Genomic DNA, 57,671 nt, shown 5'->3' with positions numbered 1-57,671 from the left:
TTTATTAGAATTTTACGAACTACTGGCCCGTTGTTACCTTTGCCTAATTCTTTATTGGAGTATAATTTATTAAAAGCTTCTTTATCATAATTGTAAATAGAAACACCTTGGTCTGTACCAATCCAAATATTACCCTTTAAATCCTCATTAATAGTACGTACACGATTGCTAGTTAATATATTTTGATCTAGCGTATTTTTATAAACCTTAAACTCGTACCCATTGTATTTATTTAACCCCTCATAAGTACCAAGCCATAAAAAACCTCTAGAATCCTCTAAAACAGAAGTTACTCCATTATGAGCTAAGCCTTCTGAAATTGTTAATTTTTGAGAATAATTAAGTGTTTTTTCTTGCGCATTAGAAACGCAAAAAACACACAAAAATAATACTATTAATATGTTTACTTTTTTACCCATATAAAATTTAGAACGTCTTTTCTTTGTTGAAAATACGGCAGCCCACAAGATAAAAATTATACATCACATATTAAGAAAGATTCTCTTAAGGATTGTATTTTATTTTTTGATAAAGGCATAAACTCTTGTGCTACATACCCTTTAAAACCAGTGTCTACAATGGTTTTCATAACTGCAGAATAGTTTATCTCTTGGGTATGGTCTATTTCATTACGACCTGGAACACCTGCGGTATGGTAATGACCAAAATACTTATGATTTTCTTTAATTGTTCTTATAATATCCCCTTCTTGTATTTGCATATGGTAAATATCAAAAAGAAGTTTAAAACTAGTAGAATCTAACTTTTTGCACAAATTTACTCCCCATTCAGACGAGTCGCACATATAATCTGGATGATCTATTTGGTTAAACAATTCCATTTGCAAAACCACATTATGCTTTTCTGCTAAAGGCAGTATTTTAGACAAGCCATCCACACAATTTTGCATACCGGTTTCCTTATCTAAACCATCATTATTACCACTAAAACAAATTAAATTTGTGTAGCCTGCCGCTGCTACCTGCGGTATTAATTCTGTATAGTTTTTTATAAGTTGATGGTGATACTTTGGATTGTTCCAACCTTGTTCCAAACTAATTTCTGCACCATTACACATAGCACAATGTACACCGTGCTTAGCAAGTAAAGGCCAATCTTTAGGTCCTATTAAATCTATAGCAGTAACTCCTAGATCTTTAATTATAATTAAAAAATCTTCTAAAGGAGTGTCGTTAAAACACCATTGACAAACACTGTGGTTTATATTATTTCTCATGGCACTATAGTTTACTTGCTAAACAGGTTTTATATTATTTTAAATTAAATCTCTTAATCTTGTTGCTGCTTGTTCTGCTGTTATGTCTCTTTGCGGAGAACCAAACATCTCATAACCAACCATAAACTTTTTAACTGTTGCACTACGTAACAATGGTGGGTAAAAACTCATATGCCAATGCCAATGACTATTATCTTTACCATTTGTTGGCGCTTGGTGTATACCACTAGAATAAGGAAAAGAAGTATTAAACAACTTATCATATGCCTTAGTAATTGCAGAAATTGCATCTGCAAACGCTGTAGCCTCTTTATCTGATAATTTACTAATATCCTGAGTTTGTTTTTTAGGTACAATCATAGCTTCAAAAGGCCAAACTGCCCAAAAAGGAGTAAGCACAACAAAGTCATCATTACTATAAATAATACGCTCGTTTGCTTCTATTTCTTGCTTTAAATAATCTCCTAAAAGGCTTCTTTTATTTTTAGCGTAGTACTCTTTTTGCTCTTTCTCTTTTTTTATAATTTCGTTAGGTAAAGTAGATTGTGACCAAATTTGTCCATGCGGATGCGGATTACTACACCCCATAACAGCTCCTTTGTTTTCAAAAATTTGAACATAATTAATGGTGTCATTACTACCCAACTCTACATATTCTTTTTGCCAAGTTGTAACAACTTTATTAATGTCTTCTACAGCCATATCTGCCAAACTTTTAGAGTGGTCTGGACTAAAACAAATTACTTTACAAATACCTTGCTCACTCTCTGCCTTAAACAAACCATCATTAACAGAGAATGTTTTTGAGTCTGTTTGTAAAGCAGCAAAATCGTTTGTAAAAACAAAAACGTCTTTATAATCTGGATTTATTTCGCCGTTAATTCTAGTGTTTCCTGCACATAAATAACAATTAGGATCGTGCGCTGGCCTAACTTCATTAGAAACAGCTTCGTTTTGCCCTTGCCAAGGTCTTTTTGCCCTGTGCGGAGAAACTAAAACCCACTCACCAGTTAATATATTAAAACGTTTATGTGAAAAATCTTGTAAATCTGTATTCATTATATAATAGAATTGTGATTGTGTTATTTTATTTTTTGTGTTCCGTCTGATAATTTTACGTTGTAAATAGAGCAATCTTTACCAAACTCTCTTTTAAAAAGACTTGAGATTTCTTTTTTAAACGATTTAACTTCAGACTTTAAAATTAAATTAATTGTACAGCCACCAAAGCCGCCACCCATCATCCTAGCTCCTAAAATATTTGGGTTATTTTTTGTGTGGTCAACTAAAAAATCTAGTTCTTTACAACTTACTTTAAATTGCGTGCTTAACCCGTTATGAGACTTGTACAATAATTCTCCTAGTTGCTTTATATCATCTGCCTTTATAGCTTTAGAAAACTCTTTAACACGTAAATTTTCTTCAATTATATACAATGCCTTTTGGTAATCTTCATCTGTAATATCTGACTTAATTGTATCTAAATCTGATATTGTAGCATCTCTCAAAGCTTTTATGTTAAGCTTAGCCGATACTTTTTCACAAACCTCTCTCCTGTCATTGTAAGCACTTTCAGATAGGTCATGCTTTACATTTGTATTAATTAAAAGCAGCTTATAATCTCCAAAATTAATTTTATATAATTTAGATTTTATAGTTCTACAGTCTAACAATAATGCACTTTTTTTAACCCCAAACATACTAGCGTATTGGTCCATTATTCCGCATTTAACACCAGCGTAATTGTGCTCTGCCTGTTGTGAAATTAGAATCATCTCCTTTTTAGAAATACCTAACTTAAACAGTTTATTAAGTCCGTAAACAACACTGTTTTCTAATGCTGCGGAAGAAGACATACCTGCACCACCAGGAATATTGCCTGCAAAAACAATATTAAAATTACCTAGTACTATGCCTCGCTTTTTTATTTCTGCAACAACACCCAAAATATAGTTACGCCATCCTCCGTTCTCTAACGGAGAAACAGTATCTAAACTAAATTGATATGTCTCTTCTTTATTTAAAGCATAAACTGTAGATACTTTATTTTTACTTTTTTGTATGGCTAAAGCAATACCCTTATTTATAGCTGCAGGAAAAACAAAACCATCATTATAATCTGTATGTTCACCAATTAAATTAATTCTACCTGGAGAAAAAACCATAAGTGGTTTAGTTTTAAATGTCTGTTTAAAACTATTTTTAACCTCTTTTATTAACTTCTTATTCATCTTATAATGAGTTTCTGACTATTAAACTATTTGGGTTCTCTATTTGTATATTTTCATTAGATAAAATCATTTGTGCCAAGCGTGCTCCCATTGTATTAAAATTGGTAGATATTGTAGTAATACCACCTTCTACAACCTCCTTTAAAAGGCTGTCGTTATAACAAATAATACCTATATCCATACCTAAAACAAGCTGTTGCTGCTGTATCTTTTTTAGTAAAAAAATTAGGCTTCTATCATCTAAAATAAAATACAATTCTCCTTTGGTTGGCGTTCTGTTTTGCAAACTACTAAGTTGTTCTTGTGCTATTGTTTTTGTATCACAAAATGTATTAAAACCTTCTAATATTCCTTGTGGTTGCTTGTCTTCAGAAAACAACAATATCATTTTCTGATATTTAGAAATTAACGAAGCACTTTCTTGCAATCCACTAAATACATTCTTTTTAAAATTTTGATAAATAGATGGGTATGAAGCTAACTCTTTATTAGTTTGGTCTAAAATATACACCTTATCCTTTGGCAACTTTTCTACAATATGACCTATATTTTTAAGGTTAGCAGGCATAAGAACATAATAAGAATACGCTCCTATGTTGTCATAAATTAATTTGCTAAAAATATCTGGATTAAAGTGATGAAAAAAGATATCTACTTGCACATTATCTCCTAGGGTTTCTAAAAAAGAATTATATAAATCTTCTTTAAAAGAGTTTAGCTCATCAAATAATAAAAAAACCTTTTGAGATACAGTAACATCTTCACTAATTAAGTAATACCCTTTACCTGCAACAGACTGTACTATACCACGAGTTTTTAACTCATTAAAAGCCATTAAAACAGTATCTCTAGACAGTTTATGTTTATCTCTTATACTATTTATAGACGGTAATTTACCTCCTTTTTTTAGCACACCGCCACGTATTGCTTCTTCTATAGAAACTATAATTTGCTTGTACTTTGGTATTCCAGAATTACCTTTTATAGAAACTATACCCATAAGGCAAATATAAAATAAAAACTCAAAAAAACAAACTAGTAGGTACTAGTATGGTTAATTGAAAAAAAATTCTTAATATAGCTACTTCAAACTAAATACAACTAAATTCAAAAAAAAGATGAAAAACAAAATAATAGTAACTGGAGGCTGTGGTTATATAGGATCTCACACAGTTATTGAGCTACTAGAAAGTAATTTTGAAGTTGTAATTTTTGATGATTTATCTAATTCTACAGAGAAAACAATTGACAGAATTTCACAAATTACAGGTAAAACACCAATTTTTGTAAAAGTAGATTTAAAAGATGAAGCAGAAACAAATAAAGTTTTTAAAGCTCATAAAGATGCATTAGCAGTTATACATTTTGCAGCACACAAAGCAGTAGGAGAATCTGTAAAGGAGCCTTTAAAATATTATCAGAATAATTTTTACTCGTTAATAAATTCACTTAGTTCACAAACTAAAAACAATATTAATAATTTTATATTTTCCTCTTCGGCAACAGTATATGGCTTACCAAAGACATTACCTATTACAGAAAAAAACAAAACTAAGCGCCCTTTTTCCCCTTATGGCAATACTAAGAAAGTAGCTGAAGAAATACTAGAAGATTTAACAAATTCTGACCCTAATTTTACTGCAATATCTCTACGTTACTTTAACCCTATAGGTGCACACGAGTCTGGCTTAATAGGAGAATTACCAACAGGTATACCAAATAACCTAATGCCTTATGTTACGCAAACAGCAGCAGGAATTAGAGAAAAACTAATGGTTTATGGTAATGATTACCCAACTAAAGATGGCACACCTATTAGAGATTATATACACGTTGTAGACCTTGCAAAAGCACACGTATTAGCCGTAAAAAGACTTGTTAATAAGGAGCAAGAAAAATCTTTTGAGTTTTTTAATTTAGGTACAGGTATTGGATACTCTGTACTAGATATTATAAAAACTTTTGAAACCGTAACCAACTCTAAACTTAATTATGAAATTACAAGCAGAAGAGAAGGTGATGTACCTAGATTGTATGCCGCTACCAAATTAGCAACCAAAAAATTAGGGTGGACACCAACAAGAGAGCTTAACGAGATGATTAGCTCTTCATGGAAATGGGAACAAAACGTAAGAAAAGAAAAAGAGTAATGATACAAGCAAGACCCACATTATCACAAATTTCTAAAGCCTTAGATTTATCTATTTCTACCATATCTAAGTCACTGTCTGACAGTCCTGAAATTAGTATTAGCACAAAAGAAAAAGTACAGGCTTTTGCACGTAAATGCAACTACAGACCTAATAGTTTTGCTGCTAGTTTAAGAAAAGGATACACTAATAATATAGGTTTAATTATACCTAGTGTACTAAATCCGTTTTACGCAAAAGTATTGGTTGGCATAGAAAAATATTTAGATGAAAATGGTTATAAATTAATAACCAGTATAAGCAATGAGTCTGCCGAAAAAGAATCTAAATACTTAAGTATTTTAGGTGGCGGGTATGTAGATGGTGTAATTATTTGCGTCTCTAAAGAAACAGCTATAAGTAACAAGTACAAACAAATAGATACACTTATAGGAGAAGGCACGCCACTTGTTTTGTTTGACAGAATAAGTGATTTAAAACGATGTGATAGCGTAATTATTGACGACTACAAAGCCTCATTTAATGCTACTGAACATTTAATAATTAATAAGAACTGTAAAAATCCTATAATGGTTACTTTAATTCACCAATTACAACACGGTAAATTAAGAGCTAAAGGTTTTATAGATGCACTTAAAAAACATAACTTTTCTACAGACAATTGCATTGTAGACGCCACCAATACTGATGAGTTAAATACCAAACTTAAAGCTATATTAGAACTTAAAAATGTAGATGGAGTTTACGGTGCTAATGATATTGCTTTGGTGCAAGCTATGAACATTAACCGTAGCTTAAATACAGAAGATATTGCATATACCGGTTTTTGTAATAACTCTAAAATAGCATGGAACCCTGGTCTTAGAATTATAGATCAGAATGCAAAAAAAATGGGTGAAGAAGCTGCTAAATTAGTACTGCAGCGTATAAAAAACAACAATATTAAAGAGTATCATACACGTACAATTACAACAGAATTTGTATAAAATTTAATTAATTAAGCTATTGTAACAAGAGTGTATTTCCTAAACACTCTTGTTACATATATTTAAAAACAGCTTATATCATTTGTCCTCCAGACACCTCTATACGTTGGGCATTAATCCATTTAGCATCATCTGTGCATAAAAAAGCAACAACACTACCTATATCACTAGCAACTCCTACTCTACCTAATGCTGTTTGAGAACCTATAAAATCGTTTAAATTCTTATTATCTCTAACAGCTCCGCCACCAAAGTCGGTTTCAATAGCACCTGGAGCAACTGTATTTACTCTTATTTTACTTTTTCCTAATTCCTTTGCTAAATATAATGACAATACTTCTACGGCTCCTTTTGATGCTGCATACGCTGCATAACCAGGCAAAGTAAACCTAGTTAAACCTGTAGATATATTTACTATTCCGCCTTCATTATTTAAATATGGCAATACTTTTTGTGCAAGAAAAAATGGTGCTTTAAAATGGATGTTTACCATTTTGTCAAACTGATCTTCAGTAGTAGCTTTAATAGACTCATTAATACCAATACCGGCATTATTAACTAAAAAGTCTAATTTATCTACATTAAAAACCTCTCTTAATGTAGTTTTTAAGTTTAAAAAAAACGAATCAAATTTTTTAGTATCATCAACATTTAAGTGTAAAACAGCGGCTTTACTCCCTAATGTTTCTATTTCTTTAACAACAGCTAAGGCACCGTCTTTACTACTATTATAAGTTAAAATAATATCTAATCCCTTTTTAGCTAAACTTATAGCCATATTTTTACCCAAACCACGGCTACCACCTGTTACCAAAACTATTTTATTTTGCATCATAATATTCTATTTTTATTAAATACAAAGGTCTTAAAACAGTAAAAGCGTTAACTTACAAAAAACAAAGAGATAGTTGTAAATTTCAAAGAACTAGTTTAATTTCTAAATTTATTAGGAGAAAAAGAGGTTTGCTTTTTAAAGAAGTTTGAAAAATGCGCTACTTCATCAAAACCTAAGGAGTATGCAATTTCTGATACAGTCCAATTTGTTTGTTTTAATAAAAATTTTGCTTCTTGTGTTATTCTTTTTGATATAAAATAAGTTGTAGTATTACCTGTACTCTCTTTTAAAGTTGTGTTTAAGTGGTTTACGTGTATCGCTAATCTATTTGCAAAATCTTTAGCAGATTTAAGCTTTAATTGTTGCTGTGTACTCTCTATAGGAAATTGCCTTTCTAACAATTCTAAAAACAAGGATGTTATTCTTTTTGATGCTGTTTGCGCAGAATACAGAGCAGTGTTAGGCTGCAACTTTTGTCCAAAATGAATAATTTCTAAAATATAGTTCCTAATTAAGTCATATTTATAAGCGTAAGACGAATCTATTTCTGTTTGCATTTTTTTAAATAATACAGCCAATTCTTTATACTCTTTTTTGCTTAATTGAAATACTGGATAACCATTAGAATTAAAAATAGGTAGGTCATCTAACACCACTCCGCTTTTAGATTTTATTAAAAATTCATCTGTAAAAACACAAAACTTTCCTTTTTGTTTATCATCTAATGGCTCGTACTTATAAGGTACTTTAGGAGACCCAAACAACAATGCATACTTATCTATATTTACAACCTTATCTGCGTATTCAGCTCTATTTCTTCCATTGATAAGGCTAATTTTATAATACATTCGCCTATTGTAGGGCATTACATTATCTGTCTTTAAATTAGCTAACATATCTGCTATATTAAAAATATTAAAGTGTCCAATATACTTACCTATTGCTTCAGGAAGCTCGGCATTTATCTCTCTGTAAAAATCTTTAATAGTAGTAGCCTTCATTCTTAATTAATTGTAAAATTCAAATATAAAAATATTCTTAATAATCAATTTCTAATTATAGATTAAAGCAAATATGAATAGGAAAAATATAACCTTTTAACATTAATTTAAGCTATTAGTTTAAATTCTTTAGTAACTAAATTTTAATTTATAAATTGTACTTGTAAAAAATTGTTCAGCCCCATATGAAGAAATTACTACTTATTGTCTTTTTATTAATTTACTGTACTACCACATATTCACAAGATATTACCAAAGAATATAACTTTGTAAGTATAAAAGAAGGCATATCTAAAGTTGGTGTATCTACTATAATACAAGATCATAATGGTTATGTTTGGATGGGCACTAACGGTGTTGGGCTTTACCGTTATGATGGTATAGATTACACTTACTACAAACATATTTTAAACGACACAACCTCTATAAGTAGTAGTTTAGTTTATTGCTCTTACCTAGATAAAACAAACCGACTTTGGTTTGGAACAGAAGAAGGATTAAATGTATATGACAGAGATAAAGATCAGTTTAAAAAAGTACATTTAACTACCGACGAAAAAGAAAATAAGATAAACGTATCTATACGTAGTTTAGAAGGTGATAGTAATGGAAATTTATTTATAGGTACTTATGATTTAGGATTGTTTAAACTAAATCTAAAAACCTTAAAAGCTGAGAAAATTGAAAATCAATACAAATATTTACCTATAAGTATTTATGCTTTAAAACTAGACCACAACAATAAAATTTACGCTGGCACAAATGTAGGTTTGCAAGAGTATGATACAAATACCAACAAACTAAAACAGTCCTTATTAAATACAGATGACAACTCTTCTGCAATAAAAGAAGGCATACAGTCATTATTGGTTGATAAAAAAAATAATATTTGGGTTGGTACTATTAATAATGGTTTGTACAAAATTGATGATTTACTAAACACGCGTAACTACCCTATTGCAGATACTAAGATTTTCTCTATTATTCAGTTACCAGACAATACAATTATGTTAGGTTCTGAAAACAATGGCCTTTTTCATATAAACACAAATGGTAACATTATAAAAAACTACTTATCTAGTAAAACAGATGAAAAAAGTATTCTGTACAATTCTATTTGGTCTTTATTTTTAGATAAAAATGAGCGTATTTGGATGGGGTATTACAACTCTGGCGTTGCTGTTTATGATAAGTTATATGACAAGTTTAATAATATAGAAAGCCTTAACAACACTCCCAATTCACTACAAATTGGTTCTGTTACTGGTATTGCGCAAGATAAAAATGGTAAACTTTGGATTAGTATGGATGGTGGCGGCATAGACGTTTTAAATCCAAAAACAAACAAGTTTACCCACATTAATATTAAGGATAAAAGTACTTATAGCGGACTAACTAGTGATTATATTGAAGCTATTTTTATAGATAGTAAAGAAAATATTTGGGCCACCAGTTGGGACAACGGTATTTATATGCTAAAAAAGGGCTCTAACAAATTCATTAATTTTAATATAGAAAATACAGCTGGTAAATTAAGCTCTAATACTATTTTAAGTATAGATGAAGATTCTGAAGGAACCATTTGGATCGGATCTTTTTACAAAGGCCTACACTCTTACAGCCCTAAAACAGAGAAAATAACCCATCACAACACAGAGATTTTTGTTAAAAATGATATTACCGTTAGTGATGTTTGGAAAGTGTTAGTAGACAAGGAAGATAACATTTGGCTAGGAACAACAGTTGGTTTATTTCGTGTTAAAAAAATGACCAACGGTAATTTTATAGTTACGCCTATGTCTTCACGTATGTCTAAAGAATATAAAAACCAGGCTAGCGCTAACCATATTTTAACATTACATGAAGATACTCTTGGTAATATTTGGATAGGTACCAAAGGAGCTGGTTTAAGTAAATACAATCCAAAATTAGACACCTTTAAATGGTATAATAAATTTAACGGGCTAACCGAAGAAAATGTATGTGGTATTATAGAATGTAAAGAAGGTAATATATGGGTTACTGGAAACTCAGGAATTTCTAAAATAAACGTAACAGACAATAACATTACCAATTACACCAGCAATGACGGCTTATTGTCTAACGATTTTAATATTAACGCAACCTTTAAAGACAGTAAAGGGCAACTGTATTTTGGTAATTACAAAGGAGTAGATTACTTTGACCCTAAAAAAATACAGACGAATAAAAACCTAACCTCTATATACTTAACAGACTTTAAGTTATTTAATAAAAAAGTAACTCCTACACAACACAAGTCACCATTAAAAAAAGTAATTTCAGAGACAGATAGTATTAGTCTTACCAGTAAACAGGCTGTATTTACTATAGAGTATTCTGGTATAAACTACACAAGACCAGAAAAAAATGAATATGCATATTACTTAGAAGGATATGAAAAAAATTGGAACTATGTAGGTGCAGTTAGGAGCGCAACTTACACAAATTTAGACCCTGGTAATTATATATTTAAACTAAAAGCATCTAACAATGATGGTGTTTGGAACGAAGATCATTTAGAGTTAAAAATTACTATTTTACCACCTTGGTGGAAAAGCGTCTGGGCAGTAATAGCTTATATTCTACTGTTTTTATTGGGCATTTATATGCTTAATAAAATGACACAAAGCAGAATTAAAGAAAAGCAAATAATTAATAACGAAAGAGATAAGCGTTTACAAGAAAAAGATTTAGACGAGAAAAAATTTCAATTCTTTACCAATATATCGCATGAATTTAGAACTCCGCTAACACTTATTTTAAATCCTTTAAAAGATATTTTAAGTGATACTAGTCTTAATTTACCAACAAGAACTAAGGAAAAACTAAATATAATACATAAAAACACAGACCGACTTTACCGTTTAATAAACGAACTTTTAGATTTTAGAAAATTAGAATTAAACAAAGTAAACATAAAGGTTAGAGAACTTAATTTAGTTGCTTTTACAAAAGAAATAGCTAGTCATTTTACAGAGGAAGCCAACTCTAAAAATATAAACTTATGGGTAAGTTCTGTCTTAGATGACATTCCTATTTGGGCAGATGAAAACAAACTTGAAAAAATAATTTTCAATATTTTGTCTAACGCAATGAAAGTTACACCAAACGGAGGCGCAATAAAAATTAAGTTAGAACCTAAAAACAAATTAGCAATACTGCCTTTAGTTAACCCTATAACTCCGGTTAAAGCAATAAAAATTACAGTATCAGATACTGGGCCTGGACTTAAAAAAGAACAAGTAAAACGTATTTTTGAGCGCTTTTATCAGGTAGATAATTTAAACAAAACCTATTATGACGGTACAGGTATTGGTTTAGAAGTAGTAAAAAGTTTTGTGCAATTACACAAAGGAAAAGTAGAAGTTAATAGTACTGTTGGTAAAGGCACCAAGTTTAAAATTATACTACCAGCAGGTAAGTCACACTTTACTACTGAAGAAATTGTACCAGATATTGCAAACACAACTATTAACAAAAATGACCAAATAAAAAAAGAAAGTACCACAAATGATACTGAAAATGAATTAGATAGTGCTCCTAATTTACACACACTATTAATTGTAGAAGACAACACAGAGTTAAGAAATTATATTAAAAATGAATTTAAACACTTATACAAAGTACTTACTGCTGTTAATGGTGCCGAAGGATTAAAAATTGCAAAAGAATCTTTACCAGACGTTATTATTACAGATGTTATTATGCCAGAAATGAATGGTTATAAGTTTTGTAAAAGCATAAAAAACGATCTTAGAACAAGTCATATTCCTTTATTAATGCTTACCGCAAAAGCAAGAATTGACGACCGTATAGAAGGTATAGAAACCGGAGCAGATGCTTATATGGTAAAGCCTTTTGATATGAGACTTTTAAAACTAAGAGTATCACAGTTAATTACAAGCAGGCAACTTATTTTTAATAAATATTTTAGTTTGATAAATGATGTACCTAAAAATATAAACACTACATCTTTAGACAAAGAGTTTATTCAAAAAGTATTGGTATATATAAATGATAATATAGACGACCCTGAGTTAAATGTAGAGTCTTTAGCATCTGAGTTAAATTTAAGTAGAAGTCAGTTTTACCGCAAAATAAAGGCACTCACAAACCAAACCGCTAGCGAATTTTTACGTAACATACGTTTACAAAAAGCAAGACAAATAATAGAAATGGGCAACTCTAACATTAGTGAGGTGTCATACAAAGTTGGTTTTTCATCACCATCTTACTTTACTAAATGCTTTAAAAACTACTTTGATTTATTACCTACAGACATTAAACCAACCAATACTAAATAGCTTAATTGCAGTCTTATTACAAAAGAGTATAGTATCACTTAAAAACAATAATTATGCATTTTAAAGTGGCATAATTCTTCTATTACTACCCTTTTATATCTTAATGTTTTTATAAACTAGGAATAAGTACCTGTTAAAAAAACACGCAGAAATATGTTAAAATTAGCTGCTTTTTACTTGTTTACTATAACATATAAAGCACAAATTGGCAATTAAACATACTACACAGCTACAACTTTAACATTTTAAAGTACTACAATGCTACAACATACACCTATTTAATAAAACGTATGTTGCATACAATGCTACAAATGTTGCAAATAAGCGCATTTACTAGTGTTTGCTACATATTTTGTAGTGAACGCTTTAAATGTTTTAACAACTAATTTACATCTGTAGGTATATTTGAAAGTATGAAAGTTAACTACACTAAATGGAGGCGCCTTGTAGAAATAGGCTTAATTATTGCAATTATTGCCCTCCTCATATTTATAATAATGTACATCGTATAATACCAAGCATAAACCACAACAATTAAAACCAAACACAATAATTACTAACAACACATAAAAGAAAAAAAAACGTATGAAGAACTAAGACAAAATCAAAAAAAAATAAACATTAAAACTAACAAAAAAACTATTTTACTAACTTAAACTTTTTAATATGATAATAAGGTTAAAACACGTGATTGCTACACTTGTAATTATTATTACTCAAACAGCATTTGCGCAGACAAAGACTATTAGTGGTCTTGTTACAGACCAAGCCGGTATACCACTTGGTGGTGTAACCGTTATTGTATCTGGAACCACAAATGGTACCAGTACAGATTTTGATGGTAACTACACTATAGATAATGTAAAAGCTACAGACAAATTAGACTTTACATATATAGGTATGGTTGCACAAACCATAACTGTAGGAGCTAAAACAACAATTAATGTTACTCTACAAGAAGATGCACAAGCCTTAGACGAGGTTGTAATTGTAGGTTATGGGTCTAAGAAAAAGAGCTTAGTAACAGGTGCAATTTCTAGTATAGACAGTAAAGATATTAAAAGCACATCTGGGCAAAGGGTAGAACAAGTTTTACAAGGTAGAACTTCTGGTGTTACTGTTTCTTCTTCTTCTGGTGCGCCAGGTTCTGGAGCTAAAATTAGAATTAGAGGTGCTGGATCAAGTGGTAACTCAGATCCTCTATACATTGTAGATGGTATGAAAACTTCTTCAATTGTAGATATTGCTCCTGGTGATATTGCTAACCTAGAAATTTTAAAAGATGCTGCTTCTGCTGCAATTTATGGTACAGAAGGTGCAAACGGTGTTGTAATTATAACTACTAAAAGAGGTAAGCAAGGTGGTTTAAAAGTTGGTTTTAACTCACAACTAGCTATACAAACCGTTAAAACCAATATGGAATTAATGAATGCTGAACAATTTGTACAGTATATGAATGAAGCCGGACAAGCGAATGTTGCTTTAAATGGTTATGATACAGATTGGATAGACGAAACATTTAATAATGCATTAATGTTTAGAAATGATGTTAACCTTTCTGGTGCTACAGAAAAATTATCATACTATATGTCTGCATCTAACTTAAACCAAGACGGTATAGTTGGTAAAGGCAATTCTTCTTTTGAGCGTTCTACTTTTAGAGCAAACATTAAAGCAGATATTACAGACTGGTTAGAGGCTGGTGTAAATGCAACTTACTCTATTACAGACAAAAACGGTATTCAAGAAAATAGTGATACCAGAGGTGTTATTCAAAATATGCTAATTATAGATCCGTTAACTCCTGTAACTTATTCAAATGGTCAAGTACCACAGTCTGTATATGACAGAGCTACAGATAATGGTGTTCCTGTATTAACAGCAAACAATGGTAGTGTTTACGGTTACCCAAGCTATTCTACTGGAGAGGTAATTAATCCTGTTGCTTTTGCTAATGATATTAATAAAACTATAACAGACACAGATCAGTTTTTAGGATCTGCTTACTTAAAGTTTAATTTATTTGAAGGTTTTAACTTTACATCTAGATTTGGTTATGAAAACGGAAAAACAGAAGTTAGAAACAACGTAATTCCTTACTACGTATCTTCTGAAGCTGCAAATACAAAGTATACTACATCACAAACTAAGTATGAAACTAAAAAGTGGTTATGGGAAAACTTTGCTACATACACTAAAGCAATTAACGATCATAACTTTACATTATTAGCTGGTTACTCTGCAGAGGAAACAAGGTTTGAAACTGTTTTGTCTAGAAACGGTTCTGTAGATATAGACCAATTTACTGGTTTTGATTTAGACTTGCCTGGTTACACTGTAGAGGTTAAAGATATTTTACCTGCTCCAGATAATATGGTTTCTATGTACGGTAGATTATCTTATGATTTTGCTGGTAAATATTTATTTGAAACATCTATAAGAAGAGATAAGTCTGATAAATTCCCAGAAGCTAATAGAGCTGGTACATTCCCTGCTTTTTCTGCTGGTTGGGTATTATCTAAAGAAGATTTTTGGAAAGAAGATTCTAAATTAAACTACGCTAAATTAAGAGCCAGTTGGGGACAAAATGGTAGTAGAAGTAACTTAATAGGTAATGCAGATAAAACGTATGTTATTAGAGCTATTAATGGTGTAGGTATTAATTATGAAGGTGCAACAGGTGCTCAAATCTCTGGATACTCTAACCCTAACTTAGTTTGGGAAACATCTGAGCAGTTAGATTTTGGTGCAGACTTTAGAGCTTTTGAAAACAGATTAAATTTCTCTGTAGATTACTACAAAAAAACTACAAAAGATGCTATTGTTAACAATGGTGGTTTAATTACTCCTGGTTCTGCAGGTTTTCAATCTAACGAATTTAACGCTGGTACTATAGAAAATAAAGGATGGGAATTTGAACTTGGTTATGGAGACACAACAAGTGGTGGTTTTAGATATGATTTTAACGCTAACCTATCAACTTTAAAAAATGAAGTAACAGAGATATTATTTGTTCCAGAAGGAGCTTCTATTATTGGTGCTGGTGCACAACAAAATCCAGATGGTGTTACTCGTTTTACAGAAGGGCAACCATCTTGGTATTTCTACGGTTATAAAACAGATGGTATAGATACTGCTACCGGAGAAGTTATAAAAGTAGATACTAACGGAGATAATATTGTAAATAACGCAGATAAAGTAAAGGTAGGTTCTCCTCACCCAGATGTTTTATTTGGTGGTAACATTGCTTTAGGTTACAAGGCATTTGATTTTAACTTACAATTTCAAGGTACAATTGGTAACGATATTTTTGCTACCTACCACCAACCATCTAGACCTATTACTAACAAGCCAGTACATTTTTATAACGAAAGATGGACACAACCTGGTGATGTAGCTACTTTTCCTGGTGCTGCCAATGTAATAGATTCTTATGATACAGATTTAATGGTAGAAGATGGTTCTTATATGAGAATTAAGCAAATACAAGTTGGTTACACACTACCTAAGAAGATTGCAGAAAGACTAAAAATAAACAATTTAAGAATCTATGTATCTTTAGATGATTACTTTACGTTTACAGACTATAAAGGCTTAGACCCAGAAATTGGTAACTTTAGCTATAATTCTATTGGTGTAGATAGAGGTTTTTATCCAACTGCTGCTAAAACAGTATTTGGCTTATCATTAGACTTTTAATAAATAGATATATTATTATGAAAAAAATTATAATCGCAATGGTAACTATCCTTTTTATTGGAGGAGTTACTGCATGTAGTGAGGATTTTACAACAAATCCGCGAGAAGACGGAGAAGATTTGGAAACGTTTTTTCTTGAAGAAGAAAACGTAGACGCAGCCATAATTGGTATTTATGACTTAATGCAACACACCTACTCTGTAGATTGGCATAGTGCATTTTTAGTAAAACAATTACCTGGTGATGATATGAATGCTGCTGGTGGTAATAGCGGTGATCAACCACAATTACAAGATATAGATGATTATGCAAACGTATCTACATCTAACCAATCTATAGAAAGTGTATGGAACTTGTTTTACAGAACAATTTCATTATCAAACTTAGTTATAGAAAACATTAAAGACAGTGATTTAAGTAACAAAGAATTAGCACTAGCTGAAGCTAAATTTTTAAGAGCTTGGTCTTATTTTGAGCTTACTACAATGTTTGGTGATATCCCTTTAAGATTAACAATACCATCTACAGCAGATGAATTTGGAATTGCTAAGTCTCCTAGAGCTGATATTTACACACAAGTAAAAGCAGATTTAACAGATGCAATTGCTGGTCTACCAGACAAAACAGCTTTAGCAGAAGACTTTAGAGTATCTAAAGGTGCTGCACAAGCCTTAATGGGTAAAGTATTAGTTTTTGAAGGCTTATACGGAGAAGCTATTCCGTTTTTTGAAGCTGTAATTTCTAATCCAGCACACGACTTAGAAGCAACTGCTGCAGATGCGTGGGCTATAGATTATGAATTTGGAAAGGAATCTTTATTTGAAATTGGTTTTATTTCTACTACCGGAAGAGACTGGGGTAACTTTGCTTGGGGCGGAAGAAATGAAAACAACATACATATACAGTTAATGGGACCTAGAGGTGATGGTATTTTTGATGTATCTACAGTAGGTTTAATTAATGGTTGGGGCTTTAACCTACCAACAGCTAAACTTATGGATGCTTTTGATGCAGCTGGTGATACAGACCGTAAATTAGCTACTGTAATGACAGAAGAAGAGTTAATTGCTGCTGGTGGTAGCGTAGATGAGTCTGCAGCAACTGGAGGTTCTATTTGGGATTATGAAGGTGGTATTAGAATTAAGTATGCTACAAAAGAAGAAGATACTAGTGCTGATGGCGTAAAAGAATTAAACTATGGTACAAACTATAAATTATTCCGTTACGCAGAACTATTGTTATTAGCTGCCGAAGCTTATAATAAAGACAACAAAGATGGTTTGGCAAGAGCCGAGTTAAATAAAGTTAGAAACAGAGCTGGTTTAGCAGATGTAGATGCATCTTTAGCTGGTGATGATTTATTTGAGGCTATTGTAAATGAAAAGTTCTTAGAGTTAGCTCATGAAGGACAACGTTTTTGGGATTTAGTTCGTTGGGGTAAAGCTGCAACAGAATTAGCAGGAACAGGATATTCGTCTAAAAATGATTTATTCCCTATTCCAGAAACAGAAATAGAAAAGAATTCTGAATTGACACAAGCAGATCAGAATCCAGGATATTAGTAGTTAGATTTTTAGTTCATTGAATACGGCGGTATAAGTTTTCTTATATCGCCGTATTTTTTTATCTAGTTTTAAATCGCATATAGAGCACGTTACTCTTTATGCGATTTTTTACATATACAAAGGTTAATATGTAAAAAAACAAGCGTTTTATCTTCATAAAATAAACAAAAAAAGTAGTTAAAATTTAGCAATAACATAATTTAATATGCTGATAATAAACAATGTAAACAAATAACTTCCTTTAACATTTAATTAACTTCGTTTAGTTCGGAACTTACCGAACCAATCATATCTTTGCACTTCTTTTTAAATCTAAAAAGAGAAATTAAAATAAATACTAATAAAAAAAAGGGTATTGCAAATGAAGAAGAATATGTGCAGCAAAAAAGGTACACTAGTAGAAAAGCTAGGAGTGCATATAGAATCTAACAATGGATATTCTCCTATAGCTTCTAGGGTGCTTGCTTATATTATCCTAACAGGAAAAACAGGGACAACTTTTGAAGATTTAGTATCATTATTATGCGCTAGTAAAAGTACCATATCAACTCAGCTAAATTATTTAACAGATATAAAAGAGATAGAATATTTTACAAAAACTGGTGATCGTAAAAAATACTATGTTATTACTTCCAATAAAATAAAAAGTCACATTTCTAATATGATTCAGAAATGGGAAGTAGAAAAAGAGCTACACCAAGAAGTTAGAGATTATAAAAATGAAATTAATGATTTAGAAACCACTGCAGAAGATGAAAAATTTGATTTAACATTTCATAACAATTACATACAATTTTTAAACCAAGCAATTACGTCCATTTCAAAACTAAACGTGGACAACATTAACCTATAAAGACAGAATTAAGATGAAAAAGAGAACTATTAGTAGAATTATAATTCCAATGGCAGCATTCCTAGTCATTGTTAGCTGTGGAAGCAAGCAAGAACAGCAAGCACCACAGGCACCACCAGCACCGTTTCCGGTTGCACAATTACAAACTAAAACAGTAACAAGTTACAAAGAGTACCCTACTACAATAGAAGGTATTATAAATAGTGATGTTAGGGCAAAAACATCTGGTTACATACAAAAAGTATTAGTAGACGAAGGGCAAAAAGTACGTAAAGGTCAGGTTTTATTTAGATTAGAAACACAGTCTTTAAGTCAAGATGCTGGTGCTGCAAAAGCACGTATTAATGTTGCCCAAGTAGAGGTTAACAAATTAATACCACTAGTAGAAAAAAATATTATTAGTGCAGTACAACTAGAAACAGCAAAAGCTAATTTAGCACAAGCAAAAGCTAATTACAGTAGTGTAAGTGCTAATATTGGCTATGCTACAATTAAAAGTCCTGTAGATGGTTATGTTGGTGCTATTAATTTTAGAGAAGGAGCGTTAATTAGTCCAAGTGACCCTACTCCACTTACTACAGTTAGTGACATTAGCAAAGTTTATGCATTTTTCAGCTTAAACGAAACACAATATTTAGACTTTTTAGAAAAAGCAGAAGGTAAAACCTTAAATGAAAAATTAGCAAATTACCCAGAGGTAAGCTTAATTTTAGCAAATGGCAGTACGTATTCTGAAAAAGGTAAAATACAAACTAGTACAGGACAAATAAACCCTAACACTGGTACCGTAAGTTTAAGAGCCATATTTAACAACCCTAACCGTTTAATAACAAATGGTAACAGTGGTAAAATACAAATACCAAATACGTTTAAAAATGCAATTGTTGTACCACAACAAGCAACTTACGAACAACAAGGTAATGTAATGATATTTAAAGTAGGAGAAGATAATAAGGTAACTACATCTATCATTAAAATAAAGTCTACTGTAGATAATTTATATGTTGTAGAATCTGGTTTAGATCTTAAAGACAAAATTGTTACAACTGGTGTAGGCAAATTAAAAAATGGTGTGGTAATAGCTCCTCAAGAAACTTCTTTTGATGATGCCATAAAACCTATAGCTACATTATTTAAAAACTAAAAACTCTAAATTTATTTAGTTATGTTAAAAACATTTATTGAAAGGCCCGTTCTTTCAACAGTAATATCTATTATAATTGTTGTACTTGGTGTTATAAGTATAACAAGTTTACCAATAGAAGAATACCCAGATATTGCGCCACCAACAATTAAGGTGTCGGCATCATATACAGGAGCCAATGCAGAAACTGTATTAGAGAGTGTAATTATTCCTATAGAGGAGCAAATTAACGGTGTAGAAGGTATGAGTTATATTACCTCTACAGCATCAAACAATGGTACTGCAGAAATTACAGTTTATTTTGATCAGGAAATAGATGCAGATATTGCTGCTGTAAACGTACAAAACCGTGTTGCAAGAGCAAATCCGCTATTACCGCAAGAAGTAATACAAACAGGTGTAACTACACAAAAGCAAGAAACTAGTGCTTTAATGTTTATATCTATGTATTCTGAGAATGAAGATTATGATGCTACATTTATTCAGAATTACCTAAAAATAAACGTTATACCAGCAATGCAACGTATTAGTGGTGTTGGTGATGTATCTGTATTTTCTCAGCAAGACTATGCTATGCGTATTTGGTTAAAACCAGAAAAGCTAGCTGCTTATAATCTAATACCTTCAGATATTTCTGCTGCTTTAGCAGAACAAAATTTAGAAGCTGCTGCTGGTTCTTTAGGAGAAAATAATGGTGAAGCATTTACATACACATTAACATATAGTGGACGTTTTAAAGAGCAAAAACAATATGGAGATATTATAATTAAAGCATTAGGTAACGGAGAATTTTTACGTTTAAATGATGTTGCAACAATAGAATTAGATGCACAATCTTATTCTTCTAACGCAATGAGTTTAGGAAACCCTGCTGTATTTATGGGTATTTTTCAAACAAAAGGTTCTAATGCTCAGGAGATTATAGAGAATATTAAAACTACTTTAACCTCTGTAGAAAAAGACCTACCAGAGGGTTTAAATATATTTGTTCCTTATGACACAAGTTTATTCTTAAACGCATCTATAGAAAAAGTAATTAGTACACTTGTTGAAGCCTTTTTATTGGTTTTCTTAGTTGTATTTATCTTTTTGCAAGATTTTAGATCTACTTTAATTCCTGCAATTGCAGTTCCTGTATCTATTATTGGTACATTCTTTTTCCTTAATGTTTTTGGGTACTCAATTAACCTTTTAACATTATTTGCTTTAGTGCTGGCTATTGGTATTGTGGTAGATGATGCTATTGTTGTGGTAGAGGCCGTCCACGCAAAAATGGATGAAGGGGTTAAAAACCCTAAAAAGGCTACACTTATAGCAATGAACGAGATTTCTGGAGCCATTATCTCTATTACATTAGTAATGGCTGCTGTATTTATTCCGGTAACATTTATTACTGGTCCTACTGGTGTGTTTTATGAGCAATTTGGAGTTACTTTAATTATTGCCATTTTAATTTCTGCAGTAAACGCATTAACATTAAGTCCGGCTTTATGTGCTTTATTATTAAAAGAACATAAACATGATGAAGAGTTAAAAGGCAAAAGTCCTTTACAACGTTTTTACACTTTGTTTAACCGTGGTTTTAATGCTACTATAAACAGGTATGGTAAATCGCTTCAATTTTTATACAAGAGAAAATTTGTATCTGTATTATTATTAATAATTGCAGGTGTAGGTATCTACTGGGCTTCACAAACAACACCAACAGGTTTTGTACCAGATGAAGATAGAGGTATTATTTTTGCTAACATAGAATTACCTGCGGGTTCTTCTTTAGATAGAACTGATGCTGTTGCTCGTAATTTATATTCTAAAATAAACGGTATAGAAGGTATTGCCGCTGTTAACTTTATTAAAGGTAGAAGTTTAATTAGTGGTGCTGGTACCAACTACGGTTTTGGTATTATTAAATTAAAAGATTGGACAGAGCGTGAAGATCCTTCTACATCTGTACAAGCAATTACAGGTAAGCTATTTGGTGTAGTATCTACAATGCCAGAAGCTAATATTATTTTCTTTTCTCCACCAAGTATACGTGGTTTTGGTAACTCTGCCGGTTTTGAGGTTAACTTGCTAGATAAATTTGGAGGTGAATTTACAGACTTAGACAAAACAAACAAAGAGTTTGCAATGGCTTTAATGTCTCACCCAGAAATTAAGTATGCACAATCTTCGTTTAATACGAGTTACCCACAGTATGAGATGGATATTAATGTACCACTAGCTAAAGAAAAAGGAGTGTCTGTTAGCAGTATCTTCTCTACTTTACAAGGGTATATTGGTGGAGTATACGCATCAGATTTTTCTAGATTTGGAAAACAATTTAGAGTATACATACAGGCATTACCTGAGGATAGAGCTAGTATTGAAAACCTAAACAGTATGTATGTTAGAACAGATGCTGGTGAAATGACGCCTATTACACAATTTGTAAACTTAGAGCGTGTATATGGGCCACAATCTGTAACTCGTTTTAACTTATTTAATTCTACAAAAATAACAGGAGCAACTAATGATGGGTTTAGTACAGGTGATGCTATTAGAATTATTGAAGAAGAAGCAGCCAAATTACCTAGTAATTACACCGTTGCATATTCTGGTTTAACAAGAGAAGAAGTAAGTGCTGGTAACCAAACTACATTTATTTTTATACTAAGTATCTTATTTGTTTACTTTTTATTAAGTGCCCAGTACGAGAGTTACTTGCTGCCATTTGCAGTAGTGTTATCTCTACCATTTGGTGTATTTGGAGCTTATATTAGTACTAAGTTCTTAGGATTAGAAAATAACATATACTTTCAAATTGCACTAATAATGCTTATTGGTCTACTTGCTAAAAATGCCATATTAATTGTGGAGTTTGCTCTGCAACGCAGAAAAGCAGGCGAATCTATTGTAGATGCTGCTATAGACGGTGCTAAGTCTCGTTTAAGACCAATTTTAATGACCTCTTTTGCTTTTATTTTAGGTTTAATGCCATTAGCGTTAGCAAAAGGTGTTGGTGCAGAAGGTAACAATTCTATTGGTACTGGTGCAGCAGGTGGTATGTTAATAGGTACAATATTAGGTGTATTTGTTATTCCAATACTGTTTATTTTATTTCAATGGTTACAAGAAAAAGTTTCTGGTAAACCAGCAATTCAAACTACAGAAGAATAAGAACTATGAGATCTACAATAAAATATAAATTTATTAGCAAAACAGCACTTATAGTAGTTGTTGCTTTTACACTACAAAGTTGTTTTGTTGCTAAGGATTACAACAGGCCAGAGTTACCAGAAACCGAGGCCTTATACAGAACAGACAATTTGCCTACAGATAGTATATCTATGGCAAATGTGTCTTGGAAAAATTTATTTACTGATAATTATTTAGAGCAGTACATTGCAGAAGGTTTACAAAACAATTTAGATATTAGAATTGCTATTCAACAATTGGCTGCTGCAGAAGCTTATGCTAAGCAGGGTAAAGCAGGATATTTTCCAACATTAAGTGTTGGTCCTAATTACACACACCAAGAATTATCTAAAAACAGTCAGTTTGGTTCTTTTTTAAGTAACACATCTACAGACCAGTATGATATTACTGCTAACCTATCATGGGAAGCAGATATCTGGGGAAAAATTAGAAGTAACAAAAGAGCTACACAGGCTGCCTATATGCAAAGTGTTGCAGGTCACCAAGCTGTAAAAACGCAACTTATTTCTAGTATAGCAAATACGTACTATAATTTATTGGCTTTAGATGCTCAATTAGCTATTACTAAAGAAACAATTAAAACTAGAGAAAGTAGTGTAGAAACAATTAAAGCCTTAAAAGATGCTGGTAATGTAACGCAAGTTGCAGTAGACCAAAACATAGCACAATACAATAGTGCAAAAGCTTTAAAGGTAGATATTGAAGCTGCAATATTTAGAACAGAAAATACATTAAGTATATTATTAGGTAAGGCTCCCCAAAACTTTAAAAGAAGTAGTTTAGACATACAAAAAATAGAGACAGATTTGGCTCTTGGTGTACCCTCTACCCTACTTAGCAACAGACCAGATGTTATGGCTGCTGAATATGGTTTAATAAATTCTTTTGAGCTTACAAATGTAGCTCGTAGTAGTTTTTATCCATCTTTAACATTAACAGCTTCTGGAGGTTACCAAAGTTTAGAGTTAGATAAGTTGTTGGATGCTAACTCACTTTTTGCAAATATTGTTGGTGGTTTAACGCAGCCTATTTTTAATCAGCGTAAGCTAAAAACACAAAAAGAAGTTGCATTGGCACAACAAGAGCAATCTTTATTACAGTTTAAAAAGACACTTTTAACAGCTGGCTCTGAGGTTTCTAATGCCTTGTATACTTACAATGCAGAAACTGAAAAATATGAGTATAGACAAAAAGAAGTTGAAGCTTTACGCAGAGCAGAACAAAACTCAGAGGAATTACTTAAAAACGGGTACGCAAACTACCTAGATTTATTAACTGCCAGAGAAAGTGCTTTAAATGCAGAGCTTAATATTATTGATAGCAAATTACAACAACTAACAAGTATTGTAAATTTATATGAAGCTCTTGGTGGCGGTTGGAAATAAGATAAGTAGTAATGATCACTAAAAAAGAACTTTTAGAATGTGCTAAAGCCAGTTTTACAAAATTTGGCAGCAAACGTATTACTTTAGATGAATTAGCAAAAACACTAGGGATATCTAAAAAAACGATTTATGTACATTTTAAAAACAAAGAAACTTTAGTGAACAAAAGTGTTGCGTCTTTAATAAACGATTATAAATTGGATATTAATGAGATTGTTAAAAACAATAGTAATGACGATATACTTACTATTATATTAATATACAAACGAGGGTTTGAGTATCTTAGATACTTTAAACCCTCGTTTATTTTTGGTTTAAAAAAATATTACCCACACGCCTATACTACTTTTGATAATTTTAGAAAAGAACTTTCTTATTCTACCATTTTAAATCTTTTAAATAGTGCCAAAGAAAAAGGACTAATTTTACCTAGTGTAAACGTTAAACTTATAACAGAATTATATTTTTTAAGGGTAGAGTCTATTGCGTTTTCATCAAATAATCTTTTTACAACTTATGACTCTAAAACAATTTTAGACCATCTAATTGTTCATAATTTAAAAGCAATTACGGTAGACAGTTATAGTAATTCTTATTTTTAGCCTTTTCGCTTCTTTAAAATATTTGCATCTAAAAAGTATGTCATTTTTAAAGATACTGTAGTGCTATTTTTTTCTTCTAAAACACCTTTTAAATTTGTGCCATAATTAGAGTTTACTTCTGTATTGTAATAATTAGAACCTAGTTTACAAACTAAACTAATTTCACTAGCTGGTGCAAACTGCCATTTAGATATAAAATCTATATTAAACTGGTTAAAATTATCATCATAATCATTTGGGTTTATGTTAAAACTATTTGTAGCAAAATCTCCATTTTCTTTTAATGAAAATTGATTGTTATAATCTACAGTAATCCAATAATGACGCAGACGCATATTTAAATTTAATTTAGAGTTTACAGCATAATTTAAAGTAAAGGCATTACTAAGTTGGTTTACTTTTCTACTACCAAAAATTATACTATTATTTTGCTTTGTTAAAAAGCCTACGCCCTGTGGTTTATTTTCTAAATCTTGACTAAAGTATAATGAAAAATGCTGACCAACTCTTGCGTTAAGTCCATAACCTGCTATAAACTCTCTATTATAAATATCAGAATTAAAATATTTTACTAAAACCATATAACCGGCTATAGAAACTGCTTTGTTATCATTTGTTTGGTATTCTAAAAATGTTTCTGCTTGTGCTGGTATATTAAAGTGTTTGTCTTTTGTACGTGCCTCAAAAAAATTTTTACTTTCTTCTATGTATCTAAACTCTGTAAAAAATGTATGGTTGTTTTTTTTAAAGACACCATAGGTTCCCAACTTATAATACGTTTGTTCTTGCTTCATTAAACTGTAATAGTACCTCTGCTGGTGATCTAAAAAAACTTGATATCTAGAGAATATTTTTTTAGGCTTATTATTGGTATAACTTAAATCTCCTCTAAAGCGCAGCTCATTGTTTCTAGACAAATAGCCAAAGTCATTAGAGTCAAATTTATCATCTAATAATTTAATAGATGCTCCTCCTCGCCATTTGCCACTTACTTTGCCTGCATAACCATAATACTCGTGTCCAAACTCATCGTCTGTATCTGAAAAATATTTTTGCGAAAGTGCCTTTTTAAAATACATAGAGTACGTTCTATTTTTATTATAATACCTATACAATAATGCTGTTAAATTAGCATCATAAACAGCGCCACTGCGTAATACAGAGTTATTTATAAAGGTTAAAGATGAGTTGTTTTTTAGTGCTTTATCTAAAACAATTGCGTTGTAATTTGTAATTGGGTTTGTAATAACTTTTCTTCTACTATTGCTATTTGTATTTTTAATTTCAGCTTCACTTTTTGCTGTTATTCCGTTTAAAACACCAATAGATAATCCGTTTTTAGATTTACCTGTAAACTTAATTAAGTTAATAATGTTAGATGTAACTGGGTTTTCTACAACATCTTCATCTTCAAATAAATTAATGTTATTTTTAGATATTGGCTCACCTCCTATTCTACGTGTATACAAATAGCCTCCTTTGTCAAAAATCTCTGTGCCTTCTACAAAAAACTGTCTATTTTCATTAAACTTTACTTCAAAAGGAGATAAGTTAAAAATTTGATCGTCTGATGGTGCCTGGCTAAAATCTGGTATAAGAGAAACATCTAGCGTATATGCATTTTTGTGCACGTACTTTACATCTAAACCTCCATTAAAAGTTGTGTTTTTGGTTCCTTTAGGACTCTTTTCTGTAACTACAGAGACAAAGGGGTTAAATGATAAATTTAGTGGCGGTGCTATATTACTTAACCCTTTTAATTCTCCAAGCTGATTTAAATATCCATCTACATCTAACCGTATAGGATTCCAATAAGCATCTTCATTTAAACTATTGGTTATGCGCTGAAAATTAATTTTAAAATTACTTAAATCTTCTTTTGGGAACCTAATACTATTAAAAGGTATTTTCATTTCTACTACCCATTTATTATCATATAATTTTACCTTACTCTGCCACACAACATTGTAATTAGTGTAAGAATCATTGGCACTTAATTTCTGGTCAGATTGCACTCCTGCTGCAGTAACAGAAAAATCGTAACCCTCTCTAGCCTCTCCAAAAGGATCTATTTGTATACCAAAAACATCTGCATTACCAGTATCATCCCTAGCTGTTAATTGGTTGCTTATATCTTCTTTATTATCTACATATAAAACACCTAAGACGTACAAATAACTATCATCAAACAAAATAGCAATATCTGTTTTTTGTTTAGATTGTTTTCCGGCATCTGGTAGTGTTTGTATAAAGTTACCTGCTTGTAAATGTTGTTGCCAAATTGCTTCTGTAGCATCACCATCAATCTTTATAGGCTCGTTTACTTTATGTATTGTTATACTTTTTTGAGCAGACATCTTATGCACCATAAGACTTAGTACACAAAAGACAAATAACTTATACGTATTGTTTTTATTTGATAGTTTCATTATTGGTAGTTTTTTAATTGATGCCACAAATGTGAGGTTGTTCTATTAATAAGTTGGTTAACCCAAGGTTAAAGAGAGGTTAATGGCAAAACCGCTAAAAAGTTTATTTAATTAACTAAAGAGCAAAAGACCTTTAAATACTGTGAACACAGCATATATTAACGTTAATGAAGGGTTAACGGCTTCTGTTTGTACTACTTAATCTAGGTTTATTGGTACTTTTGACTTGCAGAAAAAAACCAATGAAAAACAAAACAACCATATTAATAAGTACTGCTATACTAGTTTTAATAGCATTATCGTCTATACAGGCATACCTAATAAACAATACCTACCAACTAAAAAAGAAAGCATTTATTAATGAAACTACAGATGTTATTTCTGTAATAGATGACAATCCTAAACTAGATTCTTTGTACAATATTTGGGGAGATAATTTAAAAAACTACATAGCAGATTATAAAAACAATCGTTTATCTAAATCTCAAATTATAAGTAGATCTAACGAAAAAAGTGATGGCTTAAATACCGAGTTTAAAAAAATATTTAAGGAAGAACTTAAAAAAGTAAATTTAGGATATGATGTAGATTTTAAAATGAATTTAACCAGCGTTGTTCTTTTAGATAAAATTAAAAATGATACCATATTTTATGCTGGCAAAAAACAATCTAGATTATTTGGAGAAGAGTTTGATGATAAAAATGCAAAAACCATTAACAATGCAAAGTGGTTTTCTGAGCAAGAATTTGTAGAAAAAGTTGAAGGTGAAATAAAAATAAACACATTTGATTTAGAAGTAAAAACAGAAAACAAAATATTAATTAAAGAGTGGAAAAGTATTGTATACAAAAGAATGGCGTTTCTACTCTTTGCTTCTGTACTTATATTTTTAATAGTTATTGGCCTATTATATTACTCCATAAAAAACTTAATTACACAGAAAAAAATAACAGCAATTAAAACCGACTTTATAAATAACATCACACACGAGTTAAAAACGCCTTTAGCTACTTTAAGTATAGCATCTAAAAGTTTAAAAAAAGCAGAAATTAAGAATAACGAAGCTATATTTAACAGTACACTAAATATTGTAGACAGACAAAATGAACGTTTGCAAAAGCTAATAGATCAAGTAATGACTAATAGTCTTAGTTCAAAAGAAATTGTTTTAAATAAAGAACAAGTTATAGATAACGAATACTTTAAGCATTTGATTGAAGATTTTAAATTATCTGTACAACAACAAGATGTTACCATAATAAATAAAGTTTGCACTGCAGAAGTTTTACTACGTATAGACAAGTTTCATTTTACTACGGCACTATTAAATATATTAGAAAATGCGGTAAAGTATGGTACAGAATCTATACAAATCACTATAGAAACCAAACATACAAACGGAGAATATAGTATTGTAATTAAAGACAATGGCATTGGCATTCCACAAAAAAACCTACCCTTAATTTTTGATAAATTCTATAGAGTTACAGATGGTAACCTACATAATGTAAAAGGATTAGGACTGGGGCTATATTACACAAAACAAATAATAAATGCACACAATGGCACTATTATTATTGAAAGCCAATTACATAAAGGAACAACATTTACTATTAAAACACCAATAAACTAATGCAAAAGACAACTGTTTTATTAGCCGAAGACGATTTTGATTTTGGAAGTATTTTAAAGCAATACTTAGAAATTCATGATTTTACTGTTACCTGGGCAAAAGATGGAAAAGAGGCTTTAGATTTTTTTATAGAAGAAGCAAGTAACAACAATCCTTTTGATATTTGTGTTTTTGATGTTATGATGCCAAAAATGGATGGTTTTACCTTGGCCGAAAAAATAATAAACAATAGTCCAGAAACTCCTTTTGTTTTTTTAACAGCTAAAAAAATGAAAGATGATAAAATTAAAGGGTTAAAGCTTGGGGCAGACGATTATATAGTAAAACCCTTTGAAGCAGATATACTAATATTACGATTAAAAAATATATTAAAAAGAACACAAAAAATCATTCATCAATCAAAAAACAACAGTAGCTACAACATAGGCGCCTATGTTTTTAACCCTGTTAATTACCAATTACTTTTTAATAACAAAATACAACGACTAACAGAAAAAGAAGCTCAGTTAATAGCTTATTTTTTTGAGAATAAAAACCAAATGGTAAAAAGAGATCATCTGCTTACTGCTGTTTGGGGCACAGACGATTTTTTCTCTGGTCGTAGTATGGATGTTTTTATTAGTAGGCTCCGTAAATATTTTAAAGAAGACAACAGTATATCTATAGAAAGTGCACGTGGTGTTGGCTTAACCTTTAAAATTAAGGAGTAAAATGTAACAACAAAAACTTCTGTTTAAAGCAGAAATCAAAAAACAAAATCTATGAAAACAAAAGCAATATTAACCGTACACATTATTTTATTTTTGCTAGGAAACACAGTACTGGCACAAACAATACCAACTCCTCCAAAACCACCAACAACACATACATCCTCTTCTAGTTCTATGTCTTATTCTAGGTCTAGCAGCAATAATAGTAGTGGTAGTATTTCTATAGCTATTAGCAATACAAATGATAGTTATAAGTTTAAAGCAAAATTCCCTCAAAAAAAATACTCAGAATTACTATCTGTATTAAAAAATGAATTAGAATCTAAAAAAATGACCAAATCTGGTAATTCTTATTCTTGGATTTCTAATGCTGATGAGAATGAAGTTTACAATGTAAACCTAAATTCTAAAAAACTAGTAATGTTTTTAGATAAAAATGTAGCTTCTGATGCGCTTATTACAAAGTTTGAAGCCTTAGGAAAAACATTAAAAACAGTTATATCTGGTAATGATGAAACAAAACGAGAAGCAGAAGAATTACAGCGCGAAGCAGATAGGCTACTTAGAGATGCAGAAAGAATGAAACGTGAAGCTGCAAGAATACAAAGAGAAGCAAAACGTTTAGAACAGGCTAACCTACAAAGCTACAAGGATGATGCTATACATATTGCCGAAGAAGCAAAACGGCTAGCAGAAAAAGCCGCAGATATTAGTACAAAAGCTAGTCATAAAGGAGCAATTAGTGCTCCTTTAAAAATGCTTTTAGGTAGCAGTAAAACTATTTTAAGTTATAGTATACAAAATGCTAATAACTACACTTGGCCAAATGCACAAACAGAACTTATTACCGCTCTTTTAAGAGATAAAATAATACAGTCTAAAAATGATGTTGCTTGCAACGCAGACCAAACAGGCGTTTACATTAATGGAACAAAACTTACCAACACACAAATTAACCAGTACAAGAGTATTTTAAAAAAATACAATATTAGCTCAGAAAATACATTTTCATTTTACAAAACTGGTCAAAACATTGTTATATTAAATGACAATGCAAAACTGACTAATTTTCTAAAAAAATTAAAAGAAAAAGGATATATATCCTCATTAAAAGAAAAGTTGCTTTTAGAAATTAATGGCACAACAATTATAAAAAACGGAAAAACTATTTCTGCTAAAGATGTAGCAATTTACAACACACTGCTTTTACAAAATAACATTATACCTGCACCTGGTAAAATTATAGAAATAACAGATTCTAATGCTTATAAATTAGGATATACACTAAACAGCAAAGCACATTTAGGAACTTGGGTTATGCATTAAGTAAAGCACAACCCAGTTCTTAATTTTTAAAATTATTTTTTTGTTATGGACATTGAGTATGGTTTAGCATTTTTATCCATTCCTCTATTCTTGTTAGGTGTATTTTTCATACCAAAATTATAAGTTGCACCACTCATAATATCATCAAACGTAATGTAGTTTTTCTTATAACTATTTCCGTTTTTCTGTACCTCATCAATATAAATATTTTCTTTACTATTGTTTGGAGCATTAACTGTAAAAGTGTTTCCATTTCTTAAATGCATTTTTACACTTTTAAACAACGGACTGCCCAAAGCATATTCTCCTGTTCCTGGAGTTACAGGATAAAAACCTGCAGCAGAAAACACGTACCAAGCAGATGTTTGCCCATTATCCTCATCACCACACAAACCATCTGGTGCAGAAGAATAAAGCTTATCCATTACATTACGTACATGCATTTGTGTTTTCCAAGGTTGGTCTAACCAATTGTACAAATAAATAGCGTGTTGTACAGGTTGGTTTCCGTGTGCGTATTGCCCCATATCTGCAACCAACATTTCTGTAATTTCGTGTATTTGTTGTCCGTAATAAGAGTCGTTAAAAGTAGGTGCTGCAGTAAAAACATCGTCTAATCTAGAACGCATTTTAGCTACTCCTCCAAACTCTTTTGCTAGCCCTAATGGATCGTGAAAAACACACCACGTCCAGTGCCAAGCAGCGCCTTCTGTAAAAGCATCTCCCCATTTATCTGGTGTATAGGTAGTTGCCCAAGAACCATCTTTATTTTTACCACGCATAAAGCCAATTTCTGGATCAAAAACATTTTTATAGTTTAAAGATCGTTCTCTAAAAAGTTTTACCTCTTTTTTAGGTTTTCCTAATGCTTCTCCCAATTCTGCAATACTCCAATCTGCAAATGCATATTCTAGTGTACGTGCAGCATTTTCATTTACGCCAACATCATAAGGCACATATCCTAAATCATTATAAAATTCAGCTCCAAAACGACCAACAGAATTAACTGGCCCTTTGCTAGTAGAGTTCTTTTTAACAGCTTCATACAGGGTTTCAACATCGTAGCCTCTAATTCCTCTTAAATAAGCATCAGCAATGTTTATAGCAGAGTTAGATCCTATCATACAATCTCTATGTCCAGGACTTGCCCACTCTGGCAACCAACCACTTTCATTATACGTATTTACCAGGCCTTGCATTACATTACTTAAATACTCTGGGTACATTATAGTAAAAAATGGAAAAACCGCTCTAAATGTATCCCAAAAGCCATTATCTGTAAACATATAACCAGGCAAAACCTTACCATTGTAAGGACTATAGTGCACTATTTCATCTGCAGCGTTTAACTCATAAAATTTTCTTGGAAACAATAGAACTCTGTACAAAGCGGTGTAAAATGTTCTGTATTCTTCTACAGTACCACCTTCTACTTCCATACGCCCTAATTCCTTATTCCAAGCTGTAGCTGCTTTTTCTTTAGTCTGATTAAAACTATCATCTCCTATTTCTCTTTTTAGGTTGATTTCTGCTTGTTCTAAACTAATAAATGACGATGCAACTTTTGCTGTAACTTGTTCACCGTCTTTTGTTGAAAAACTAATAGCTGCACCAACGTGGTACCCTTCTGCAGTTTTACTTTCTGATGTATGCTCTTTACCTTCTTTTTCCTTTTTCCAAGTTAAGACCTCATCAAAATCTTTATCAAAAACTAAAACAAAATAATTGTGAAAATTCTCTGGTACACCACCGCTATTATTTCTGCAATAGCCAATAATTTTACGTTCTTCTGGTATTATTTTTACCATAGAACCTTTAAAAAAACCATCTACAAGAATATGAGATTTTTTAGATTCTGGAAATGTAAATCTAAACTGTGCTCCTCTTTCTGTTGGTGTAATTTCTGTAGTTACATCATAATCTGCCAAGTAAGCACTGTAGTAATGTGGTTTGCTAATTTCTGATTTGTGTGAATACCAAGAAGCTCTATCATCTTCATTAATTTTTAATTTTCCTGTTTCTGGAAATAATGAAAATGCAGCATAATCATTAATCCACGGACTTGGCTGATGTGTTTGTTTAAAACCTCTAAGTTTAAGGGCATCGTAGGTATATCCCCAGCCGTCTCCCATTTTTCCTGTTTGTGGAGTCCAAAAGTTCATACCCCAAGGCGTAGCAATTGCTGGGTAAGTGTTACCGTTAGACAATGCAAACTCTGAGTCTGACCCCACCAATGGGTTTACATAATCTACATAAGAAACTGCCGTAGTAGATTGTGCTACTACAGCAGTAGTAATAATTGCAATAAGGGGAAAAAGTATTTTAGTTAATTTCATTTTTTGGGTTTGAGTTCTATTTTAAGAATGCTTTTTTAAATATAAGATTAATACAGAAACTAGTGTAATAAAAAAAAGAGAAGGAATACTTTTTTCCTCCTCTTTTAAAAAACTAAATAATTACACTAAAAAACTATTTATCCCACCATACTCTTGTGGTAAGTACATCTGGACCTTGAGATGCAATTGCCGCAGCATAGTTATCTGGGTTATTACTTTGTTCGCTAGTAGCGTACGTTAACCTTCTTGGTATAGTACCACCAGTCTCATTACCTGGATAATTTGTAGGTGTTAAATTAGGAAAACCTGTTCTTCTCCAATTAGCAAAAGCCTCGTACTCATTTAAAAAAGTAGCTGCCCAATACTGTGTATTAATTTGCTCTAATGCATTTGCTGCATCAAAAGGGTTAGCTACTAAATAAGCATCTATAGCAGAGTCATCAATTACAGCTGCATCTCCATAAATAGCTAACATTTTCATTGCTGCTCTTACTCCATTATTATAATGCATAGCTGCATCACCACCAGCTAAGCCCCAACGCTCTGCTGCTTCTGCAAGCATAAATTCTACTTCTGCATAAGTCTGAAAAAACATTGGCGCACCTTCACCAGTAATAATACTTCTATTAGGTTCTGCATATAAATCTGTATCTTTTTCTCCTGTAGACTCTTCTAATAATTGACTATCTAAACCGTTTGGTAAACCTTTTAAATCTGCAACATCTGTACTACCATCACTTCTACGAGCTGCTAAAATTGGCAGTCTAGGGTCTCCTTGTAAAAAATCTATAAACGTTTTGCTCATTCTAGGGTTGGCATCTGCAGTAAAAACCTCTCCATTACCGTTTTTATTTATTCCCTCAGGTCCAGCTGTATGCTGTATGTATGCAATATCATCATTAGATTCCATTACGCCACCAGCTATAGCTTTAGTTGCCCAAGCTTCTGCCGCAGCAGGATCTACTTTTATTAAGCGTAGACCTAACCTAAGCATCATTGAATTTCCAAATTTTTTCCATTGAGATTGATCTCCTTGAAACATTAAATCTGCATCTCCAAAACCAGAAACACCAGTACCTAATGCTGCTACAGACTCCTCTAACTCTTTAAGCATATCTGCATAAATATCACTCTGTTTGTCATATTTTGGAGTTAAGTTTCCTGTTAATACCGCTTTACCAGCTTCAGAATAAGGAACATCACCATACAAATCTGTTAATCTGTGGTAAATAAAAACTCTCATTATTCTAGTAATAGCTTTCATTTCTTCTGGTTGTTCTTCTTGGTCTAACTGAACAAGCATATCCTCTACGGTTTTTATAGCATTACCGTAAATACGATCTATCATAGAAGATGCATAGCCTTTGTTCCAAGTGTATTTATCTCCAGACCAATAGCCTGCTGTTGTAGACAAATGTTGCATCATTGTAGACGAGTAAATTAAATTTGCTCTCCAGTTCTCATAACGCTCACCAGAAGTATATAATTGAGCTGCACTAAGTTTAGTGGTAGCTGGCACCTGATTTGGTGCTGTAGGGTTAACGTTTAGCTCTTCAAAACCTTTATCACAGGCTCCAAGAACTAGTACAAATGATAATATAAATAATATTTTTCTCATGTTCTTAAAATTTTACATTTAGACTAAAACCATAGTTTCTAGTTGATGGCACACCAAAATATTCTAAACCTTGTGAGTTACCTGAGTTGTATGTACTTTCTGGATCTACATTATCTATGCTTCTTGAAATGTAGAATAAGTTTCTTGCTATTAATGATACATTTACACTACTTATAAATGTTTTTTCTAGCATTTTTTCTGGTAATGAATACCCTAAACTAAACTCTCTAAACTTTATATAGTCAGAATCCTCTACAAATTCCTCTGCAATACGACTAACTCTTCCATAGTATGTTTGTAAATCTTCTGGTGCAACAGTAGTTGTAAATGGTTGTCCTGTATCTCCGTCTATACCAGAAACTACTAATCCGTTTTCTCTTCCTTTTAAAGTTTCTTTGTGTAAACCTGTACTATAACCTAAAGCATTAGTACCAGACAATAATTGTCCGCCAAATTTACCATCTATTAAAAAGCCCATACTAAAATCTTTATATCTAAAGGTATTACTCCAACCTAAAGTTAATGGTGGTACACCTTCTCCTAATATTTTACGCTCTCCTTCTTGTGCAATTGGCACACCTTCAGAGTTTATATCGTATATAATGTTACCTGCATCATCTCTATTATAAGATACACCTACTATAGAACCATAAGGCTCACCTACAACGTGTGTAATTCTTGCGTTTTGTGTTCTTGGCTCATCTAAACTAATAGGTGTACCCTCATCATTAGTAGCAGTAACTTCACTTTTATTGTAAGATCCATTAAAGCTTGTGTTCCATCTAAAATTTTCAGTTTGTATTGGTGTACCAGATATTAAAAACTCTATACCTTTATTTTCTAACTTACCAATGTTAGCAGTTGCGCTATCATAACCAGAGAATACAGATGTTGAAATGTTTACAATATCTTTAGTTGTTTCATTTTGATAGTAAGCAACATCAAAAGATAATCTGTTTCCAAAAAGTCTAAGATCTAAACCTATTTCTGTTTCATCTTTTTCCCAAGGAACTAAATTTGGATTTGGAACAGAACTACCATTAATTCTACCTAAAGTTTGCCCTTGGTGTCCTTGTCCAAAAATTTGGTATGTTGGCGCTAATTGGTATGCTAAATCTCCACCACCAGCTACACCAGAATAACCACCTCTAATTTTTAAGAAGTCTATAAAGCTAGGTAGCTCTAATACATCTGATAAAATAACACTTGTATTTACAGAAAAGTAAAACTCGTTGTTTGGTGTAGTTTTACCTGGATAAGATAATGTAGAAAACCAATCGTTTCTTCCTGTAAAAGTTAAGTAAGCCCACTTATCATAAGAAAAACCAAGAGAACCATAAATACCAGAAATTTTTCTTTCTTGAAATTCTCTACTTCTACTTTGATCTCTAAGGTTAGATATATCTTCAAAACCTGGAACAACAAAATTATCTCCCCCTAAAATTAAAGTTTCAGTTTTAACGTGGTTTGTATTTGCACCTACCAAACCATCAATAGCAAATTTTTCTGTAATATTTTTGTCTATACCTAACATTACATCAGCATCTATTTGTGTATATCTACCTTCAGTCTCGTTCATACCTCCTAAAAGTTTATATGCTGTTCCCCAAGGCTCTATAGATGTAGATTTTCTTGTGTAATGATCTACACCAACACGGGTAGAAGCGTATAACCAATCTAAAATATCATAACGTAAAGATGTAGAAGCTATAATTCTGTTTTTTAAATCTTGATTACTAAAGTTATAGGCAGAATAATAAGGGTTTTGCGAGTAAATGTTTGCAGAATACCCTCTTTCAGATCCGTCTGGATTAGCACCCGGATTCATATCACGTACATCTACGTTTGGAGACAATAATGCAACCGTATAATTTGCATTTCCTGGTGCATCAGACAATCTTGGTCTGTTATTTACATTTTCTACAATATACTTTACATTAACCTGACTTGTTAACTTGTCTGCTAAAACAGCACTTGTATTTAAAGAAAATGATTTTCTATTTATACCAGAATTAGGCACAATATCTTGATTATCTAAATCTGATACAGAAAGTCTATAACTCATTTTTTCAGAGCCACTAGTAATAGCTATTGTGTTTATAAATGTAGTACCTGTTCTGTAAAAATGATCTCTGTTGTCACCAACATAAGAGTATGGTCTTTCTTCTCCATCCCATTGTACAACGCTAGAACCATCTAGTTTTGGACCCCAAGAAGATAATCCTAAATCAAAAGCTTCAGACTGGTTAGCAGGTACTCTACCTCTAGTACCTTGTCCATATGAAGTTTGAAAATCTGTTAATGAAGTATCTACCTCATCAAAAGTAACAGAACTACTAATTTCTACTCCTAATCCTTTTTTCTGAGAACCATTTTTAGTAGTAATAATTATGACACCATTACCTGCTCTAGAACCATAAAGAGCTGCTGCTGCACCACCTTTTAATACACTTACAGATGCAATATCATCTGGATTTATACTAGAGATACCATCACCTCCATCACTACCACCATAAGTGCCAGCTGATCCACTATTTTCATTACCAATAGGAATACCATCTACAACATACAAAGGTTGGTTGTTACCTGTTAATGTACTGTTACCACGAATAATAACCCTACTAGAACCAGCGGCACCAGTTGAGTTTTGTGTAATATTTACACCTGCAACCTTACCTTGTAAAGAGTTAATTGCACTAACTTGCTTTACATTAGATAGCTCATCTCCTCCAACTTCTGTTAAAGAATATCCTAATGCTTTTGCTTCTTTTTTAATACCTAAAGCTGTCACAACTACTTCGCCTAACTGCTCCGCATCTTCTACCATAGAAACATTAAGTGTGGTTTGCCCTGCTACTGTAGCACTTTTGGCCGTATAACCTATAGAGGTAAACTCTAGTATTGAAGAGTCACCTGCTACAGTTATTGTGTATTTACCATCAAAATCTGTAGATGTACCATTAGATGTTCCTTTTTCTAAAACATTAACTCCTAGTAAAGGTACTCCTGCTTCATCTGTAACCGTACCAGTCACAGTTTTGTTTTGCGCTACCATACCACTAGTAAGGAGAAATAGCACAAACAACAATAAGTAATGTGTTTGTTTTTGCATACTTAAATGAGTTTTAATTGTTAAGTTAGTTATTAGTTAATTTACCTCTAAATTTTACCTATTAATGTTAAATGCAGAAATTAATTCGACTAACAACTTTGTGGAAAAGCTAAGCGACAATATACAGAGGTGTTAAAAATTTAAATACTTTATTATCAATTCCGTAATTAATACACAAACAAATACACATTTTAAAATTGCAGATGCAAAAACCTACAAAGTCAAGGTAATAAGAGACTTACAACAGAGAAAACTTGTTAAATTAAAATTTTACTCCAACCCTATTTCTAAAACAGAGCCATTTAACAAGTCTTTATGAGAAACAAAATACCCTTTAAGTTCTTTATTATTTAAATGAATAGATTTAATTTTTCCATTAACATTTCCTGTTCGCTTAATAATTAACTTTTCTTTTTTATAATAAGTTGTATCTAAATGAATAGTCATAGAAGTAAATCTTGGTGTAGAAAGCGTATACACAGGTGAAGCCGGACTAACAGGATAAATTCCCATCATTGCATATACTAACCACGCAGACATTGTACCTGTATCATCATTACCTGGCAAACCTGCAGGCGTATTTGTAAAATATGTTTTTATTAACGCCTGTACTCTTTTTTGAGTTTTCCACTCATCTCCTTTACTGTAGTTATATAAAAAAGGATAAGCAATATCTGGCTCATTAGCCATATCAAACTGATTATTATCAAAAATATAATCTAGGTGAGAAACAAATTGTTTTTTTCCTCCCATTAGCTTCATTAAACCTTTAATATCGTGTGGTACCATAAAAGCGTACTGCCACGCATTGCCCTCTATATAACCCACATTTTTTTCAAAATTTGCCCCTTTGTAAGGATCAAAAGGTGTGTACCAGCTACCATCACTATTTTTAGGTCTTAGTAGTTTTAACTTACTATCAAATAATTTTTTATAAGATAAAGATTGGTTATAAAACTTTTTATAGTCTGCCTTTTTACCCAACTCTTTTGCTAGCTGAGAAATAGCAAAATCTGCAATATTATATTCTTCTGTAGTAGAAACAGGCCCCTCTGCACTACCGCCTACACTTAAATATCCATTCTCCCAATACTCTTTATTTCCTGGTCTTAACGGATTATTTACAAGCTTGGTTGCTCCTTTTAACATTGCTGCGTAAGCTAAATCAACATTAAAATCTGTAATACCACGTAAATATGTATCTGCTATAACTACTGGTGCTGGGTCACCAACCATTGTAAAAGTTTCTGTAGAGTTTAACTCCCATTTAGGCAGCCAACCATTTTCTTTGTACATAGACAACATACTATTTACCATATTAGATTGTTGTGCTGGGTACAAAGTACTCATTAATGGATGGTAGTTTCTGTACGTATCCCAAAGCGAAAAAACGGTGTATCTAGTACCTTTAGTGTTTCCTATTTTACCAGTTGCAATCTCCGGATAATCGCCATTAAAATCATTTAACGTATTTGGGTGTATTTGTGTGTGGTACAATGCTGTATAAAATATTGTTTTATCATTTGTAGAACCACCTTCTACCTCTACAGTAGACAAAGTCTTGTTCCAAGCAGATTTTGTAGTAGCATAAACATCATCAAAATTTTTATTAGCTGTTTCCTTTTCCAAATTTTCCCTAGCATTATCTATACTTACGTAAGACACTCCAATTTTAACCTCAACAGTGGTTTTCTTTTTAAAATTGTAACGCATATAAGCACCAATACTATCACCTACAACTTCTCTTGTAAACCCTTTCATTAGTCTAGTTTTGCCATTGTAGCCCATCCATTGTGCTTCTACCCCATTGTATTTATGTGGTTTTTTCCAAGCTCCAAACTCATCTGCTGGACTAGAAAATTTAGCAACAAAATATACTGGGTAAGCCTGTTCTGGACTATTATAACAGAAAGAACCAACTGTGCGCATTCCTTCAATTTCTGTATTAGATACCACTTTTACCATTGCGCCTTGCTCATTAGTTAAGCCAAGTCCTAAATTTAAAAGTATGTTAGATTTTCCTGCTGGAAATGTATACCTAGACACTCCTACTCTTGTTGTTGCAGTAAGTTCTGTTTTTATATTGTATTTAGATAAGTTAACTGAGTAATAGCCTGCTTTAGAAACCTCATCTGTGTAATTGGTTCCGTATTGCATATGGTTTGTTTTTAAGTCTCCTGAAGTTGGCATAGTTAAAATAACTCCCAAATCTGGACAACCAACTCCGCTTAAGTTTACGTGTGTAAATCCTGTTAAAAAATTGTATTGTTTAACATATGGGTTGGATAACCAACCAGCATCTTTTTGTACTGCTACGTTAAAAGGAGATACACTAGCCATTCCTCTTGGCGCAATTGCACCTGGGTTTGTTGCTCCAAAATTAGAGGTTCCTATAAACGGGTTTACATAGTCTACAGGTTGCTGACCAAAAGCAAAGTTTGCTACAATTAAAACAACACTTAAAATTTTAAATTTTATACTCATAATTCTATTCTACTATAATTTCATCTACAAACAACCAAGCACCACCACCATTAGGCGGACTTTTTAAATTAGTTGCTACCACCTTTATGTACCTAGCTTTAGTTGGTTTAAAATTGATTTTAAAATCTTTTAATTCTGACGCATTACTTACTTTAAATGCTCTAGTAACCTCTGCAACTTTGGTAAACTTTTTTCTGTGTTCTGATGTAAAGACTTCTATTTTTACAGGAAAATAAATTCCTGAACTTTGATTTTCTAGTGTACCAACCGTAACTGCAGAGAACTCTGTTTCTACATCAAAATCTAATACCACATCCATATTATTACCCAACCAACCTTGCCACTGTCCGTCGTGAAAATTTTTAGATCCTCTTAATACATTTACCAAACCAAGCTGTTGTTCTCCTTGGTAATTTTTATGATACTTAGTGTTATAAACTATGTATTTACCAACCGCATTATGGTAATTAAACTCTTTAGTTAAGGTTTGTCCTAATTGCTTACCATTTTTAAACATTGCAGCCTTTAGTGTAGCTGTTTTATTTAGTTGAATTGGTTTTTGATATTGTAAAGACGACTGTGAAAGCAAAGAGCCATCTATAGAGTATCTAATATCTGCATTTGGAAATTCATTTTTTAATAAGATAGATAATTCGCCTTTTTCTATGTCAACTTTAGCATCTGTAGTTATCTGATAAGCACTTTTGGCATAGTTAACACCCATAACATCGTAACGCTTAAATAGCTCTTTTACCCTACCTGAAAAGTTATTCCAATTTTTATTTTCTACTGGTGTCCAAAGAGCCTCAGACATAGCTGCAAGCCTAGGAAAAATCATATACTCAGACTGTTGCTCTGTTGGTATATGCTCTGCCCACAAATTTGCTTGTCCGCCTAACACGTGTTTTTCCTGCTCTGGAGTCATTTTATCTACCACTGGGTTAAACTCATACACTTTACTAAGCGGAGTATAACCACCAAAAGCTAAAGGTTCTTGATCTTGATTTCCTTGGTAATGATCAAAATAACAATGTGTACCAGGTGTCATAACAACATTATGCCCCTCTGCAGATGCCTCTAGGCCACCTTTTACACCACGCCAACTCATGACAGTTGCCCCTGGAGCCAAACCGCCCTCTAAAATTTCATCCCAACCAATTAAAACTCTATTTTTAGAACTTATAAAACGCTCTATTCTTTTAATAAAATAGCTCTGCAATTGGTCTACATTTACTAAACCTTCTGTTTGTAATCTAGTGGTGCAATGTGTACAAGTTTTCCAATTGGTTTTTGTAGCTTCATCTCCGCCAATATGTATGTATTTAGACGGAAACAACTCCATAACCTCTGTTAATACATCTTGTAAAAAAGTAAATGTTTCTTCCTTACCTGCACAGTAAATATCTGTAATTGGCCATACTCCACCAGACGGAACCATAATTTGCTCACCTAAGCAAGAAAACTCTGGATACGCAGCTATTGCACTACTAACGTGTGCTGGCATCTCTATTTCTGGCACCACATTTATACCCCTTTCTGCTGCATAAGCTACTACTTCTTTTATTTGCTCTTGTGTATAAAAACCGCCATAAGTAGCTTTTGTTCCTAAAGGTGCATTTGGTCTAGCGTTCCAACCTTTATCTTCTTGGTCTACTCTATAACCACCAACAGACGTTAGTTTGGGATATTTTTTAATTTCTATTCGCCATCCTTGATCATCTACTAAATGCCAATGAAAAGTGTTCATTTTTAGCATTGCCATGCGGTCTAACGTTTTTTTAATATAATCTACCTCAAAAAAATGTCTAGACACATCTAACATTAGTCCTCGCCATTTAAAACGAGGAGTATCTTTAATTTCTATTACTGGAACTATCCACTCTTTTTGCACAAACGTTGTACTTTCTATACTTGCAGGAAGTAACTGCTTTATAGTTTCTAATCCATATACAAAACCAGAATACGTTTTTGCAGATACGGTTATATGATTAGAATTTATTGATAAATTATAACCTTCATTAGGTAAAGAATCTATTGTTTTAAACTGTAAAAAATTAGTAGAAGGAGCATTATCTACTACATCTAATTTTACACCAGAGACCTGTTTAAACTTTTGAGAAAAAGACGCTAATAATTTTTGCTCATTTTTTGTACTTGCAACCAATTTTGTGTTAGCATTTAAACTAAAACTACCATTATGTAACTCTGTAAATACAGGCTTAGGAATAATATTAATTTCTTCTTCTGTAAAGTTTTTTTCTTTTTTAGTTGTACAACTAAACGTTAGTAACAAAAGAAAAATGGTTATGTGGTAGTTAAGTTTTTTCAAAATGAAATACGTTTAATTAAATTTCTTACTAAGTTTTTTTATTACCGCATATTGCTCATCTGTAAGTGCATTACCATCAAAAATAGAAACTCCTTTTGCTCCGTTATCTTTTGCTAATAGAATTGCTTTTTCTAAATCTGAAACAGACATATTTGGCACATAAATACCAGTATGCAGTTCTGTATTAGAATTTTTAAGGTCTTTTACACCTTGTCCGGTTGCAAACCCAATCCAGTCTATTTCTTCATTATAAAAGTTATGATAAATCATTGGCAGTACTTTATCTACATTCCATTTATCCCAACGTTGGCGCACCATATGATCTGCCATTTCTGGGTAAGGAAATACTGCTGCGGTTAATATTTTATTGTTATTATGCGCTATGGTATAAGCTTCATCTACAATAGCTTTTACTTTATTTAACCTAAATTGTTTCCACTCCATATCTATAGCTGGGTTTTTAGACTCTTTAGGGTTTTTATGGTGTTCCTTTTTAAACTCTGCTATACATACGTCACAGTAACAAAAATCAAACTCAGGTAACTCTACCTCTTGTTTTAAATTGTATTTTGGTAGTAAACCAATTGGTAAAAAAATATCTGAGTAACGAATATAATCTAAATGTACACTTGCTACATCTTCAACCTTTGCCAAACCTTCTACTAAACTTAATATATGAGCCTTAGACTCTTTTCTTGTTGGGCATAGCCATTTGTAATACCCTACATATGGCGGCTCATCAAAACAAGATTTACCATCTCTGCTAACCGCGTACCACTCTGGGTGCTGTTCTGCAATAGCATCTCCAGGCCTGTTTACAGTAAACATCCAAGCGTGTACATTTAACCCTTCCTTTTTTGCAAAAGGAACTATTCTTTTTAGCAACTCTGGATCTGTACCTGTATTAATTAGCACATCTGTAATTCCGTTTGCGCTATATTTAGCAAATTCTTCTTGGTAAGCAGTATCCTCTTTTTCATTACTAGCAGATGTCCAAGTCCAAAATGTAAAACTATTTGTTACAGCATCTTCCTTTTCTACTACATTTTTGTCTTGTTTTTTATTCTCACAAGAAAATAAGACAAAGCTCAACAATAAAAAACTCATTACCCTTAAAAATACCTTATTCTGCATCATTACTACTAAATTTACCATCTTCTTTAATTACTAATATTTTGTTTGTAAACGGACTTTTTACCCAGATGTTAAATCCGGTTTTATGCTTCTCTAATTGTGGACTCAATAAAGCTCCTAATATAGATTTAGATTGTATCTCTTTTTCATCATTATTTTCTACATAATTTAAAAATACTTTATACAAATACCATTTTATCTGTTCATCTTTTGGAATGTTCCAATCTATATTTTCTTCAGTTTTATCAGAAAAATAAACATAACCCCATGTATTAGGTTTATGCATATTAATTACGCCTTGTGGAGACCAAACCCAATTATACTCTGGTAAATCTTTGCCGTTAGCATCTTTCTTTTTAACATATTTACCGTCTATTAAAGTATGTTGCCATTGTACCCTAGAAAAATTTATACGCCAAAAATCATTTACTGGTATTTCTACTATTTTAGAAGGTTCAAAAAGTGATTTCCAAGGAATAGCAATTTCTGTAGACCAACTTTTATCTGTATCACTAGCGTTGTTTAAAGTTCCGTTAATATGCACGGCAGTTTTTAACCCGTTTATATCCCAATTATTAATGGCTGCACCACCTTGACTATATGTTTTTGTTAACAACAAATCCCACACAGTATTTAGTGCATTTATCTCTAGCTCCATATAATTATGAGTAGTACCAGGCGGATCTATAAAAATCTCAAAATCGTTGTTATAAAAAATTACAGCATCTCTTTTGGTAATATCTCCCCATATATGAGGCTCCTCTAACAAGGCAAAGAAATACAAATAAGTATCATCCCAAAGCATTTTTACCCTAGTTTTATAAGTCGCTTTTTTATCGCCTTCAATATCTATAAACTCTTTTGTCCATTTAGCAGTTTCCCAAGACTTTTCATTAGCTACGCCATCTATTATTAAACTATCTACTGCCTTGTTTGCTATATATTTTTTAGGTGTATTTTGAGCTATTAGTGAAGCACAACCTAGGTAAATTAAAAAAAGAAAAGCAGCAATTATTCTTTTCATTTTTATAGAAGGTTCAATATCCATATTCTTTATTATTAGTAACTTTTTTTTAACATTAATATAATTTAGTTGCTAATTAAATTATTTTTTATACTTTTCAGACGTTCAATTCTGCGTGTTTAGCAAAACGCTATATCTAGTTTTTAAGCTAGATAGCAACACTTTATAAATATTCCTTTTTTTATTTGTAATGGAAATAATTTTAGACCAATAACGATAGCCAAATGCTAAACGATAAAATAGTGCAGACAAAAACAAACCGAAACCAAACTAATGAATATAAACACAGATGTAGATTCTTTTTTAAACAAGAATTCTTCTAAAAGCTTTGAAATAAATTACAAACACCATATAATTTTTTGGGTTATATATTTTATTTTTAACAGCTTAAGGTATAGCAACATTCACCAAGATTTTATGCTCTCTTTGCGTATGAATCTTATAGGTTTTCCTATACATATGGCAATTGCATACTTTAACGTGTACTACTTAATGCCTAAGTTTGTTTTTAAGAAAAAATACATTAGTTACACTTTTTCTGTTATTGCCACATTATTTATTATGTTATTGGTTAAGTACTCTTTAACCTATTATTTTATTGGACCAAATGTATGGCCAGAGGGACCAGAAGAACTAAAAGGCTTAACACTTAATTATGCCACTACAATGATGGTTGGCGAACTATACGTTTCCTCTTTTGTTGCAGCCATAAAACTCACAATAGATTGGCTAAAAGAACACAGCAAACTACATGAGTTAGAAAAGAGACAGCTAAGCACAGAATTACGTTTTTTACGCTCACAGGTTTCTCCGCATTTCTTTTTTAACACGCTTAATAATGTTTACTCTTTAACTCTAGAAAAGTCTGATAAAGCTCCAGAAGTTATATTAAAATTATCTGAATTAATGCGATACTTGTTATATGCTACCAAAAAAAATAAACAAGATTTAAAGAGCGAGCTAGACTGTATACAAAACTATTTAGACCTAGAACGTTTACGTTTTGATGAGTCTTTAAATATAAACATTAGTATTTCTGGCGATTTAGAAGGTAAACGTATTTCACCTATGTTGTTAATTCCGGTAATAGAAAATTGTTTTAAACACGGAGCTAGTAAAAACATAGGAGATATGATAATAGATATAGATGTAAAGGTTAGTGAAGATTTGCTTCATTTTAAAGTATCTAATACCATACCCGTACAAAGCGCAGATAGCTTAATACCCATTAGAAGTGGTGGTATTGGACTAAGCAATTTAAAAAAACGCTTAGAGCTAGGGTATAAAAAAGAAGATTATCACCTATCTATTTTTGAAAAAGACAATATGTTTAATGTAATTCTAAAACTTAAAGTATGATTAAATTAAGAACCATAATTGTAGATGATGAACCGTTGGCTATAAATGTTTTAAAAAATTATGTTTCACAAATACAGGAATTAGAGTTACTAGAAACATTCTCTAATGCTGTTACCGCAACTACTTTTGTTCAAAACAACGAAATTGATATCATTTTTTTAGATATTAATATGCCTATATTAGATGGCTTAGATTTTCTCAAAAGCTTACAATCTATGCCAATGGTAGTTATGACAACTGCACATGAAGAGTATGCACTTACTAGTTATGAACTACAAGCTATAGATTATTTGGTTAAACCAATACCATTTCCTAGGTTTTTACAAGCAGTACAGCGCATTATAAAATTAAAACAAGGCAGTACTACAAAAGCCATAACTACCAATACTTCTACAGATAACGCTAGTATTTTTATTAAGATAGATAAAAAGAAGTTGCAAAAAATAGTGTTAGATGACATTATGGTAATTGAAAGTTTAAAGGACTATATCCGTATAAAAACAAAATCAGATAAATACATTATACACAGAACTTTAAGTAGTTTTACAGATGAATTACCTAGTGATAAATTTATAAGAATACACAGGTCTTATACCATATCTATCTCTAAAGTAGATACCATAGAAGGTAATAGTTTAGAAATTGGTGGTATACGGTACACAATTGGGCGTAGTTACATTAATGACGTAAAAGAAACACTTTTAGGACGCGCATAAATTTCAATTTTTAAGAAAAAGCTGTTAGGTTTTCATTTTGTATTTATTAAGCTATTGTTACAAGTTACTGGTCGATTTTTATTGCTAACAATTTAAAGAATAACAATATTTAAGAACAATAAACTAGCTGATTCTTAAAAATTATGATATTATCTAATTGGTTTCTATATCAAAAAAATAATGTAGCAAAAATAGCTTTTGCTGTATTTATTACTATTGGTGCTACTAGTTGCAAAACAGAAAACAAATATTCTGAGGTTGCCATAGCAGAAAATGGTACAGCAGCAATTCCTGATAAAATAGACTTTACATTTCACGTAAAACCTATTATATCTGATAGGTGTTTTATTTGCCACGGACCAGATAAAAATGCTGTTGAAGGTAATTTTTCTATGGTTACACCAGAGGAGGCTTATAAAGCTTTAGGAGAAAACTTAGACCATTATGCTATTGTGCCAGGAGACACAGAAAAAAGCGGAATGCTAGACCGTATTTACTCCAAAGATCCGGGGAGTATAATGCCGCCTCCAGAGTCTAACTTAATACTTACCGAGTACGAAAAAGAAATATTAAAAAAATGGGTAGAGCAAGGTGCAGAATATAAAGACCATTGGGCTTTTACACCTCCAGAAAATCAAAATGTACCTAAAACTAAAGATACTTGGGGAAATAACGAAATAGATAACTTTATTTATCAAAAATTAGAAGAAAACAACTTACAACCTTCTGATCAGGCTCCAAAAGAAAAACTATTACGTAGAGTTTATTTTGATTTAACTGGCTTGCCACCATCTACAAAAGACATAAACAATTTTTTACAAGATTCTTCTGCTAATGCATATGAAAAAGTAGTAGATAAACTTTTAGAATCACAAGACTATGCAGAAAATATGGCTGCAGAATGGATGGATATTGCTCGTTATGCAGACACACACGGTTATCAAGATGATTTTGAACGTATTATGTGGCCTTGGAGAGATTGGGTTATTAACGCTTTTAACAAAAATATACCTTACAATAAATTTGTTACAGACCAATTAGCAGGAGATTTAATACCGGATGCATCTCTAGAACAAGTTTTAGCAACAGGTTTTAACCGTAACCATAAAATTACTTATGAAGGCGGAGTAATACCTGAAGAATACAGAGTAGAATACGTAGAAGACCGTATTACTACTTTTGGTACTGCTTTTTTAGGATTAACATTAGAGTGTGCGCGTTGTCATGACCATAAATATGATCCTATTAGTCAAAAAGCACATTTCTCATTCTTTAGCTTTTTTAATAATATAGATGAAGACGGATTAGTAAACGGTGGTTCTGGCGTAATTCCTAAACCATATATTACAATTACAGAGAAAGAAAAAAATGAAGTTTTAGATTTTGTTCAATTACAAAAATCAGACATAAAAGAAGTTCCTGTAATGGTTATGCAAGAGATGAAAACTCCTAGACAAGCATATATTCTTAACAGAGGATTGTATGATCAGCACGGAGAAAAAGTATATCCAGATACTCCAAAAACTATTTTAGCTTACCCAGAAGAATTTGAAAAAAACAGACTTGGACTGGCAAAGTGGTTGTTTCATAAAGACAATCCTTTAACTGCCAGAGTTGCTATTAACCGTTTTTGGCAACGTATGTTTGGTACCGGTATTGTAGCTAGTTCTTATGATTTTGGCAATCAAGGAGCATTACCTACACATCCAGAATTGCTAGACTATTTGGCATTACAATTTAGAGACAGTGGTTGGGATACCAAAAAAATGCTAAAGCTAATGGCTATGTCAAAAACTTATCAGCAAAAAACAGTTATTAGTAAAGAAGCTTTAGAAAAAGACCCAGAAAACAAATGGTTAGCACGCGGACCAAGAATACGTTTGTCTGCAGAAATGATAAGAGACCAAGCCCTTTTTGTAAGCGGACTATTAAATAAAGAAGTTGGCGGACCAAGTGTAAAACCATACCAGCCTGAAGGAATTTGGGAAGAAACTACAGGAGGTGGTGGCGGTAGTACATCTTCTTACGTTTTAAGCGAAGGAAAAGATTTGTACCGTAAAAGTTTGTATACATTTTGGAAACGTACTGTACCTCCACCAAGTATGATAACTTTTGATGCTGCTTCTAGAGATTTATGTTCTGTAAAAAGACAAGAAACCAACACACCATTGCAAGCATTGGTTTTATTAAATGACCCGCAACTAATAGAGGCTGCACGTGTATTAGCTGCTAATGCAATTAAAAAAGAGACAAGTATAGAAAAACAAATTTCATACATTTTTCAATCTTCTACATCTAGACTACCAGATGAAACAGAGGTTACAAAACTTACCAACCACTATAATGATATGTTAAACAGAGTAAAAAGTAACGAAATTAATACAGACGAATATTTAGCCATTGGCTCTTATAAAGTTGATGCTTCTATTGCTGTAGATAATTTAGCTGCTTTGTCTTTAACAGCGCATACCATTTTAAATTTAGATGAAACTATAACCAAAGGATAGTTATGAGCGAGAAAAAAATACTAGAAGAAAGATCGTTAATCCTAAACCGTAGAAACTTTTTAGGCAAAGCAGCTTTAGGAGTTGGTGGTACCGCTTTAGCATCATTAATGGGTTGTAGCTTTTTTAATAAAAGTGAAGCTGGCATACTAACACCTGCAAATACAATAAGCGGGTCTAAAGGCGCTTTAAACAGTTTGCATCATCCTGCAAAAATAAAAAGAGTTATTTATTTGTTTCAAAGTGGTGGTCCGTCTCAATTAGAGTTGTTTGATTATAAACCACTTTTAAATGTACGCAGAGGTGAAGATTTACCAGAATCTATTAGAAACGGACAACGTTTAACTGGTATGACATCTGGTCAAGACAAGTTTCCTTTAGTTGGCTCACAATTTGATTTTAAACAGTATGGTAAAAACGGAACTTGGATTAGTGACTTATTACCCTACACTGCTAAAATGGTGGATGATTTATGTTTTATAAAATCTATGCATACTGAAGCAATTAATCATGATCCAGCAGTTACGTTTTTTCAAACAGGATCACAACAACCAGGTAGACCTAGTATTGGTTCTTGGTTAAGTTATGGTATTGGTAGTGAAAATGACAACCTACCTGCTTTTACCGTATTATTATCTAGAGGTAGCGGAAGGCCTCAAGGTCAGCCGTTATATACCAGATTATGGGGCAACGGATTTTTACATTCCTTACACCAAGGAGTACAATTTAGGGCTGCCAAAGATCCTGTATTGTATTTAAATGACCCTAAAGGAACTACTAAAGACACCAAACGTGCTATTTTAGATAAGTTAGCTGCCTTAAACGACAAGCAGTATGAAGAGTTTGGAGATCCTGAAATACAAAGTAGAATTTCACAATATGAAATGGCATACAGAATGCAAACCTCTGTACCAGATGTTATGAATATTGATGATGAGCCAGATTATATTTATAAAATGTATGGCTCAGATGCAAAAATACCTGGCACTTATGCTGCAAACTGTTTGCTAGCAAGAAAACTAGCCGAAAAAGATGTGCGTTTTATACAGTTGTACCATATGGGTTGGGACCAACATGATAATTTACCCGGTGCTATAGAAAAGCAAGCCAAAGATGTAGACCAAGCATCTGCTGCCCTTGTAGCAGATTTAAAACAGCGTGGTTTATTAGAAGATACGCTTATTGTTTGGGGAGGTGAGTTTGGAAGAACCAACTACTCACAAGGAATATTAACAGCAGATAATTACGGAAGAGATCACCACCCAAGAAGTTTTACAATGTGGATGGCCGGTGGCGGTATTAAACCAGGTATTAGTTACGGTGAAACAGATGATTTTGGATATAACATTGTTAAAAACCCTGTGCATGTACACGATTTTCAGGCTACAATGATGCACTTACTAGGTATAGATCATAAAAAATTAACCTATAAATATCAAGGTCGTAGATTTAGATTAACAGATGTAGAGGGCCACGTTATTAAAGATATTTTGTCTTAAACCATAATACCAACCAACTACTTTAAACAACTTATGAACCGACGAACTTTTATACAAAACTCTAGCTTAGCTAGTGCAGGGCTTTTTTTAAGTACACCTGCCTTACACGCAATGCAACCCTATAAAGATGCCATAATTGGTCATGGTGATTTTAAATATAAGATAGACTTAAATTGGGGTGCTCTAAACTCTAATTACTACCCTGTAGAAAACTGCCATGAAATGGTGCAAGATTCTAAAGGAAGGATAATTTTACTTACAGACCATACCAAAAACAATGTAATAGTTTATGATAAATCTGGAAATTTAATTGAAGTTTGGGGCACAGAGTTTCCTGGCGCACACGGACTAACATTAAATGTAGAAAACGGAGAAGACTTTTTGTACATAGCAGATAATAACCGCCATGAAGTCATAAAAACAACTATTGACGGTAAAGTTGTTCAAATTTTTAAATTTCCTAAAGGCTTTGGTAGTTATAAAAATATAACAGAATACATTCCTACAGAAACTGCTATTGCTGCTAATGGCGATGTTTATATTACAGATGGCTACGGAGCACAACATATTTTGCATTATAATGAAAAAGGTGAGTTATTACACATTTTTGGAGGTAAAGGAAAAGAAGATCATTTATTTGGTAATGCACACGGTATTACAATAGATACACGCAACAATGCTGCTCCTACATTACTAATTACTGACCGTATGGAAAATAAGTTTAAACGTTTTAGTATGCAGGGCGATTATATAAATACAATACACTTACCTGGTGCTTTTGTGTGCAGACCTGTAATACATAAAAATAATATTTACACAGCTACTATTTGGTCTGGAGATGGTGCTATGGATACAGGTTTTGTATCAATCTTAAATAGTGAAAACAAATTAGTTTCTGCTCCTGGTGGAACTGAACCAAAGTATAATAATGATGGTGCTTTGCATCCAATGCAACAAGCACTAAAAGTATTTAAAAACCCACATGATGTTTGTATAGATGATGATGACAACCTGTATGTTGCACAATGGAACTCTGGTAAAACATACCCAATAAAACTAACCAGAGTCTAATTAATTTCTATGAAAAAAATAACATACATATTAATTTTTATAGTTGGATTTTCTTGTACTAAGAACAAGAAACAAAATTATGCCCAAACAAAAGAAATACAGCTAGTTCCCCCAAACTTTACCGTAGATTCTATATTTTTTAAAAACAATACTACTATTAACTTCTCTAGTACTTTAGCAAATACTACACTAAAATATTCAGTTGGTAATAGTAGCATTACTCACGACTCTAAAATATTAGAATCTCCTTTAAAAATAGAAAAATCATCTACATTGGCTGTTAAAGCTTTTCATACAGATTATAAAGAGAGTGAAACTGTTAAGCTTCAGGTAAAAAAAATAAAACATAACATATCAAATGCATCAATACGTATTTTCCCTGAGCCTAGTGGCACTTATTCTGCCAATGGTGCTGCTAGTCTTACAGATTTAAAAAGTGGTTACCCTCAATTCAAAAAAAACAATGCTTGGTTAGGTTTTAATACAAAAGAAATTAGCATTAATGTAGTTTTAGACAAACCTTTATTACTCTCTAAAATAACATTACACACATTAACTTCACAAGGAGACTGGATTTTTGCTCCAGAGCAAATTAGTATTAAAAACAACAATAAAGTTATAGGAGAGCTAGTAAATAAAAAAGCTAGCAAACAAAGCTTAAGTGGTGCAAACGTAAACTTTACAGAAGTGCCCATTACTCCTAAAACTTACAATGAGTTTACCATTGTAGTTAAAAGCTTAAATGGCATACCAAATTGGCATTCTGGTGCCAATAGTACCCCTTGGTTTTTTATTGACGAAATTATAGTAGAATAATGCAGATACACACACTATACATACATATAGGAAATTTACACCCTTTATTTGTTCACCTTCCAATAGGCATACTAAGTTTTGCTTTTATATTAGAAATTTATTTAAAAATTAAAAAATCTAAAGAAACAGACATTGCTAAACTGGCATTGGGTTTAGCTGCTATTACTGCTTTATTTTCTTTAGGTACAGGATGGCTTTTAGGTGACAATGGGGGCTATGATGAGCAAGCACTATCTAGACATAAATGGATGGCTGTTGCACTTACAGTATGCAGTGTGTTGTTATTTATTTTACGCTCTTTAAATCAGAAATGGAGCTCAAAAATTTTCTTTCCATTATTTATAATTACACTTGCATTACTTGGTATTACAGGTCATTTAGGAGGAAATATGACTCACGGAGATGATTTTCTTTTTCAAGATAACTCTACCAAAGAAGTAGCTATTACAGATATTAATAAAGCTAAAGTATACAAAGATGTTGTACAGCCTATTTTAGATACCAAATGCGTTAGCTGTCATAATGCAAACAAAGCAAAAGGAGAACTTATACTTACTAGTAAAGCCTTTATATTGGCTGGTGGTGAAAATGGCAGTGTTTTAGATTCTATAAACGGAGAACAAGCCTCACTATTAGGAAGAATACATATGCCAGTAGAAGACAAATTGCATATGCCTCCTAAAGGAAAAGTACAGCTTACAACTGAAGAAGTTAATTTGTTAGAATGGTGGATGAAGAACAATAATTGTTTTGATTGTACTGTAAATGAAACTAACACCAGTGCACAAACTAAAGCTATTTTAAAAAATTTAGAAAAAGACACTACATCTATTGGTATACTTACAGCAAGTTTAGAACCTGCTCCCTTAGAGTGGATAGCTAAAATGAATGCAAACGGATTTAGCATTCTTCCGCTAGCAGAAAAAAGTCCTTTATTACTTGTAACCCTTGCTAACAGAAAAGGTATTACCAGTAAAGACATTAAAAAACTAGAAGATTATGCAGATAATATTGTAGAACTTAATTTAGGTTTTACAGATTTTAATGATGATATGGCAATGCTATTGCCCAACTTTAAAAATATTATAAAATTACAGCTACAGAAAACAAAAATAACATCTAAAGCTTTAGAGGAGATTGAAAAGCTAGAGTTATTAGAGTCCTTAAATTTATATGGTACAGCCGTTACTAGTGATATTTTTAAGCATTTAAAAAAATTAGATAAATTACAAAAAGTATACTTATACCAAACTAAAATACAAAACAGTGAGCTAGCTAATTTACAAAAAGACAAGCCACAGCTTGTTACAAAACATTTATCTGATACAATTTTTAATGATGCCGAACTAAACAATCCGTTTATTGTAAATGCCACAGATTTTTTTAATACTGAAATTGATATAGAGCTTACGCACGTTTTTAAAACTGCAAACATATTTTACACTTTAGACGGTACTGAGCCAGACACAACATCTACTAAGTATACTGCTCCTATTAAACTTACAGACTCCAAAACCATAAAGTTTTATGCACACAAAGATGACTGGAAACAAAGCAACGTGGTAACAGCCAATATTAAAAAAAGTGGTTTAAAATTAGATTCTATTTGGTTAGATAAAAAACCACATGAAAATTATAAAGGTGATGGTGCAAACTCTTTAAAAGACTTAAAAAGAGGCTCTATAAATTTCCAAGACGGTTTGTGGTTAGCATACCAAGGAGAAAACTTAAATGCTACTATTGCTTTTAATGAACCTAAAGAGGTAAGTACAGTTTCTGTTGGTTCTTTAACTAAACCTACTAGTTGGATATTTTACCCTATTGGTTACAAGGTATGGACAAGTACTAATAACAAAGATTATACACTTATAAAAACAATAAAATTACCTGTTCCCCAAAAATATGTAGATGATACCATTTCTTTTTACGATATAACTTTTGATAAAACAGTGGCTAAATACGTAAAAGTTGAAGTAGTCAATATAACAAAAAACCCAGCTTGGCATCCAAATCCTGGAGGCAAAAGCTGGGTTTTTGTTGATGAAATTCTTGTAAACTAAACTATTTCTGCACTTAAGCCTGCTTGTAATAGTTTGCTACATCTTGGCTCTAAATCTTTATATGAACCGGTTTTAACGGTACATTTACCTTTGTAATGCACCAAAAAAGCGCATTGTTCTGCTTGTATTGGTGTATGGTCGCAAGCATCTACCAGTGTGTCTATAACATGATCAAAAGTATTTACATCATCATTAAACAACACTATTTCATTATTGTTTGCTACCTCTTCTTCAACTAAAAGTTCTTCTAAATATTTTTCCTGATTACTCATAATCTTCTAACATTTATACTAACTAAAATACATATTTTACGGCAACCCAATTATTTTTTTCAAGATTTTTTTCAAACTTTAAACCTACTTCATTACATTTTTCTGTAATTACCGGGATATCTTCTTTGTAAAATCCGCTTAAAAATAAAATACCGTCTTTAGTTAAACACTTTGCATACTCTGGTATATCTGCTAATAAAATATTTCTATTAATATTAGCTATAATAATATTGTACTTCTGATCTTTAAGCAAGCTAACATCTCCCTCAAAAACATTTATTTGGCTACAATTGTTACGTTCTTTATTTTCTAAAGCATTTAAGTAACACCAATTATCTATATCTATTGCATCTATAGAACCTGCATTTTTCATTGCTGCTAAAATTGCCAAAACACCTGTTCCGCTACCCATATCTAAAACAGATTTTCCTGTAAAATCATGTTCTAAAATATGCTGTAACATCATATGTGTAGTTTCATGATGTCCAGTACCAAAACTCATTTTTGGTTCTATAACAATATCAAACTTGGTATTTGGCTTTTCATGAAAAGGTGCACGCACAGTACAAACGTCATCAACTACAATTTTCTCAAAGTTTTTTTCCCACTCTGCATTCCAGTTCTGTTGTTCTATTTCTTTAAAGTTAAAGCTAATATCAAAATTCTCATTAGATAATATTTGCACATTTTTTACATTCTCTTCTGTCCAAAGATCCTTTAAAATATATGCTTGTACTCCTTCTTCATTTTCTACAAAACTATCAAAACCAACTTCGCCCAATTGCGCAATTAATATGTCTGATGCTGGTTGCAATGGTGTAACATTAAAATTGTATTCTATATAGACTAAATCTGCCATTATGTACGTATTAGTAACTTTTTTTAAAAGTGCAAAGGTACTTTATATTGCGTCTATAATAGCAATAAAATCGTCTGCTTTTAGTGCTGCTCCACCAATTAAGCCACCATCTACATCTGTCTTAGAAAAAATTTCTTTAGCATTTGCAGGTTTTACACTACCACCGTATAAAATAGAAACAGCTTCTGCAATTTCTGTAGTATACTCATTTGCTATTGTTTTTCTAATAAAAGCGTGCATTTCTTGCGCTTGTTCTGGAGATGCAGTTTCACCTGTACCAATTGCCCATACTGGTTCATATGCCAAAACAATGTTAGACCAAGCTTCTGGCTTTAAATTAAAAAGTGCATTTTTTAATTGAGATGCAACAACGTTAAAATGATTATCAGATTTACGATCTTCTAATTCTTCACCAAAACAAAAAACGACACGTATATTTTTTTCTAAAGCAGTAATTACTTTTTTAGCTAAAATTTCATCAGTTTCTCCAAAATAAGCTCTACGCTCAGAGTGACCAATAATTGCTGTATTTATACCAATATCTAACAACATATCTGCAGAAATTTCACCAGTATAAGCTCCGTTTTCTGCAAAGTGCATATTTTGTGCAATTACCTGTATTGTAGATGATTTTACATCTTGTACAGCCGCTGCTAAATTTACATAGGTTGGTGCTACCATAACTTCTGCTTCTGTATCTGGTAATTTACCAGCTAGCTCTGCTAATAAAGCATTTGTTTCTGTTAAGGTTTTATTCATTTTCCAGTTACCTGCAACTATTTTTGCTCTCATTTTTATGTGTTTTAAGAGTTCATTATCAATTTAAAACATCAAATATAGCATATAATATTTGTAACACTTAATGATTTCTCATTAGTAACAAATAACTATATAATCCTTAAAAAAAAGGCTTTAGTCTGATAAAAATTTAATGTTTTTTGCTTTTTATTGGTATCCAAACTTCCTCTACAGAATCTGGATTTGCTGCTCCTAAATATCTGTGGTCTAAAAACTCAAAATGTGGTCTTTGGTCTAGGTCATAATCTGACTTAGCTAGCCATTCTGAAAATATATATTGAAATGCAGAAGAAAAATCTTTGGCCATACCCTTGTATAAAAACACAGCATACAAACCACCTTTAAGGTCTAACATTTGCATACCGCTAGG

The 57,671-nt window shown here is 32.0% G+C and carries 39 protein-coding genes (1 of these 39 running past the window's edge); 20 read left to right on the top strand and 19 right to left on the bottom strand.

The annotated features are described in order from the left end of the window. The 5 genes in view from ABJD66_RS13515 to ABJD66_RS13495 are tightly spaced (at most 56 nt apart) and all read right to left on the bottom strand, a layout consistent with a single transcriptional unit that may run on beyond the window. A protein-coding gene (locus ABJD66_RS13515; RefSeq protein WP_348132531.1) for a two-component regulator propeller domain-containing protein crosses the window boundary here: on the bottom strand, window positions 1–419 show its start. Its footprint begins 3,718 nt before the window's first position; the window shows 419 of its 4,137 coding nt (coding positions 1–419); the start codon lies at window positions 417–419; its stop codon lies beyond the left edge, outside the window. Window positions 420–475: 56 nt separating this feature from the next. After that, a complete protein-coding gene (locus tag ABJD66_RS13510; protein ID WP_348132528.1) occupies window positions 476–1,237 on the bottom strand; it encodes a TIM barrel protein in 762 nt (253 codons plus the stop codon). A gap of 39 nt (window positions 1,238–1,276) precedes the next feature. After that, window positions 1,277–2,296, bottom strand: a complete 1,020-nt coding sequence (locus ABJD66_RS13505; RefSeq protein WP_100896528.1) for a UDP-glucose--hexose-1-phosphate uridylyltransferase — start codon at window positions 2,294–2,296, stop codon at window positions 1,277–1,279. A 23-nt stretch (window positions 2,297–2,319) separates the two neighbouring features. After that, on the bottom strand, window positions 2,320–3,468 hold the full coding sequence (galK, locus tag ABJD66_RS13500; protein ID WP_348132525.1) for a galactokinase: 1,149 nt from the start codon (window positions 3,466–3,468) through the stop codon (window positions 2,320–2,322). Between the two features lies 1 nt (window position 3,469). Continuing rightward, window positions 3,470–4,468, bottom strand: a complete 999-nt coding sequence (locus ABJD66_RS13495) for a GntR family transcriptional regulator (protein WP_348132522.1) — start codon at window positions 4,466–4,468, stop codon at window positions 3,470–3,472. 118 nt (window positions 4,469–4,586) lie between these two features. Between ABJD66_RS13495 and galE the strand changes: the two genes are divergently transcribed. Beyond that, window positions 4,587–5,618 (top strand): UDP-glucose 4-epimerase GalE, encoded by a 1,032-nt coding sequence (gene galE / locus ABJD66_RS13490; RefSeq protein WP_348132519.1) that lies wholly within the window; start codon window positions 4,587–4,589, stop codon window positions 5,616–5,618. Then, window positions 5,618–6,604 (top strand): LacI family DNA-binding transcriptional regulator, encoded by a 987-nt coding sequence (locus ABJD66_RS13485; protein WP_348132516.1) that lies wholly within the window; start codon window positions 5,618–5,620, stop codon window positions 6,602–6,604. Before galE ends, ABJD66_RS13485 begins: the two co-directional genes overlap by 1 nt. A 73-nt stretch (window positions 6,605–6,677) precedes the next feature. Here the strand turns inward: ABJD66_RS13485 and ABJD66_RS13480 are convergent, their stop codons facing one another. Together ABJD66_RS13480 and ABJD66_RS13475 are read right to left on the bottom strand one after the other, a co-directional pair. Next, on the bottom strand, window positions 6,678–7,439 hold the full coding sequence (locus ABJD66_RS13480; protein WP_348132513.1) for an SDR family oxidoreductase: 762 nt from the start codon (window positions 7,437–7,439) through the stop codon (window positions 6,678–6,680). Between the two features lie 95 nt (window positions 7,440–7,534). Further along, window positions 7,535–8,440 (bottom strand): AraC family transcriptional regulator, encoded by a 906-nt coding sequence (locus tag ABJD66_RS13475; RefSeq protein WP_348132510.1) that lies wholly within the window; start codon window positions 8,438–8,440, stop codon window positions 7,535–7,537. Between the two features lie 185 nt (window positions 8,441–8,625). Here ABJD66_RS13475 and ABJD66_RS13470 point away from each other — a divergent pair, with 185 nt between their 5' ends. The 8 genes from ABJD66_RS13470 to ABJD66_RS13435 all read left to right on the top strand — a co-directional run bounded on the left by ABJD66_RS13470 (window position 8,626) and on the right by ABJD66_RS13435 (window position 25,211). Beyond that, on the top strand, window positions 8,626–12,765 hold the full coding sequence (locus ABJD66_RS13470; protein ID WP_348132507.1) for a two-component regulator propeller domain-containing protein: 4,140 nt from the start codon (window positions 8,626–8,628) through the stop codon (window positions 12,763–12,765). Window positions 12,766–13,431: 666 nt separating this feature from the next. Beyond that, entirely contained in the window at window positions 13,432–16,464 is a 3,033-nt protein-coding gene (locus ABJD66_RS13465; RefSeq protein ID WP_303544060.1) for a TonB-dependent receptor, read from the top strand. Window positions 16,465–16,481: 17 nt separating this feature from the next. After that, window positions 16,482–18,026, top strand: coding sequence for a RagB/SusD family nutrient uptake outer membrane protein (locus tag ABJD66_RS13460; protein ID WP_100896537.1), 1,545 nt, complete (start codon window positions 16,482–16,484; stop codon window positions 18,024–18,026). A gap of 364 nt (window positions 18,027–18,390) precedes the next feature. Further along, window positions 18,391–18,882, top strand: a complete 492-nt coding sequence (locus tag ABJD66_RS13455) for a transcriptional regulator (protein ID WP_100896538.1) — start codon at window positions 18,391–18,393, stop codon at window positions 18,880–18,882. Window positions 18,883–18,895: 13 nt separating this feature from the next. Beyond that, the gene (locus ABJD66_RS13450) at window positions 18,896–20,026 is read left to right on the top strand and encodes an efflux RND transporter periplasmic adaptor subunit (RefSeq protein ID WP_100896539.1); all 1,131 of its coding nucleotides are present in this window, start codon (window positions 18,896–18,898) and stop codon (window positions 20,024–20,026) included. Window positions 20,027–20,047: 21 nt separating this feature from the next. Continuing rightward, window positions 20,048–23,185 carry an efflux RND transporter permease subunit gene (locus tag ABJD66_RS13445; RefSeq protein WP_100896540.1) on the top strand — a complete coding sequence of 1,046 codons (3,138 nt, stop codon included), beginning with the start codon at window positions 20,048–20,050 and terminating at the stop codon, window positions 23,183–23,185. 5 nt (window positions 23,186–23,190) lie between these two features. After that, window positions 23,191–24,609, top strand: coding sequence for an efflux transporter outer membrane subunit (locus tag ABJD66_RS13440; RefSeq protein WP_100896541.1), 1,419 nt, complete (start codon window positions 23,191–23,193; stop codon window positions 24,607–24,609). Between the two features lie 11 nt (window positions 24,610–24,620). Continuing rightward, window positions 24,621–25,211 carry a TetR/AcrR family transcriptional regulator gene (locus ABJD66_RS13435; protein ID WP_348132500.1) on the top strand — a complete coding sequence of 197 codons (591 nt, stop codon included), beginning with the start codon at window positions 24,621–24,623 and terminating at the stop codon, window positions 25,209–25,211. Here ABJD66_RS13435 and ABJD66_RS13430 read toward each other — a convergent pair. Further along, complete coding sequence (locus ABJD66_RS13430; protein ID WP_348132497.1) at window positions 25,208–27,640, bottom strand: DUF5916 domain-containing protein; 2,433 nt, start codon at window positions 27,638–27,640, stop codon at window positions 25,208–25,210. The two genes, ABJD66_RS13435 and ABJD66_RS13430, sit on opposite strands and share 4 nt — an antisense overlap. Window positions 27,641–27,882: 242 nt before the next feature. Between ABJD66_RS13430 and ABJD66_RS13425 the strand changes: the two genes are divergently transcribed. The 3 genes from ABJD66_RS13425 to ABJD66_RS13415 are packed head-to-tail and all read left to right on the top strand — an operon-like array spanning window position 27,883 to window position 31,310. After that, window positions 27,883–29,274, top strand: a complete 1,392-nt coding sequence (locus ABJD66_RS13425; protein ID WP_348132494.1) for a HAMP domain-containing sensor histidine kinase — start codon at window positions 27,883–27,885, stop codon at window positions 29,272–29,274. Further along, window positions 29,274–29,984: a response regulator transcription factor gene (locus ABJD66_RS13420; RefSeq protein ID WP_348132491.1), complete on the top strand. Its 711-nt coding sequence runs from the start codon at window positions 29,274–29,276 to the stop codon at window positions 29,982–29,984. Before ABJD66_RS13425 ends, ABJD66_RS13420 begins: the two co-directional genes overlap by 1 nt. Window positions 29,985–30,035: 51 nt before the next feature. Continuing rightward, window positions 30,036–31,310: a hypothetical protein gene (locus ABJD66_RS13415; protein WP_348132488.1), complete on the top strand. Its 1,275-nt coding sequence runs from the start codon at window positions 30,036–30,038 to the stop codon at window positions 31,308–31,310. A 32-nt stretch (window positions 31,311–31,342) separates the two neighbouring features. Here the strand turns inward: ABJD66_RS13415 and ABJD66_RS13410 are convergent, their stop codons facing one another. The 7 genes from ABJD66_RS13410 to ABJD66_RS13380 all read right to left on the bottom strand — a co-directional run bounded on the left by ABJD66_RS13410 (window position 31,343) and on the right by ABJD66_RS13380 (window position 45,347). Continuing rightward, on the bottom strand, window positions 31,343–33,646 hold the full coding sequence (locus ABJD66_RS13410; RefSeq protein ID WP_348132485.1) for a GH92 family glycosyl hydrolase: 2,304 nt from the start codon (window positions 33,644–33,646) through the stop codon (window positions 31,343–31,345). Window positions 33,647–33,779: 133 nt separating this feature from the next. Further along, window positions 33,780–35,264, bottom strand: coding sequence for a SusD/RagB family nutrient-binding outer membrane lipoprotein (locus tag ABJD66_RS13405; RefSeq protein WP_100896548.1), 1,485 nt, complete (start codon window positions 35,262–35,264; stop codon window positions 33,780–33,782). A gap of 4 nt (window positions 35,265–35,268) precedes the next feature. Continuing rightward, window positions 35,269–38,376 (bottom strand): SusC/RagA family TonB-linked outer membrane protein, encoded by a 3,108-nt coding sequence (locus tag ABJD66_RS13400; protein ID WP_303544029.1) that lies wholly within the window; start codon window positions 38,374–38,376, stop codon window positions 35,269–35,271. A 270-nt stretch (window positions 38,377–38,646) separates the two neighbouring features. Continuing rightward, complete coding sequence (locus ABJD66_RS13395) at window positions 38,647–40,860, bottom strand: GH92 family glycosyl hydrolase (RefSeq protein ID WP_348132480.1); 2,214 nt, start codon at window positions 40,858–40,860, stop codon at window positions 38,647–38,649. 4 nt (window positions 40,861–40,864) lie between these two features. Continuing rightward, the gene (locus ABJD66_RS13390) at window positions 40,865–43,189 is read right to left on the bottom strand and encodes a glycoside hydrolase family 20 protein (RefSeq protein WP_348132477.1); all 2,325 of its coding nucleotides are present in this window, start codon (window positions 43,187–43,189) and stop codon (window positions 40,865–40,867) included. A gap of 12 nt (window positions 43,190–43,201) precedes the next feature. Beyond that, window positions 43,202–44,326 carry a family 10 glycosylhydrolase gene (locus ABJD66_RS13385; RefSeq protein WP_348132474.1) on the bottom strand — a complete coding sequence of 375 codons (1,125 nt, stop codon included), beginning with the start codon at window positions 44,324–44,326 and terminating at the stop codon, window positions 43,202–43,204. Further along, a complete protein-coding gene (locus ABJD66_RS13380; protein WP_348132471.1) occupies window positions 44,313–45,347 on the bottom strand; it encodes a carbohydrate-binding family 9-like protein in 1,035 nt (344 codons plus the stop codon). Before ABJD66_RS13380 ends, ABJD66_RS13385 begins: the two co-directional genes overlap by 14 nt. A gap of 273 nt (window positions 45,348–45,620) precedes the next feature. Between ABJD66_RS13380 and ABJD66_RS13375 the strand changes: the two genes are divergently transcribed. The 7 genes from ABJD66_RS13375 to ABJD66_RS13345 all read left to right on the top strand — a co-directional run bounded on the left by ABJD66_RS13375 (window position 45,621) and on the right by ABJD66_RS13345 (window position 55,372). Further along, entirely contained in the window at window positions 45,621–46,706 is a 1,086-nt protein-coding gene (locus tag ABJD66_RS13375; RefSeq protein WP_100896554.1) for a histidine kinase, read from the top strand. Further along, on the top strand, window positions 46,706–47,422 hold the full coding sequence (locus ABJD66_RS13370; protein WP_198519473.1) for a response regulator: 717 nt from the start codon (window positions 46,706–46,708) through the stop codon (window positions 47,420–47,422). Before ABJD66_RS13375 ends, ABJD66_RS13370 begins: the two co-directional genes overlap by 1 nt. Window positions 47,423–47,565: 143 nt before the next feature. Continuing rightward, window positions 47,566–49,929 carry a PSD1 and planctomycete cytochrome C domain-containing protein gene (locus ABJD66_RS13365; protein WP_348132468.1) on the top strand — a complete coding sequence of 788 codons (2,364 nt, stop codon included), beginning with the start codon at window positions 47,566–47,568 and terminating at the stop codon, window positions 49,927–49,929. Between the two features lie 2 nt (window positions 49,930–49,931). Continuing rightward, on the top strand, window positions 49,932–51,425 hold the full coding sequence (locus ABJD66_RS13360) for a DUF1501 domain-containing protein (RefSeq protein ID WP_100896557.1): 1,494 nt from the start codon (window positions 49,932–49,934) through the stop codon (window positions 51,423–51,425). Window positions 51,426–51,458: 33 nt separating this feature from the next. Further along, a complete protein-coding gene (locus tag ABJD66_RS13355) occupies window positions 51,459–52,496 on the top strand; it encodes a 6-bladed beta-propeller (RefSeq protein WP_348132465.1) in 1,038 nt (345 codons plus the stop codon). A gap of 9 nt (window positions 52,497–52,505) precedes the next feature. Then, window positions 52,506–53,312 carry a hypothetical protein gene (locus tag ABJD66_RS13350; protein WP_348132462.1) on the top strand — a complete coding sequence of 269 codons (807 nt, stop codon included), beginning with the start codon at window positions 52,506–52,508 and terminating at the stop codon, window positions 53,310–53,312. Then, a complete protein-coding gene (locus tag ABJD66_RS13345; RefSeq protein WP_348132459.1) occupies window positions 53,312–55,372 on the top strand; it encodes a chitobiase/beta-hexosaminidase C-terminal domain-containing protein in 2,061 nt (686 codons plus the stop codon). The genes ABJD66_RS13350 and ABJD66_RS13345 overlap by 1 nt, the downstream gene beginning before the upstream one ends. Here the strand turns inward: ABJD66_RS13345 and ABJD66_RS13340 are convergent. The 4 genes from ABJD66_RS13340 to ABJD66_RS13325 form a co-directional block, all read right to left on the bottom strand. Next, window positions 55,369–55,644, bottom strand: coding sequence for an ATP-dependent Clp protease adaptor ClpS (locus ABJD66_RS13340; protein WP_013621890.1), 276 nt, complete (start codon window positions 55,642–55,644; stop codon window positions 55,369–55,371). The genes ABJD66_RS13345 and ABJD66_RS13340 overlap by 4 nt on opposite strands. Window positions 55,645–55,666: 22 nt before the next feature. Then, the gene (prmA, locus tag ABJD66_RS13335; protein WP_303544005.1) at window positions 55,667–56,503 is read right to left on the bottom strand and encodes a 50S ribosomal protein L11 methyltransferase; all 837 of its coding nucleotides are present in this window, start codon (window positions 56,501–56,503) and stop codon (window positions 55,667–55,669) included. 42 nt (window positions 56,504–56,545) lie between these two features. Further along, window positions 56,546–57,295, bottom strand: a complete 750-nt coding sequence (tpiA, locus tag ABJD66_RS13330) for a triose-phosphate isomerase (protein WP_100896562.1) — start codon at window positions 57,293–57,295, stop codon at window positions 56,546–56,548. A gap of 136 nt (window positions 57,296–57,431) precedes the next feature. Then, window positions 57,432–57,671: GyrI-like domain-containing protein (locus tag ABJD66_RS13325; protein ID WP_348132454.1), on the bottom strand; the 240-nt coding region annotated here is incomplete at its 5' end.

Origin of the sequence: Cellulophaga sp. (genome assembly GCF_039943695.1) — a bacterium.
Taxonomy (GTDB): domain Bacteria; phylum Bacteroidota; class Bacteroidia; order Flavobacteriales; family Flavobacteriaceae; genus Cellulophaga.
The sequence above is the reverse complement of the archived record's forward strand: the minus strand, read 5'-3'. Positions and strand labels throughout refer to the sequence as shown.

Bases quoted from the DNA above. Each gene is read 5' to 3' on its own strand.
- ABJD66_RS13510 (WP_348132528.1), bottom strand. From the start codon at position 1,237: ATGAGAAATAATATAAACCACAGTGTTTGTCAATGGTGTTTTAACGAC.
- ABJD66_RS13505 (WP_100896528.1), bottom strand. From the start codon at position 2,296: ATGAATACAGATTTACAAGATTTTTCACATAAACGTTTTAATATATTA.
- galK (WP_348132525.1), bottom strand. From the start codon at position 3,468: ATGAATAAGAAGTTAATAAAAGAGGTTAAAAATAGTTTTAAACAGACA.
- ABJD66_RS13495 (WP_348132522.1), bottom strand. From the start codon at position 4,468: ATGGGTATAGTTTCTATAAAAGGTAATTCTGGAATACCAAAGTACAAG.
- galE (WP_348132519.1), top strand. From the start codon at position 4,587: ATGAAAAACAAAATAATAGTAACTGGAGGCTGTGGTTATATAGGATCT.
- ABJD66_RS13485 (WP_348132516.1), top strand. From the start codon at position 5,618: ATGATACAAGCAAGACCCACATTATCACAAATTTCTAAAGCCTTAGAT.
- ABJD66_RS13480 (WP_348132513.1), bottom strand. From the start codon at position 7,439: ATGATGCAAAATAAAATAGTTTTGGTAACAGGTGGTAGCCGTGGTTTG.
- ABJD66_RS13475 (WP_348132510.1), bottom strand. From the start codon at position 8,440: ATGAAGGCTACTACTATTAAAGATTTTTACAGAGAGATAAATGCCGAG.
- ABJD66_RS13470 (WP_348132507.1), top strand. From the start codon at position 8,626: ATGAAGAAATTACTACTTATTGTCTTTTTATTAATTTACTGTACTACC.
- ABJD66_RS13465 (WP_303544060.1), top strand. From the start codon at position 13,432: ATGATAATAAGGTTAAAACACGTGATTGCTACACTTGTAATTATTATT.
- ABJD66_RS13460 (WP_100896537.1), top strand. From the start codon at position 16,482: ATGAAAAAAATTATAATCGCAATGGTAACTATCCTTTTTATTGGAGGA.
- ABJD66_RS13455 (WP_100896538.1), top strand. From the start codon at position 18,391: ATGAAGAAGAATATGTGCAGCAAAAAAGGTACACTAGTAGAAAAGCTA.
- ABJD66_RS13450 (WP_100896539.1), top strand. From the start codon at position 18,896: ATGAAAAAGAGAACTATTAGTAGAATTATAATTCCAATGGCAGCATTC.
- ABJD66_RS13445 (WP_100896540.1), top strand. From the start codon at position 20,048: ATGTTAAAAACATTTATTGAAAGGCCCGTTCTTTCAACAGTAATATCT.
- ABJD66_RS13440 (WP_100896541.1), top strand. From the start codon at position 23,191: ATGAGATCTACAATAAAATATAAATTTATTAGCAAAACAGCACTTATA.
- ABJD66_RS13435 (WP_348132500.1), top strand. From the start codon at position 24,621: ATGATCACTAAAAAAGAACTTTTAGAATGTGCTAAAGCCAGTTTTACA.
- ABJD66_RS13430 (WP_348132497.1), bottom strand. From the start codon at position 27,640: ATGAAACTATCAAATAAAAACAATACGTATAAGTTATTTGTCTTTTGT.
- ABJD66_RS13425 (WP_348132494.1), top strand. From the start codon at position 27,883: ATGAAAAACAAAACAACCATATTAATAAGTACTGCTATACTAGTTTTA.
- ABJD66_RS13420 (WP_348132491.1), top strand. From the start codon at position 29,274: ATGCAAAAGACAACTGTTTTATTAGCCGAAGACGATTTTGATTTTGGA.
- ABJD66_RS13415 (WP_348132488.1), top strand. From the start codon at position 30,036: ATGAAAACAAAAGCAATATTAACCGTACACATTATTTTATTTTTGCTA.
- ABJD66_RS13410 (WP_348132485.1), bottom strand. From the start codon at position 33,646: ATGAAATTAACTAAAATACTTTTTCCCCTTATTGCAATTATTACTACT.
- ABJD66_RS13405 (WP_100896548.1), bottom strand. From the start codon at position 35,264: ATGAGAAAAATATTATTTATATTATCATTTGTACTAGTTCTTGGAGCC.
- ABJD66_RS13400 (WP_303544029.1), bottom strand. From the start codon at position 38,376: ATGCAAAAACAAACACATTACTTATTGTTGTTTGTGCTATTTCTCCTT.
- ABJD66_RS13395 (WP_348132480.1), bottom strand. From the start codon at position 40,860: ATGAGTATAAAATTTAAAATTTTAAGTGTTGTTTTAATTGTAGCAAAC.
- ABJD66_RS13385 (WP_348132474.1), bottom strand. From the start codon at position 44,326: ATGATGCAGAATAAGGTATTTTTAAGGGTAATGAGTTTTTTATTGTTG.
- ABJD66_RS13380 (WP_348132471.1), bottom strand. From the start codon at position 45,347: ATGAAAAGAATAATTGCTGCTTTTCTTTTTTTAATTTACCTAGGTTGT.
- ABJD66_RS13375 (WP_100896554.1), top strand. From the start codon at position 45,621: ATGAATATAAACACAGATGTAGATTCTTTTTTAAACAAGAATTCTTCT.
- ABJD66_RS13365 (WP_348132468.1), top strand. From the start codon at position 47,566: ATGATATTATCTAATTGGTTTCTATATCAAAAAAATAATGTAGCAAAA.
- ABJD66_RS13360 (WP_100896557.1), top strand. From the start codon at position 49,932: ATGAGCGAGAAAAAAATACTAGAAGAAAGATCGTTAATCCTAAACCGT.
- ABJD66_RS13355 (WP_348132465.1), top strand. From the start codon at position 51,459: ATGAACCGACGAACTTTTATACAAAACTCTAGCTTAGCTAGTGCAGGG.
- ABJD66_RS13350 (WP_348132462.1), top strand. From the start codon at position 52,506: ATGAAAAAAATAACATACATATTAATTTTTATAGTTGGATTTTCTTGT.
- ABJD66_RS13345 (WP_348132459.1), top strand. From the start codon at position 53,312: ATGCAGATACACACACTATACATACATATAGGAAATTTACACCCTTTA.
- ABJD66_RS13340 (WP_013621890.1), bottom strand. From the start codon at position 55,644: ATGAGTAATCAGGAAAAATATTTAGAAGAACTTTTAGTTGAAGAAGAG.
- prmA (WP_303544005.1), bottom strand. From the start codon at position 56,503: ATGGCAGATTTAGTCTATATAGAATACAATTTTAATGTTACACCATTG.
- tpiA (WP_100896562.1), bottom strand. From the start codon at position 57,295: ATGAGAGCAAAAATAGTTGCAGGTAACTGGAAAATGAATAAAACCTTA.